Origin of the sequence: Arthrobacter sp. Marseille-P9274, assembly GCF_946892675.1 — a bacterium.
Lineage (GTDB): Bacteria > Actinomycetota > Actinomycetes > Actinomycetales > Micrococcaceae > Crystallibacter.
Genome location: NZ_CAMPOV010000001.1, coordinates 1,543,313 through 1,600,983, shown reverse-complemented (window position 1 = coordinate 1,600,983; position 57,671 = coordinate 1,543,313). Strand labels below are relative to the sequence as shown.

Genomic DNA, 57,671 nt, shown 5'->3' with positions numbered 1-57,671 from the left:
GGCCAGCATGGGCACGCCGTCGTCGGCCAGTTCCCTGAGCCGGCCGCCCAGTCCCAGCAGATCCGACTGGATCTTGTTCTGGCCGGAGTCCTGGCCCCCGCCGCCGACGATCAGGTCCACCTGCTCCGGGAAGCTGTCACCCGGGTTGTATTCGTGCAGGCGCACGTCGTAGCCGCGCAGCTGGAGGCGCTTGCGCAGGACCAGGACATTGCCCCAGTCGCCATAGATGTTCATGTCCCGCGGGTACAGCTGCAGCAGGTCGATCACCGGTGCGTCCATCAGGAGACCACCTCCACTTCGGTCAGTTTGCCCAGCTCCCGGCGCAGCGCGAGCATGGCGGTGTAGGTGCAGTAGATGCGTTTGGGCTGCTCGGGCCCGAGCTCGATGAACCGTCGCAGCGATGCCGTCAGGTCGGTGTCGACCCGGCCCACAGGCACATCTTCGTAGAACAGCCGCAGGGCCATATCGTTCGCGCGGACGCCGCTGACTTCGTCTACGCCGGCTTCGGCAAGCGAGTCGAAATCCACGTCCCAAAGCCAGGACATGTCGCGGCCGTCCGCATAGTTGTCATTGATCGCGATCATCGTGCGGAATCCTGCCGCGGGGAAGGACTTCAGCGCCAGGCGGAAGCCTGCCGGGTTCTTCACGAGCACCAGGTCCAGCGGCTGGCCGTTCACGGTCAGCGATTCGCCCCTTCCGAACGCCGGCGTGACGGCCTCCAGCGAACGGAGCAGCGCGGCCTCGTCGGCGGCCTCTCCGAGCACCGTGCGGGCAAGGGCCAGTGCTGCGGCCGAGTTGTAGACGTTGTACACGCCGGTGAGCTTCAGCCGCGCGTCAATGTCCCGTCCGTTCACCGTGAAGGTTGCGGCGGGCCCGTCACACGCAGAGAGAACGACGTCGGCATCCGGCAGCGCGGCGATCTCACCGGCGGCGCCTGAACGCATTTCGTCGTCGCTGGGGAACATCTGGCGCAGGCCGGGGGCCAGTCCGAAGTACCGGATTTCAGACGCAGTCACCGCTTCGGCGAGGCCGGCGATCCGGTGGTCTTCGCGGTTCAGTACGACCGCTTCGGTCGTCGCCTCGGCGATCTTGCGGAGGAAACCCGCCGTCGTTTCGATTTCGCCGAACCGGTCCAGCTGATCGCGCATCACGTTGAGGAGCAGGCTGTAGCGCGGCGGGACAAGCTTCACGAAGTGGACGGCGTGGGCCTCGTCGAGTTCCAGCACGGCGATATCCGCGCCGAGCTTGCCCGCGGGGTTCGATTCGCCCAGCACGGCGGCGACGACGCCGCGAGTGAAATTGCTGCCGGTGCGGTTGGTGAAGACCTTCAGCCCCTGGCCCTGCAGCAGCTCGACGACCATCTTCGTCGTCGTCGTTTTGCCGTTGGTCCCGCTGATCACCACGACCCCGTGCGGCAGCCTGCCCAGGGTGCGGGGCAGGAAGTCCGGGTCGATCTTTTCGGCGATCAGGCCGGGGAGGGCGGAACCACCTCCACGTAGCTTCGCCACCACCCGGACGGTCTTTCCGACAACGGTCGCTAGGAGGTGTCGCATGACTAGAAACTATACAAGCTCCCGCCGGCGGGACCGGCTAAGGGCAGCCGCAGGCGCGGTGCACTGCCGCCGGTTCGCCTGCGGGTGCACGGGGAGGATAATGTTTTTTTCCTGGCCGGATCCCGGCCGTTGCCCCGTTGACACTGGAAAAGGAAACCCTGCGTGGTCAAAATCGGCGTGCTCGCCCTCCAAGGAGACGTCCGCGAACATCTAGCTGCCTTGGTCCACAGCGGCGTCGAGGCGGCCACCGTGCGACGCCCTGCGGAACTGGACGCCGTGGACGGGCTTGTCATTCCCGGCGGCGAGTCGACCACGATCGACAAGCTCACCCGGATCTTCGAGCTGGCCGAACCGCTGAAGGAGCGGATTGCCGCGGGCATGCCCGTCTACGGATCGTGCGCCGGGATGATCATGCTGGCCGATGAAATCGCCGACCCGGCCACGGACCGGCAGGGAAATCCGCAGCAAACGCTCGGCGGGCTGGATATTACCGTTCGCCGTAATGCTTTCGGCCGCCAGCGCGAGTCGTTCGAGACGGATTTGGCCTTCTGCGGGCTCGAGTTCAGCGCGGCTGTGCCGGGGACCGAACCGGAGCCCGTCCACGCCGTCTTCATCCGTGCCCCGTGGGTCGAACGGGTCGGCGAGGGCGTAGAGGTGCTGGCCCAAGTCCTGCCGGAAGAGGCGTCGCACACAGGAACCCTGCACGGGACAGCTAGAATTGTCGCAGTGCGTTCGCGGCACCTGCTGGCGACATCCTTCCACCCGGAAGTAACGGGGGAGCGCCGGATCCACGAACTTTTTATCAGAATCGTTAGAGGAGAAGCGTAAGCATGTCGGGACACTCCAAATGGGCGACGACCAAGCACAAGAAGGCCGTCATCGATGCCCGCCGCGCCAAGTCCTTCGCCAAGCTGATCAAGAACATCGAAGTCGCCGCCCGTGCCGGCGGCGCCGACATGTCCGGCAATCCCGCCCTTGAACTGGCAGTCCAGAAGGCCAAGAAGACGTCGGTCCCGAACGACAACATCGACCGGGCGGTCAAGCGCGGCGCCGGCCTGACCGGCGAGGCCGTGGACTACCAGGAGATTATCTACGAAGCCCGCGGCCCGCAGGGTTCCGCCCTGCTCATTGAGTGCCTGACGGACAACAAGAACCGTGCTGCTTCCGAGGTCCGCCTAGCGATCACCCGCAACGGCGGCACCGTGGCGGATCCGGGCTCGGTGAGCTACATGTTCAGCCGCAAGGGCGTCGTGAACCTGCCGAAGAGCGACCTGGGCGAGGACGATGTCCTGATGGCGGTCCTGGACGCGGGGGCCGAGGAGGTCAAGGAATCCGGCGGCAGCTTCGAGGTCCATAGCGAGCCCACGGACCTGCGTGCCGTGGTGGCCGCCCTTGAGGAAGCCGGCATCGAGTACGAGACCGACGAGATCGAGTTCGTCCCCTCCATGGAGGTCGACCTGGAACTGGACGCGGCGCGGAAGTTCATGAAGCTCGTCGACGCGCTGGAAGACCTGGACGACGTCCAGAACGTGTACTCCAATGCCGAACTGTCCGACGAGGTCATGGCCGCACTGGATTCCGAAGACTGAGCCGGGCCAAGACCGGATGACCCTGCGTGTCCTGGGTATCGACCCCGGCCTCACGCGCTGCGGTTTCGGCGTCGTCGACGTCGAGCCGAACCGGCGCGCCACGCTGGCCGGAGTCACCGTCGTCGGCACCTCCGCCGATGTGCCGCTCGAGCAGCGCCTGCTGGCCATCGCGACGGCCATCGACGAATGGCTGGACCGCTACACGCCTGACGTCTTGGCCGTGGAGCGCGTCTTCAGCCAGCTCAACGTCAGCACCGTGATGGGTACCGCCCAGGCATCGGGCATCGTGATTACGGCCGCGGCGCGCCGGGGCATCACGGTCGCACACCACACGCCCACCGAGGTCAAGGCCGCCGTTACGGGTAATGGACAGGCGGACAAGGCGGCGGTGACCAAAATGGTGACGCGCATCCTCCGGTTGGACACGCCGCCGCGCCCGGCGGACGCGGCGGATGCCTTGGCGCTGGCCATTACCCACGCCTGGCGGGGGAGTGCGACGACGGCGTCTGCCGCGGCAGGGGGGCGTTCCCTAACACCGGCCCAGCGCGCCTGGGCAGAGGCGCAGTCCCGGGCCCAGCGCAAGAAGTGGTGAGCCGGCCACCGGCTCCCGGTGTCCGCCCGGCGCGGCAATCGGGCTGAATGTCCCCGGCAACGCGTAGGCTGTTCGTAAATATGTTCGGAGAAACGGCGCCGTTGGAGGCGGCCGGTTTCCAGCCCTGCGGTTATGGAGTCACTAAATGATCAGCTCGCTTCGCGGCGTTGTCAGCCATGTCGGCCTGAACTCTGCCGTCGTCGACGTGAACGGATTCGGCATGCTGGTCCAGGCGACCCCGCAGACCCTGGCCACCCTGCACGTCGGACGCGAAGCCGAACTGGCGACCCTGATGATCGTTCGCGAGGACTCGATGACGCTCTATGCCTTCGAGGATGCCGTGCAGCGTGAGGTGTTCGAAACCCTGATCTCCGTCAGCGGGGTCGGTCCCCGGCTTGGCCTGGCGGCCCTGGCCGTGCATCCTCCGGAGGCGCTGCGGCAGGCCGTCGCGGACGGGGACAGCAAGGCCATCAGTAAGGTTCCGGGCATCGGTCCGAAGCTGGCCGGCCGGATCGTCCTGGAACTGGCCGGCAAACTCGTGCCCGTGGAAGGGCCGGCGGCGCCAGCGGAGCCGGCCTGGCAGGACCAGGTGCTGCAGGCGCTGACCGGCCTCGGCTGGTCGGAAAAGGACGCGGTCGCCGCGCTGGACCGGACGGCCGAGGAGAATCCGGACGTTGCAGCCGGATCGGATGTGGGCCAGATGCTGCGGCTGACCCTGCGGAGTATGGGACAGGATAACGGCCGGCCCGGCGGCGGCCGGCGGGCCGCGGCGGGTGCCCGCTGATGGCCGCGGAACCCGAAGGCACGTCCATCGTCTCGGCGGCGGGCGAAGCCGAGGAACGCGCGATCGAGTCGGCGCTCCGGCCCAAGAACCTGGCGGACTTCGTCGGCCAGGCGCGGGTACGCCGGCAGTTGTCGCTGGTCCTCGAGGCGTCCAGGATCCGGGAGCGTACGGCGGACCACGTTCTGCTCTCCGGGCCGCCCGGCCTGGGCAAGACGACGCTCGCCATGATCATCGCTGCAGAAATGAACGCCCCCCTTCGCATCAGCTCCGGCCCGGCCATCCAGCATGCGGGGGATCTGGCGGCCATCCTTTCCTCGCTCACCGAAGGCGAGATCTTGTTCCTCGACGAGATCCACCGGATGTCCCGTCCGGCCGAGGAAATGCTGTACATGGCCATGGAGGACTTCCGGGTGGACATCGTGGTGGGCAAGGGGCCGGGCGCCACCGCCATTCCCCTGGACCTGCCGCCGTTTACCCTGGTCGGTGCCACGACACGGGCGGGCCTGTTGCCCGGTCCGCTGCGGGACCGGTTCGGGTTCACCGGGCACCTGGAGTTCTATTCGACGCAGGAACTGGAACTGGTGCTCCGGCGTTCGGCCATGCTGCTGGACCTGAAGATCAGTTCCGCCGGCTTCGCCGAAATCGCCGGCCGGTCGCGGGGCACGCCGCGTATCGCTAACCGCCTGCTCCGCCGGGTACGGGACTGGGCCTTGGTCCACGGCATTGAAGAAATCGACGCAAGGTCTGCTGCCGCCGCGCTGGACATGTATGAAGTGGACGAACGCGGACTGGACCGTTTGGACCGCGAGGTCCTCACCGCCCTGATTACGAAGTTCGGAGGGGGCCCGGTGGGCCTTTCCACCCTGGCCATCGCCGTGGGGGAGGAAACCGAAACGGTGGAGACCGTGGCCGAGCCGTACCTTGTGCGCGAAGGGCTCCTTGGCCGGACGCCGCGCGGGCGGATCGCCACGCCGGCCGCTTGGGAACACCTCGGCTTGGAGATGCCGCCCTCCGCCGTCGGTGCTCCGGACCTGCTGTCGGTCCTCGAGGAAGAGGAGCGCGGCTTCTCCGATAGCGGATCGTGACTTTACCGCCGGACTGCACGCGTAGAATGGGTGGCAGCCAGGCTTGCTCCGTGCCCTACAAGGCGCTGCCCTGTCCGGCGCAGACCATCCGAGTGCGGCCGTGCCGCTGCTCGCGTCCAGAAGAAGGAACGGAACGTCTCAGTGTTCGTAAACGTCTTTGCCAATAACACCGCGCAGCCCCAGGGCGGCGGGTTCGACTTCATGACGCTCGCGCTGTTCGTGATTTTCGGCCTGTTGATCTTCATGATGTTCCGGAAGCAGAAGAAGGTCCGGGCACAGATGCAGGAGAAAGCCCAGACGATGCAGGAGAAGCTGCGTCCGGGCACCCAGGTAATGACGCAGTTCGGCCTGTTCGGCACCGTGGTTTCGGTCGACCGGGACGAAAACAAAGCTGTCATCGAGTTGTCGCCCGGAAACACCGCGACCGTGCACCTGCAGGCCGTCAGCGAAATCATCGAACCGCAGGACGCCGCGGTTCCCGACGATGCGTCCGCTCTGGCGGGCGGGGACGAGCCGTCCGTGTTCCGCGAGGAGGAATCCTCGGACGACGCCCTGAAGCGGCTGAACGAAGAACAGAACAAAGACAACAAATAGTCCGCACGCGGTTCCACCGGCCGGACCAGTGGGTGGGGGCAGCCCCGCCCATTTGTCATGCGGGAATTCCTGCGCCGGGAGCCGTCGAGAGAAAGACCATTCATGGCACGTTCCGGCCGCAATACCGCCGCCAAGAGGACCCTGATCTGGCTCGGCGTCCTCATTGCCGTCCTGACCGCTGCCCTGGGCGGCGGCGTTCTTTCGAACCAGGCCAGCTGGGCGCCCAAGCTGGCACTGGACCTCGAAGGCGGCACGCAGATGATCCTCGCCCCGCAGGTTCAGGGCGGAGGCAACCAGATCACCAGCGAGCAGCTGGACCAGGCAGTCGAAATCATCCGGCAGCGCGTGGACGGCTCCGGCGTGGCCGAAGCCGAAATCAGCACCCAGTCCGGGCGCAACGTCATCGTCAGCCTGCCCGGCGTGCCGGACGAGAAGACCCGCGACCTGATCCAGGCATCCGCCGCCATGGAGTTCCGCCCGGTGCTGGCCGCCACTTCCGGAGCTGCCGTGCCCAAGGAAAGCCGCACTCCTGCCGCCGAGTTGCCGAAGCCGAGCGGTGAGCCGGCCAACGCGAGCGACCTGAACTGGATTACTCCGGAGCTGTACCAGGAGCTGGAGGCGCGCGATTGCACCGACCCGGCTACCATCGCCGCGGCCAGCGAGGAGCCTGCGGACCCCAAGAAGCCGATGATCGCGTGTGAACCGGACACCGGCCAGAAGTACATCCTGGGCCCGGTCGAGGTGCCCGGCACCGACATTCAGGACGCCAGCTTCGGACAGGTCCGGGGCAACCAGGGCCAGTCGCTGAACCAGTGGGCCGTCAACATTGAGTTCAACGGCGAGGGCACGCAGACCTTCAAGTCCGTCACTGAACGGCTCTTCGGCCTGACCGGCGCACAGAACCAGTTCGCCATCGTCCTGGACGGCACCGTCATTTCGGCACCGACCACCAACGCCGTGATTCCCGACGGCCGTCCGCAGATTACGGGCAACTTCACGGAAGACTCGGCACGAGCGCTGTCCGAACAGCTGAAGTACGGTGCCCTGCCGATCAGCTTCGACATCCAGAGCGAAACGCAGATCTCGGCAACCCTCGGCTCCGAACAGCTGCGCATGGGCGTCATTGCGGGCCTGATCGGCCTCCTCCTGGTCGCCATCTACTCGTTCTTCCAGTACCGGATGCTCGGCTTCGTGACGATTGCGTCCCTGGTGGTGGCCGGAATCCTGACCTATCTGGCCATCGCGCTGCTGGGCTGGACGGAGAACTACCGCCTGTCGCTGGCGGGTGTGGCCGGCCTGATCGTGGCCATCGGCCAGACGGCGGACTCGTTCATCGTCTACTTCGAGAGGATCCGCGACGAACTGCGCGACGGCCGTGGCCTGGTGTCCGCCGTCGACAACGGCTGGAAGAGGGCCAAGCGCACGGTGCTGGCGTCCAAGTCAGTCAACCTGCTGGCCGCCGTCGTCCTTTACTTCGTGGCGGTCGGAAACGTCCGGGGCTTTGCGTTTACCCTCGGCCTGACCGCCATCGCCGACCTCGCGGTGGTCTTCCTGTTCACCCACCCGGTGATGATGTTGCTGGCCCGCACGAAGTTCTTCGGCGAAGGCCACCGATTCTCCGGGCTGGACCCGAAGCGCCTGGGCGTGGTGCCGCTGTACCGCGGTGCGGGACGTCTCCGCCAGCCGGGCGAGGGCGCGCCGAAACCGCGCGTCAAGACGGGCAAGACTGCCGGCGCGGCGGCGGAAGCGGAACGGCGCCAGACCATTGCCGAGCGGCGGGCCGCCGCAGAGAAAGAGCGTGCCGCCGCGGTCTCCGGGCGCAGCACGGATAAGGAGAGCAACTGATGCCTAACTTCGCAACGTTCGGCAACGAGCTCTACTCTGGCAAGCGGTCGTATCCCTTTGTCCAGAAGTACAAGCTGTGGTTCATCATTGCCGGAGCGGCAGTGCTGCTGTCCCTCATCATTCCGGTGGCCAAGGGTGGCTTTAACCTCGGGATCGACTTCCGCGGCGGATCCGAGTTCACGGTCTCGCAGACCCAGAATACGGATCTCGATCTCGGAAAGGACGCCGTTACCGCGGTCGAGCCCGCGCTGGATCCGGAAGTCACCAACATCGCGCCTAACACGGTCCGCATCCAGACGGAGCAGCTCTCCGATGACCAGACGCTGGCGGTCCGCGACGGCCTGATCAAGGCCTACGGGGTTAATGCGGACCAGGTGACCTCCAACTTCGTCGGCCCGACGTGGGGCGCCGACGTGACCCGGCAGGCCCTCTGGGGGCTCGTCGTCTTCGTCGTCCTGGCCGCAGTGCTGATGGCGATCTACTTCCGCACCTGGAAAATGTCGGTCGCTGCGCTGGCCGGCATGGGCGTCGTCATGATCCTGACGGCAGGGCTGTACTCGCTCATCGGCTTCGAGGTCACGCCTTCGGCCATCATCGGTTTCCTGACCGTGCTGAGCTACTCGCTTTACGACACGGTGGTCGTCTTCGACAAAGTCCGCGAAAACACGGCTGACATCGGAACCTCGACCCGGCGCACCTTCGACGAGGAGGTCAACCTGGCGGTGAACCAGACCCTGGTCCGCTCCATCAACACCTCGGTGGTCGGTGTCCTGCCCGTTGCTTCGATCCTCTTCATCGGTTCGCTGCTGCTGGGCGCAGGGACGCTCAAGGACCTGTCGCTGTCCCTCTTCATCGGCATCATCATCGGAACGGCGACGACGGTGTTCATCGCGGCACCGTTGTACGCGCGGCTGCGGACGAATGAGCCGGCCCTGGTCCAGCAGGCCAAGAAGGTCCGGCTCCGCAGGGAGCAGGAATCGAAGGCACGCGAGGCGGCTGAGGAGTCTGCCACCGCCTAGAGCAGGCGGTCGGGCGCCGGCCTGCGGGGCGGCGCCCGTGTCCGGCCTGTGCCTTCGGGGCATACACTAGAACGATGGAACTGGCGGCCGCCCCGGGGAGAGGCGGCCTGATCGGTCCTTTGGATGCTGCGTGAGGCGGCCCACGGCAGAGAGGTTTAGCACTTGGTAGACGATGGTGGCGCATCAAACCGGGCACCGGGTGCTGTTGCCAAGCCCGGACCCGGGCCCGTTGCCGTGCCCACCGAGGGCCCGGCGGCCGCGGCGGCCGCGGCGGCCGCGGCCCAAGAGACACCGTCCCGTCCGTCCTTCCCCGGGCGGCGGGAGAGGACCATGTCGCGGTTGGCGCGACTGACCGGGCGGGGATCGGCCGGATACTCGCCGATCCTCGAGCCCTTGCTGCGCACCGTCCGGGCCAACAACCCCCGCGAAGACTTCGACCTGATCCACCGGGCCTTCGTTGTGGCGGAGCGCAGCCACCGCGGGCAGAAGCGCAAGAGCGGGGACCCATACATCACGCACCCTGTAGCGGTGGCGACCATCTTGGCGGAGCTCGGGATGACCGGTACAACGCTCGCCGCGGCGCTGCTGCACGACACGGTAGAGGACACCGACTACACGCTGGATCAGCTGCGCAGCGAGTTCGGTGCCGAAGTGGCGATGCTCGTGGACGGTGTCACGAAGCTGGACAAGGTGCAGTTCGGCGACGCGGCGCAGTCGGAGACCGTACGCAAGATGGTCGTGGCGATGGCCAAGGACATCCGTGTCCTGGTGATCAAACTGGCCGACCGGCTGCACAATGCGCGGACCTGGCGCTTCGTGTCGCCGGAGTCCTCGGCGAAGAAGGCGCGCGAAACGCTGGAAATCTTCGCCCCGCTCGCCCACCGGCTGGGCATGAACACGATCAAGTGGGAGCTGGAAGACCTTTCCTTTGCCGCGCTGCACCCCAAAGTGTACGAGGAAATCGTGCGCATGGTGGGGGACCGGACGCCGGAACGGGAGAAGTACCTGACGATGCTGCGCACCAAGATCGGTGACGATCTGCGCGGGGTCAAGATCAAGGCCACCATCACGGGCCGCCCGAAGCATTACTACTCGATCTACCAAAAGATGATCGTCCGCGGCAAGGATTTCGACGACATCCACGACCTGATGGGGATCAGGGTCCTTGTGGACAGCGTCCGGGACTGCTATGCCGCGCTCGGCGCCCTGCATTCGCGCTGGAACCCCCTGCCCGGGCGGTTCAAGGACTACATCGCGATGCCCAAGTTCAATATGTACCAGTCGCTCCACACGACGGTGATCGGCCCGGGCGGTAAGCCGGTGGAGATCCAGATCCGCACCTACGAGATGCACCGGCGGGCCGAGTACGGCGTCGCGGCGCACTGGAAGTACAAGGACGCCGCGAAGTCCGGCACTGCCGCGGACGGCGGTGACATGGGCTGGCTCCGCAGCCTCGTGGACTGGCAGCAGGAGACATCCGATCCAGCGGAGTTCCTGGATTCGCTGCGGTTCGAGATCAACGCGCGCGAGGTCTTCGTCTTCACCCCGAAGGGCGAGGTGATGGCGCTGCCCGCCGGATCGACGCCGGTGGACTTTGCCTACGCCGTCCACACCGAAGTGGGGCACCGAACGATCGGCGCCCGGGTTAACGGCAAGCTGGTCCCGCTCAACAGCGAACTCAACCACGGCGACTGGGTGGAGATCTTCACCTCGAAGGCCGAGGGCGCCGGTCCGAGCCAGGACTGGCAGGGCTTCGTCAAGAGCCCGCGGGCCCGAAACAAGATCCGGCAATGGTTTACGAAGGAACGCCGGGAAGAAGCCATCGAGAAGGGCAAGGACCTGCTCACACGCGCCATGCGCAAGCAGAACCTGCCCCTGCAGCGGATGATGACGCACGATGCGTTGCTGGCCGTTGCGCAGGAGATGCACCATCAGGACATTTCCGCGCTGTATGCCGCAGTCGGCGACGGGCACAGCTCGGCGCAGAACGTCATCGAGCACCTGGTCGCGCTGCTGGGCGGCCAGGAGGCAGCCGAAGAGATGGAAGCGCCCATCTCGGTGGCCCCCAAGCGGCCGAAGACGTCGGACTCCGGCGTCACCGTTGTCGGTGTCGGCGACGTCTGGGTCAAGCTGGCGCGGTGCTGCACGCCGGTCCCGCCGGATCCGATCATCGGCTTCGTGACCCGCGGCTCCGGAGTTTCGGTGCACCGCTCCGACTGCCGGAACGTCGAAGACCTCCGGGCGCAGCCCGGACGGATGGTCGAGGTGGAGTGGGCGCCGACCAAGTCCAGCGTCTTCCTGGTGGAGATCCAGGTCGAGGCGCTGGACCGCAAGAGCCTGCTCTCGGACGTCACCCGGGTCCTCGCCGAGAACCACGTGAACATCCTCTCCGCCACGGTGCATACCTCGAGCGACCGGTTGGCCGTGTCCCGGTTCTCCTTCGAGATGGGCGACCCGAAGTACCTGAGCCATGTGCTCAGCGCGGTGCGGCGGATCGACGGCGTCTTCGATGTCTACCGGACCACGGATTCCCGGCGCCGGATCTAGGGCGGTCCCTCGCCGCCGCGCCGTGCCAGTGCGCTGTCGACCCGTTCCAGCGCCTTCGCCTTTCCCGGCACGCGCGGGCGCAGCTGCAGGGTCTGGCGGATGTAGCCCAGCGGGCACTTCAGCGCGGGAACCGAGGACAGGGCCAGCAAGGCGGGGACCGCATCCTCGTCCGGTGCATGCACGGCTATGTCCAGGGCCGTCCGGAGCGGAGACGTAACCGGCACGCCGGCCATGCGGACGGTGTCAGATGCCCCCAGCGAGACCTCGTGGATGCGTACGGAACGGCAGCGACCCTGCGACGTGGCGCGGTACCGGTGGTCCAGCAGGACGGTCACCTTGGCCTCCGGAGGCGCGCAGCCGTAGACCCATGCCGCCGTCAGCCGGCCCAGCACGACCTTCCGCCGGAACCCCGCCGGCAGCACGGCCGCCGCTGCCAGGGCGCGGTGGGCCGGGGTGACGGCCTCCATCGAGCCGATGTAGCCGGCCTCCAGAACATTGACCAGGAGGCCGTCCAGCTCCATCGCGCGCAGTTCGTTCCCGCTGAAGGGGCGTCCGGGCAGCAGGAGTCGCGGACCCGGGGGAGAACCGGCGGCACTGGCCGGGGAAGCTACAGGCGATGACCGCGAAAAAGGCATACGGTAAGCCTGCCAAACCTAGCGGAAATGGATCAGGGGGCGGAACCGATGTGTGGACATCCGGTTCCGCCCCCTGGGCGTGTGTAGGTGCGGTGCGTTAGGAGAAGTCCTGGGCCGACTTCTGCAGCGTATCCAGCCACTGCTTGCGCGCATCCAGCGCTTCCCGCGCTTCAGCGATCTTCCGCTGGTTCCCGTCAGCTTCCGCCTTGGCCAGGTCTTCCTCCAGGCCCGCGATCGCCGACTCAAGCTGGTTCAGGGCGCTGTTGGTCCGGGCCTTGGTTTCCGGATTGCTGCGCCGCCACTGCTCGTCCTCTGCCGCCTTGAGCGCGTCCTCAACCTTGCGCAGGCCGCCCTCGATACGGTGCATGTCGCCGCGCGGAACCTTGCCGATTTCCTCCCAGCGGTCCCGGATGGACTGAAGCCCCTTCCTGGCCGCGGCGAGATCCTCGATGGGCAGCAGGGCCTGCGCCTCTGCGACCAGCGCTTCCTTCGCGGCGAGGTTGCCCTCGTACTCCTTGTCGATCGCCTGGTTGGCTTCCTGGCGGGCGGCGAAGAACCTGTCCTGCGCCGCGCGGAAGCGGGCCCAGAGGGCGTCGTCGTCCTTGCGGCTTGCGCGCTTCGAGGCCTTCCACTGGTCCATCAGCCGCCGGTATTCGCCGGCGGTTGCACCCCAGTCGGTGGAGTCGGAGAGCGCCTCGGCCTGCGCAATGAGGTCTTCCTTCGCCGCCTTCGCTGCGGCGTTGTCGCTGTCCAACTGGCTGAAGTAGGCGCGGCGGTGCCGGTCGAAGACCGTGCGGGCGGAACGGAACCGCTTCCACAGCGAGTCTTCGGTCGAGCGGCCCAGGCGGACTCCGTTCTTCTGGGCGGCCTTCCAGTTCTCGAAGAGCTCGTTCATCCGGGCGCTGCTGGTCTTCCACTGCACCGACGAAGGATCCTTGGCCGCGATGGCCTCGGCTTCGGCCACGATCGCCTCCCGGGCGGCCAGTTCCGCAGAGCGCTGGGCCTCGTGGGCCTCCTTCTCCGCGCGCTGCAGGCCGGTGATGGCCTCATCCAGGCTGCTCAGGCGGACTTCCAGCGCCGGGACATCGCCGACCATGTGCCGCTCGGCCACCTGGGCCCGGAGATGCTCGAGGGTCTTGTGCATATCCGTCGACGGGGCCTTGGCCTCCACGCGCTGCTCCAACAGCGCGGTCTGCGCCGCGACGTCGTCGTACTTGCGCACGAAGTACGCCAGCGCTTCCTCGGCCGATGCATCCGGATACTGTCCTACCGGGTGCTCCTCGCCGTCGAGGATGAGGAAGACGTGGCCGTCCTCGGCAACGCGGCCCCACTTTGCGGCCTCCGACAGCGGAGTGGAGTGGACGGCGGGAGCCGGCGCGACGGGCGCCGGCGAGCCGGACGGCGCGGGCTTGGTGGCCAGCGCGGAAGGGGTCGGCCGGGCCATCATCGAAGGCTTGATGCTGCCCGGAGTCGGGCGGCCCTCGGCTTCGGTCGCTGGGGTCTGGGCCGTGTCGTCGGATTTCTGACTGTCTGTCACCGCTAAAACTCTTTCATTGGTTCGGTGGTGGGCTCGCCGGGCCGCACCAGGTACTTCGCAGGGGTCAATCCAAGGTCAATGCGTCGATCGTTACGGCCATCTTAGGCGTTCCGTCCTGACTGCCGGTTTCCGTGACACCACCTTCTGCGATCCTTCGGACTACGTCGAGCCCTCCGGATACCTTACCCATAATGGTGTAGCCGCCGGTATCCTGCGCGATAGTGCTGTCCTTGTAGGCAATGAAGAACTGCGTCCCGTTGCTGTAGGTGCTTTGTCCGCGCGCGACGGCGATGGTGCCGGCCGGGTACGAGCCGTCCGCCGGGGAATTCTCCACCGGGCCCCACTGGAATTCGGGATCGCCGCCGCCTTTGCCGTCGACCGAGCCGCACTGCAGCACGCCCATGCTCGGGGCCGTGGTCAGCCGGTGGCAGTTCTTGCCCTCGAAGAATCCCTCGTCGGCCAGGGATTTGAAGACCGAGACCGCCTGCGGGGCCGCTCGGCCGTCCAGTTCCACTTTGATGTCGCCCTGGTTGGTGGAGAGCGTGCCGGAGAGCACCCGCCCGGCGGCGACGTCGGGGGAGGGGATGTGGGCCGCGTTCGTCGCCTGCGGAGAGGCCTGGCCCGACGGGATGCTCTCTTCGATGCCGCTGCGCACCTTTTCCACCTCGGAAGGCGTCGGATTGCTGTTGAACACGGTCAGCTGGATCAGCACGCCTGCAGCCACGGCCACCGCGATCGCGGACGCGCCGATGATGTTGTCCCGCTTGCGCCGCCGCAGCTGGTCCTGGCGCAGGGCGCGCTTGGCCTCCATCTGGGCGACCCTGCGCCTCATGTCGCGGTTCTCGCGTCTGGCAGCCACCGTGCTCCTCCTTCCGGCCCGCACTCGGCCTGGTCGGGGCCACGCGCCGGTGCCGTAAAATGGTCCGGCAGCCAGTTTAGGCATTCATCGAACGGCACGGCCGACCAACCATGGCGCGTCGGCGGCCTTCCCACGAGCAACCAGGAGATATCCACGCATGGCACGCAAAGCCTCCCTGTCAGGTTTTCCGGAATGGCTTCCGCAGGAGAGGCTTGTGGAGCTGCATGTGCTGGATAGCCTGCGGCGCACCTTCGAGCTGCACGGGTTCTCCTCCATCGAAACCCGAGCGGTAGAGACCATCGGCCAGCTGCTGCGCAAGGGCGAGATCGACAAGGAGGTCTACGGGCTGCACCGGCTGCAGGCCGATGAAGATCCGGGCGCCCCGGACCAGGACAAGCTCGCGCTGCACTTCGACTTGACCGTGCCGTTCGCGCGCTACGTGGTCGAGAACGCCGGCCACCTGGCGTTCCCCTTCCGCCGCTACCAGATCCAGAAGGTGTGGCGCGGGGAGCGGCCGCAGGAGGGCCGTGCCCGCGAATTCACCCAGGCGGATATCGACGTCGTCGGCGACGGCGAGCTGCCCTTCCGCTACGACGTCGAACTGGCCCTGGTCATCGTCGAGGCACTGGGCGCCCTGCCGATCCCCGAGTTCCGGTTGCGGGTCAACAACCGCAAGCTGGCCGAGGGCTTCTACCGCGGGATCGGACTCGACGACACGGCCGGTGTCCTGCGCAGCATCGACAAGCTGGAAAAGATTGGTCCCGAAAAGGTCTCCGCCCTGCTGCAGGAGGAGCTGGGCGCCACCTTGGAGCAGGCCGAGGCGGCCCTCAAGCTGGCCTCGATCCGGACCGAGGACACCTCGTTCGTGGAGCAGGTCCGCGCGCTGGGCGTCAGCAACGAATTGCTCGACACCGGCCTGGACGAGCTGGAGCAGGTCATCGCCGAGGCATCGCGCCGGGCTCCCGGCCGGGTGCTGGCGGACCTGAGCATCGCCCGCGGCCTGGACTACTACACCGGCACGGTCTACGAGACCGTCCTGGTGGGCCACGAGCAGCTTGGCTCCATCTGCTCCGGCGGCCGCTACGACGCCCTTGCCTCCAAGGGGAACCGGAAATTCCCCGGCGTCGGTCTGTCCATCGGCGTCACGCGCCTCGTGATGCGGATCCTCGCCCAGGAGTTCGCGACCGCCTCCCGCCAAGTGCCGACGGCGGTGCTGGTCACCCTGGCGAACGACGACAGCTGGTCGCAGGCCCAGGACGTCGCCGCCCAGCTGCGCAGCCGCGGCATCAGCGTGGAGGTTGCGGCCAAGGCGGAGAAATTCGGCAAGCAGATCAAGTACGCGGACCGGCGCGGCATCCCGTTCGTCTGGTTCACCACGGACGACGGCGGCGCACCGGTCCACGAGGTCAAGGACATCCGTTCCGGCGAGCAGGTGCCTGCCGACCCGGCGCTGTGGACGCCGCCAGCCGAGGACCTGCAGCCGCAGATCCTCGCCGCGGGCACGCAGGACTGACGCCCGCCGCCCGGGCGGCGCTCAGGAGTGGTTCCGGGCGCGGCCGCCCGGCTTGAGCACCGCCCGCCCGAGCAGCCCCACCGCGAGCACGCCAGCCATCGTCAGCACCGAGGCCAGCGGCAGCGTGAAGGCCAGCAGCAGGCAGCCGGCCAGGCCGAGGATGTTCAGTGCCTTCGGCGCGTACCAGGGCCGGTCCTGAAGCGTCAGGGCGGAGGCGTTCGTCACGGCGTAGTAGATCAGCACGCCGAAGCTGGAGAAGCCGACCACGGCGAGCACGTCCTGCGTCAGCAGCAGGAAGACCACGACGACGGCGACGGTGAGGTCCGCAAGGTACGGAACCTTGAACCGCGGCCAGACCGTGGCCAGCCCGCGGGGCAGGTCCCCCTCGCGCGCCATCGCGAACATCGTCCGGCTGACTCCGGCGATCAGGGCCAGCAGGGCGCCGAGGCAGCCAAGCGTGGCGGCTACGGTGACGGCGGCGGTTCCTACCCCGCCGCCGACCGCTTCGCCGACCGCCAGCAGCGGGGCCGGGGTCGCGGCGAGCAGGCCGGCGCCCATGAAGTCCAGCAGCGCCAGGCCCAGCGCCACGTACAGCACCAGGGTGAAGGCGAGTGCGCCCATGATGGCGCGGGGGATCAGCTTGGCCGGCTCCCGGACTTCCTCTCCCATGGTGGCGATCCGCGCATAGCCGGCGAACGCGAAGAAGAACAGTCCCGCCGCCTGGAGGACACCGTAGGGGCTCGTCTCGACGGCCGCCGTCGTCCCTCCTATGGGCGGGGCGTCGAAGGCGACCACCACGAGGAACACCAGGATCGCCACCACTACGGAGACGAACCAGCGCGTCATCCAGGCGGTGCGCGTGATGCCCATCAGGTTGATGCCGGTCAGGAGCACGACGGCGGCCACCGCGGCCGCCGTGGCATAGTCCGGAAATGCGTAGAGGCCGAAGGCCAGCGCCATGGCCGCGCACGAGGACGTCTTGCCCGTGATGTAGCCCCAGCCGGCCAGGAAGCCTGGCCATTCACCCAGCTGCCGGCGTCCGTAGATGTAGGTTCCGCCGCTGGTGGGGTGGATGGCGGCCAGCTGCGCGGACGCCATGGCATTGCAGTAGGCGACGACGGCGGCGGCCGCCAGCGACAGCAGCAGCCAGCTGCCGGCCGCGCCCGCGGCGGGGGAGAAGACAACGAAGACCCCGGCGCCGACCATGGAGCCGACGCCCACGGTGGTGGCGTCGAAGCCGCCGAGTCTGCGTTCCAATGCCGATTCACTGCTCACAAAATTCTTCCGCCCATCGATACTTCCGGATCGTGCCCAGCCGGTGCTGCTGCCGCGAGGCTGGTCCGGCTACTGTCCGGACAGCGGGCCGATCAACGGTAAACTCGTTCACGACTCATCTCGAGAACTACTCTAATCACTTGCCGCCGGTGCGGAGTCCCGCAGCCGGCCCAGGAAGTGAGGCAACTGAAAGGAATGCTGTGCTGCGCACACATGAACTCGGCTCGTTGAGGGCCGAGCACATCGGACAGACCGTCACCCTCGCCGGTTGGGTGGCCCGGCGGCGCGACCACGGCGGTGTGGCATTCCTCGACCTTCGTGATGCCTCCGGCGTCGCCCAGGTCGTGGTCCGGGAAGAGGACGTCTTCCACGGACTGCGCAACGAATACGTGCTGCAGATCAAGGGCACCGTGGAGAAGCGCCCGGAGGGCAACGAAAACCCGGCCCTCGCCACCGGTGAGATCGAAGTGATTGCCGAGGACGTCGTCGTCCTCAGCGCCTCCGAACCGCTGCCGTTCCAGATCGACGAGCACGTGGAGGTGGGCGAGGAAGCCCGCCTGAAGCACCGCTACCTCGACCTTCGCCGCCCCGGCCCCTCCGCGGCCCTGCGGCTGCGCTCCGAGGCCAACCGCGTCGCGCGGCAGCTGCTGCACGAGGACGGCTTCGTCGAGATCGAGACCCCGACCCTGACCCGTTCCACCCCGGAAGGCGCCCGCGACTTCCTGGTCCCGGCCCGTCTGGCGCCCGGTTCCTGGTACGCGCTGCCGCAGTCGCCGCAGCTCTTCAAGCAGCTGCTGCAGGTCGGCGGCTTCGAGAAGTACTACCAGATCGCCCGCTGCTACCGGGACGAGGATTTCCGCGCCGACCGGCAGCCGGAATTCACCCAGCTGGACATCGAGGCCAGCTTCGTGGAGCAGGACGATGTCATCGGCCTGGGCGAGCGGATCGTGCAGGCGCTGTGGCGGCTGATCGACGTCGAAATCCCCACCCCGATCCGGCGGATGACCTACGCCGAGGCGATGGACAAGTACGGCACGGACAAGCCGGACCTGCGCTTCGGCCTGGAGCTGACCGAGCTGACGGAATTCTTCAAGGACACCACCTTCCGCGTGTTCCAGGCTCCGTACGTCGGCGCCGTCGTGATGCCCGGCGGCGCTTCGCAGGCGCGCCGCACGCTGGATGCCTGGCAGGAATGGGCCAAGCAGCGCGGCGCGAAGGGGCTCGCGTACGTGCTGGTCCAGGAGTCCGGCGAGCTGACCGGCCCGGTGGCCAAGAACCTCACCGACTTCGAGCGCGAAAACCTGGCCGGCACCGTCGGCGCGAAGCCGGGCGACTGCGTCTTCTTCGCCGCCGGCGACCGGGCCGCGTCGCGTGCGCTGCTGGGCGCGGCACGCGTGGAAATCGGCCACCGCACCGGGCTGATCAAGGACGGCGACTGGTCGTTCCTGTGGGTCGTCGACGCGCCGATGTTCGAGCCGGCTGAGGCCGCGGTGGCCTCCGGCGACGTGGCCGTGGGCGGCGGTAAGTGGACGGCCGTGCACCACGCCTTCACCTCGCCGAAGCCCGAGTTCATGGACAGCTTCGACAAGGAGCCCGAATCCGCGCTGTCCTTCGCCTACGACATCGTCTGCAACGGCAACGAGATCGGCGGCGGCTCCATCCGTATCCACCAGCGGGATATCCAGGAGCGGGTCTTCAAGGTCATGGGGCTGGACAAGGAGTCGGCCCAGACGAAGTTCGGCTTCCTGCTCGAGGGCTTCAAGTACGGCGCCCCGCCGCATGGCGGCATCGCCTTCGGCTGGGACCGCGTGGTCGCCCTGCTCGCCGGCGAGGAGTCCATCCGCGAAGTGATCGCGTTCCCGAAGACGGGCGGCGGCTACGACCCGCTGACCGCCGCACCGGCGGCGATCACGCCGCAGCAGCGCAAGGAGGCGGGCGTCGACTTCAAGCCGCAGCCCAAGGCCGCCGAAGCCAAGGCGGCGGCGGAGGGTAAGGCCGCGAACTAGGCCGTTCCGGGGCATAGGGAAAGGGAGGCAAGCCAATCGGCTTGCCTCCCTTTTCGCGTCCGGGTGCGCCGGCCCTGGGGAGCAGCGTCCCGGTGGAGGTACGCCAACGTAATAGCCTTGAGGGGTGAGTGATTTGTTCAGTGCCGCCGCGGGCGATGAGGATGAGTACGACGGCGGTGCCGGCGACACTGCGGGCGGTGGTGCCGGATCCGGGCGCCCCCGCAGTCCGCTGGCGGTCCGGATGCGGCCGCGCAGCCTGGATGAGGTGGTGGGCCAGCAGCATCTCCTGCAGCCGGGTTCGCCGTTGCGGATGCTGGCTGCCGGCGGCAGCGACGCCGGGCCAGCCGGTCCGTCGTCCGTCATGCTGTGGGGGCCGCCCGGAACGGGCAAGACGACGCTGGCCCACGTCATCGCCCGGGGCCCGGGGCGCAAGTTCGTGGAGCTCTCGGCGATCACGGCCGGCGTCAAGGATGTCCGGCGCGTCATGGACGACGCGCTGACCGCCCGCGATCTCCACTCGACCACCACGGTGCTGTTCCTGGACGAGATCCACCGCTTCAACAAGGCCCAGCAGGATGCGCTGCTGCCCGGGGTGGAAAACCGCTGGGTGGTCCTGATCGCCGCCACCACGGAGAACCCGTCCTTCTCCGTCGTTTCCCCGTTGCTCTCGCGCTCCCTGCTGCTGACGTTGAAGCCGCTGACCGCCAAGGACATCGAGGAGCTGCTGCTGCGCGCGGTCGAGGACGAGCGCGGGCTCGCGGGTACCGTCGAGCTGGCGCCCGAGGCGCTGGAGCATCTGGTCCGCTTGGCCGCCGGGGACGCCCGCCGCGGACTGACTGCGTTGGAGGCCGCCGCCGGCGTCGCGTGGAGCGAGGCGAGGTCGCCGGATACCCCCGGCCCGGTCCTGGTGGAACTGGCCCACGCCGAGCAGGCGGTCGACCGCGCCGCGCTCCGCTACGACCGGGCGGGCGACCAGCACTACGACGTCACCAGCGCCTTCATCAAATCCATGCGCGGTTCCGACGTCGACGCCTCCCTGCACTACCTGGCGCGGATGCTGGAGGCGGGGGAGGACCCCCGGTTCGTGGCGCGCAGGATCATCATCTCCGCGGCAGAGGACGTGGGCATGGCGGATCCGACGGCGCTGCAGACGGCCGTCGCGGCGGCCCAGGCGGTGCAGCTGATCGGCATGCCGGAGGGGCGCCTCGTGCTGGCCGAGGCCGTGGTCCATATCGCCACCGCCCCGAAATCCAACGCCGCCTACAACGGCATCAACGCGGCGGTCGCGGACGTGCGGGCCGGCCGGGGCCAGGGGATCCCGACGCACCTGCGCGATTCCCACTATCCCGGAGCCAAGCAGCTGGGCCACGGCAAGGGATACGTCTACTCGCACGACGAGCCGCACGCCATCGCACGGCAGCAGTACCCGCCGGACGACCTCGTGGGCCGCGACTACTACAAGCCGAACGGCAACGGGGCAGAGCGCGAGATCTCGGCGCGCCTGGACCGCCTGCGCAAGATCATCCGCGGGGAATAGCCAACGGCTGCCGGTGGCTTGGGTTTCGCCGGCACAGCCACCGTAAAGGCCACGCCGCGGCCACGGCAGGGGAGGCGCTCAGGCCCGGCGCGGCTTCGCGAACTCCTCGGTGTCCAGGCAGATGGTGAACGGGCCGGAGTTGACCAGCTCGACCTCCATCATCGCGCCGAAGACCCCGGTCTCCACATGAGCGCCGAGTTCCCGGAGGCCGGTGACTAGGCTGTCGATGAGCGGCTCGCTGATTTCGCCCGGAGCGGCCGCAGACCAGGACGGGCGCCGGCCGCGCCGGGTGTCAGCGTAGAGCGTGAATTGGCTGACCACCAACAGCGGAGCCGAGACGTCGGAGCAGGATTTTTCGCCCTCCAGGATGCGCAGGTTCCAGATCTTCTGCGCGAGCAATGCCGCCGCGGCCTCGCTGTCGGTATGGGTGGCGCCGGCCAGCACCAGCAGGCCGGGTTCATCGATGGCTCCGACGATCTTTCCTTCGACGCTGACGCTGGCGCGGCTGACCCGCTGGAGTATGGCTCGCATTCCTCCAGCGTAATGCCGCTCCCATGCAGTCACGCGTGTATCAGGGCAACCTCGAATCTCAGCCCATTCTGTGAGTGTCATGGAAGCTTCGCCGATTCGGCCATTCGATGAGAAATAGTGGGGGGTTCAGGGATATGGAATCTTTGCTGGTACTGGTGGGCTTTAGAAGGGCCGCTGTTCTATATTCCGCATTAAGGCAGCAATTCGTAGCCGGAATGCCTCAGTCAATCAGCAGTTCCCTGCCGAACAGGGCTGAGTGATTGGTCCGCTTCGAGACCTACAGACTGGATCGGATCCGCAGTCGACATCGCTGCCATACTTTGTCGGTGGCGTCTTTCGAATGCATCACCCGATCGAAGATCAGCAAGGCCGATCTCTTTGACCGTTCCCTCAGCATCGATGCCCATGTCGGTTCGATGGCGAAGTCCAGGGAGAAGGCCGTCCGGGGTGTAACAGCGGGGCTGATCTCATTAGGGGAGGAGGTCACATGGCGGGCCTGGCACTTCGGGATTCCCATACATATGACCAGCCGGATAACCGAGATGGTCTCCCCGGACTATTTCGTCGATGAACAGGTCAGAGGACCATTCCGGCGCTTCCGGCATATCCACGAGTTCCTAGACGACGGCGAAGAAACAGTCATGATTGACCGCATCGAATTTGCCGCCCCCCTTGGTCCGGCCGGCAGGATTGCCGAACGGCTTTTCCTTGCTCGATACCTTCGGGATCTCATCGAAACTCGTAACCGATACCTGACCGGCCAATGAGCGGCACGGATGCAAAGTCCTCGTGGCAGGGGTGGCATAACGCAAGATTGCGGAACTGCTTGCAGGCGACGATTAGGGGAAAAGCGATGGCTATCATTCCTCCGGAGTGTAACCATCGTTACACTCAAAGTGTGAAAGCCGAGGTCAGCTGGGTTTCGGGACTTCGCAGGGGCGAAGCCTCCTCGACTTTGGCCGCGTCCGATGGATGAGACAGCAATGCATCCCGATCCCGGTCCGGACGAAAACCCCGCCGAACCTGCCGGAACCCGCAGCCAGGCCGGCGGGGACCCGCAGCAGGCGGCAGTCCGTACGCCCGTGAACGGCAACGACACTGGCAGGGAAGGTCGTACCTCCGGCGCGGCGCTGGCCTTCCGCTCCGTCATCCGGTCGTTCCTGGATGCCCCCGGAACGAGGATGCTCGTCCCGGTGGAGGTGCTTTTTCTTGGATTCCTGGCGGTCGCGGCCCTAACGCAAACCTGGAGCGACGCTGCCGTCCCGGCCATGCTGATCGGGGCGGCGCTGGTTCCCTCCGCGCTGGAACTGGCCATCAATGCCCGGTGCCCGACATGGCTGTACGGCTGCTATTTCGGGTTCCTGCTTGCGGGACCGTTCGTTGGCACCCAGTTGGGGCTCTATGCTTTCTGGACCCAGTGGGACAAGCCTGTCCACGCGTTCTCCGGTGCTTTGGTCGGTTGGGCCACCGTCTTCGCCCTCGGCATCGCCGATCGGCGGATGCAACTTGCCCTTCCCCCGTTCTTGATGGTTGCGGGGGTGGTGTCCTCAGGGGGGTTCGCAGCTGCCATGTGGGAAATCGCCGAATTCACCAGCGACCGTTTCCTAGGCACCCGTTCGCAGAACGCAGGCCTGGAAGACACCGTGACGGACATGATCTGCGGCGTTTTAGGGGTCATCACCGTAGCGGTCGCAGTGTGCCATTACCATCGCGGCCACCCGGCCGCCCTGATCAGCTCACTGCTTCGAAGCCAGGACATTATTCCTTCAGCACCTCCGCGGGAGCTGCCATAGCCCGCGCTCAGCCAGCGATCTGCAACTGGCTCAACGCTGTCGTGTGCCGGGCGGGCCGCCGATTGATGCTAGGATTATTGGCTGACTGGCAAGCCGCTTTTTGCGCCGTCGATCCCTGAATGTATTTTCCGTGGGTGCGACGTGCGCTCCGGGCGGTTGTAGCTGAAGGCAGCGGTGACCAACGCTCTCCGATCGTGGAGGCCAGCACATCACTTCACCGCATGAATTGGAAGGACATCGTGGCTAACAACACACGAGCCCGCCGCAAGGTCCGCATTTCGCGGTCCCTGGGAATTGCCCTGACCCCCAAGGCCGAAAAGTACATGGAGCGCCGTCCGTACGGTCCCGGCCAGCATGGTCGTGCCCGCCGCAAGCAGGACAGCGACTACGCCGTCCGCCTGCGCGAGAAGCAGCGCCTGCGTGCCCAGTACGGCATCCGCGAAGCACAGATGACCCGTGTCTTCGAAGAGGCCCGCAACACCGCCGGCCTGACCGGTGAAAACCTGATCGAGCTGCTGGAAATGCGTCTTGACGCCCTGGTCCTGCGTGCCGGCTTCGCCCGCACCATCGCCCAGGCCCGCCAGCTGGTCGTGCACCGCCACATTATGGTCGACGGCAAGCGCGTGGACCGCCCGTCCTTCCGCGTTTCCGAAGGCCAGCTGGTGCACGTGCACGAGCGCTCCGAGAAGATGCCGCCGTTCCAGGTGGCCGCAGCCGGCGCCCACCGCGACGTCCTGCCGAACGTCCCGGCCTACCTGGACGTCACGCTGGAGAAGCTGCAGGCTCGCCTGGTCCGCCGTCCCAAGCGCGCCGAGGTTCCGGTGACCTGCGAAGAGCAGCTCGTCGTCGAATACTACGCACGTTAGTCCCAGCCGGGAGCCGGTCTTCGGCTGACGGAGACCGGCGGAGGACAACTGGATACCGCAGCAGCGGAACCCCTACTGAACAGCCCGTGGCAAGCGCCGCGGGCTGTTCAGTAGGTAAGGTACATATGAGGTGCGGATGCACCATGACGTAAAGCGCCGACGTCGCTAGCCGAATCCAGAGCCGTGAACGGCCGGGCCGGACGCGCGCAAAACTGCAAAGGAGTTCCATGTCAGGTGGAGATATTGCCGGTCTGATCGCCGCGGGCGTGTTCGCCGTGCTGGTGGCCCTGCTGGCCGTCCCGGTCTTGAAGCTGGGTAAGGTCTTCGACGAGCTCCGCATCAGCATCCGATCCATCAGCGACGGGACCACCCCGCTGATCGACGAGGTGACCACCACGGTCAATACCACGAACGAGCAGCTCAGGAAGGTCGACGGAATCTCGACCAACGTGTCGGACGCGACCGCCAACGTTTCGGCGCTCTCCTCGCTGGTCGCGGCGACCATCGGCTCCCCGCTGATCAAGGTCGCAGCGTTCTCCTACGGCGTGCGCACCGCATTCTCTGCCCGATCCAAGTCCACCGGCCGCGGCCGGCGCAGCCGCTGACGGCTGAGGGAGGAACCACACTATGAAGCGGCTTATCTGGATGGGCGCCGGCATCGCGATCGGCGTCCTGGCCATGCGCAAACTGAATTCGGCAAAGCAGGCCATCGGCCCCGAGGGCCTCAACCGCGCCGTGGCCGGCGTGGCCGACAGCATCGCGGATTTCGCGAACGCGCTGCGTGAAGGCATGACCGAGCGGGAAGCGGACCTCCGCGCCGCGCTCGGCATCGATTCCGCAGATGACGTCCGGACGCGCTAGATTTTTCTCCGGCGGCTTTCCGCTCGCCGCTTTTTGTACCACCGGAAGGGTAATTAGGCACCATGAAGTCCCATGAGATCGTCCGCCGCTGGCTCGACTTCTTCGAGAAAAAGGGACACGCCGTGGTGCCCTCGGCGTCGCTGGTCTCGCCCGACCCCTCGCTGCTCTTCACGGTGGCCGGCATGGTGCCGTTCATTCCCTACCTGACGGCGCGCGAGACGCCGCCGTTCAACCGCGCCACGAGCGTGCAGAAGTGCATCCGCACCGCCGACATCGAAGAGGTCGGCAAGACCGTCCGCCACGGCACGTTCTTCCAAATGTGCGGCAACTTCTCCTTCGGCGACTACTTCAAGGAGCAGGCCATCCCCTTCGCCTGGGAGCTGCTCACCACGCCCGTCGAAGAGGGCGGCTACGGCCTCCCCGCTGACCGTCTCTGGGTGACGGTCTACGAGGAGGACGACGAGGCCCTGGCCATCTGGCGGGACAAGGTCGGCGTGCCGGTCGATCGCATCCAGAAGTCCGGCAAGAAGGATAACTACTGGTCCACCGGCCAGCCCGGCCCCGCCGGTCCGTGCTCGGAGATCTTCTACGACCGCGGCCCCGAGTACGGCATCGAGGGCGGCCCCATCGCGGACGAGACGCGCTACATCGAAATCTGGAACCTGGTCTTCATGCAGTACCAGCGCGGCGAGGGCATCGGCAAGGAGGACTTCGAGATCCTCGGCGAACTGCCGAAGAAGAACATCGACACCGGGCTCGGCATGGAGCGCCTGGCCATGATTCTCCAGGGCGTGGAGAACATGTACGAGACGGACCAGGTCCGCCCGGTGCTCGACAGGGCCGCGGAGCTTTCCGGCAAGGAATACACCAGCGCCGAGTCCGACGACGATCCCCACCATACGGACGACGTCCGCCTTCGGGTGGTCGCGGACCACGTCCGCTCCGCCCTGATGCTGATTTCCGACGGCGTGACGCCGTCCAACGAAGGACGCGGCTACGTGCTGCGGCGCCTTATCCGCCGGGCCGTGCGGGCCATGCGGCTGCTCGGGGTCGAACAGGCTGTCCTCCCCGAACTGCTGCCCGTCTCCCGGGACGCGATGAAGGGCACCTACCCGGTTGTCGAGTCGGACTTCGAACGCATCAGCCGGATCGCCTACGCGGAAGAAAAGGCGTTCCTGCGCACCATTGCCTCCGGCACCGCCCGGCTGGACGAAGCGGTCAAGGAGTCCAAGGCCGCGGGCAAGCCGCTCTCCGGCGAGGACGCCTTCACGCTGCACGACACCTACGGCTTCCCGATCGACCTCACCCTGGAAATGGCCGAGGAAGCCGGCCTGCAGGTCGACGAGGCGGGCTTCCGCACGCTGATGGCCGAACAGCGCCAGCGTGCGCAGGCGGACTCCCGCAACAAGAAGTCCGGCCACGCCGACGTGCGGGTCTTCAGGGAGATGCTCGCCGTCGGCGAGACCGTCTTCACCGGTTATGACGAGCTGACCACCGAATCCACGGTCCGCGGCATCGTCAGCGGCGGGGCCACGGTGGGCTTCGCGGGCCAGGGCGACGAAATCGAACTCGTGCTGAACGAGACCCCGTTCTACGCGGAAGCCGGCGGCCAGGCCGCCGACGTCGGACTGATCACCGGCGACGGGTTCGTCGTCGAGGTCATGGACGTGCAGCGTCCGGTGAAGGGCCTCAGCGTGCACAAGGCTGTGGTCCGCGAGGGCGAGATTTCGTCCGACGCCAAGGTGCTGGCCGCCGTCGACGAGCAGCGCCGCCAGGCAGGGGAGCAGGCACACACCGGCACGCACATCGTGCACGCGGCCCTCCACCAGATCCTGGGTCCGGAAGCGCTCCAGCGCGGCTCCTTCAACAAAGCCGGCTACCTCCGGTTCGACTTCTCCTGGGGCGAGGGCATCAGCGCCGCCGCGAAGTCGGAGATCGAGGAAGTGTCCAACCTGGCGATCCGGAACAACTTCGGCGTCAGCACCAGGGTCATGCCGCTGGCCGAGGCCAGGGCGCTGGGCGCCACGGCATTGTTCGGCGAGGCCTACGGGGACACGGTCCGCGTGGTGGAGATCGACGGCGCCTGGTCGCGCGAGCTCTGCGGCGGAACGCACGTCGACAGCACCGCGGAGATCGGCAGCCTGACGCTGCTCGGCGAGCAGTCCGTCGGTTCGGGCAACCGCCGCGTCGAGGCCTTCGTCGGCATGGAGGCATTCCGCCACCTTGCCGCCGAACGCGCGCTCGTGACCGAACTGTCCGAGATGCTGAAGGTGCCCGGCCCGCAGCTGCCGGACCGCATCGCGGCCACCCTGGCCAAGCTCAAGGCGGCAGAGAAGGAACTGGACAAGCTGCGCAAGGAGCAGCTCGCCGCCTCCGCCGGGAAGCTCGTGGACCAGGCGCGGGACGTGGCCGGGGTTAGGCTGCTGGCACACAACGCCGGTTCCCTGGGCGGTGCGGATGACCTGCGGTCGCTGGCGCTGGACCTGCGGACCCGGCTGGGAAGCGACGCCGCCGCGGTGGCGCTCACCGCCGTCGCGAACGGCCGCCCGCTGGTCCTCGTGGCCACCAACGAAGCCGCCCGCCAGGCTGGCGTCAGGGCCGGGGCACTCGTCAAGACCGCCGCCGGCGTGCTCGGCGGCGGCGGCGGCGGCAAGGACGACGTCGCCCAGGGTGGCGGCCAGGACGCCTCGAAGATCGACGACGCGCTGGCCGCGATCGTCGATGCCGTGGCCAACCGGGGCTAAGGCGCGCAACGTGCCCAGCGCAATCGCTCCCGCCGGCAGCAAGCTCGGTGTCGACGTCGGCCTGGCCCGGGTGGGCCTGGCCGGCTCGGACCCGGCGGGCATCCTGGCCACCCCGATCCGGACGCTCAAGCGCGACGCCAAGAAGAACAGCGACATCCGGCTCGTGGTGAAGGAAGCCGCGGAGCGTTCCGCCGTCCAGGTTTTCGTCGGACTGCCGCGCACCATGCGCGGCGGGGAGTCGTCCTCCACCCAGATGGCCCGCGACTACGCGGAACAGCTTGCCGGGGCGCTCTCGGCGGCCGGACTGGACACGACCGTCAGCCTGGTCGACGAGCGGCTGACGACCGTCAGCGCCCACCGGACGCTGCACGGCGCTGGCATGAGCAGCCGTGAGCACCGTAAAGTTGTTGATCAGGTCGCTGCAGTGGAGATCCTGCAGCATGCCCTCAATATGCAGCGTGCGCAAGGACGGGACGTGGGCACCCCCGTGGCCGCCCCGTACCGTGTCCAGGCACCCGGCGCAGGCACAGGGGAAGAGGAGACCGAGATTCCACGCGTAGATGACAATGATGGTGAGAACAAGCGGTGAGCAACAGCTATCCGGAGAACCCTCCTTATCCGGACTACCGGCCCGCCGGGCAATCGCTCGACGAGTTCGAGGCCGAGCACGCCTCGGACTACGAGGGCGAGCAGGGACCCGACTACGACCCGGAGCCTCCGGCGCGCAAGCGCAGCCGACGCAACAAGATCAAGCGGCAGCGGCGGCGTCGCCGCAACATCGCGCTGCTTGTGGTCTTCGGCCTCTTCGCCGGCGCCCTGGTCGGCGTGGTCCTGTTCCTCCAGAACCTGCTCGGCATGAACGAGCTGAAGGACTACCCGGGTCCGGGTGAGGGCGAGGTGTCCGTCACCGTCGAGCAGGGCGCGGGCCCGCTCGCGATCGCGAGTTCGCTGACGGAGCAGGACGTCGTGGCCTCCTCGGACAAATTCATCGACGAACTCGCCAACCAGGCCGATGGCCGCGAAATCCAGCCCGGCGAGTACAAGCTCAAGCGGCAGATGAAGGCAGCCGACGCGGCCAGTGTCCTCCTGGCCCAGGAAGAAGGCGTGAACTACGCCGCCATCAACCGCACCTGGCGCCAGCAGGAGGTTTTCGAGGCCCTCTCCAAGGGCACCGGGATTGCCGTCAGCGAGTTCGAAACCCTGGCGAAGGACCCGGCCGCGTTCGGCCTCCCGGAGAAGGCACGGAACCTGGACGGCTACCTGTTCCCGGCGGAGTACCGCTTCCCGCTGGAGGCCACCGCCGAGGAAATCCTCAAGACCATGGTCGACAAGACCTTCGAGCGGCTGGAGCAGGACGGGATCACCGACCCGAACCAGCAGTACGACGTCCTGACGGTTGCCAGCATCATCGAGGCTGAAGCGGGCGAGGCCGACTATGGGGCGGTCGCGGGCGCCATCGAGAACCGCCTCAAGCCGGACAACACCGAGACCAATGGGTTCATCCAGTCCGACGCCACGGTCACGTACGGCCTGGGCCGCAAGGGCTACGACATCACGCCGGAAGAGAAGGCGGACAAGGACAACCCGTACAACACCTATGCCCACACCGGCCTGCCGGTCGGGCCGATCAACTCTCCGGGTGGCCCGGCGATCGATGCGGCGGCGAATCCTGACGATGTGCCGTACTACTACTGGGTCACGGTGAACCTCGATACCGGCGAGACCAAGTTCTCCGAAACGCTGGAAGAGCACAACGCCTATACCAAGGAATACCTGAAGTGGTGCAGCGAGCAGGACGAGGGACGGTGCGACTGAGCATGCCTGCCGCTCCCGCGGGCGGCTCCGCCCGCAGCGGGTCCCGGGCCGCAGTGCTGGGCCATCCGATCGGCCATTCGAAATCGCCGGCGCTCCACCGCGCCGCCTACGAACTGATCGGATTCGACTGCAGCTACCGCGCCATCGATGTGACGCCGGAGGCGCTGCCCGGGTTCATCCGCACGCTGCGCTCGGAGCAGGGCTGGGCGGGCCTCTCCGTCACCATGCCGTTGAAATCCGCCATGGTGCCGCTGATGGACCGGACCAGCGAACTGGTGCAGGTCCTGGGCGTGCTCAACACCGTCGTGGCAGAATACGACGACGGCGGCGCCGTTTCGCTGACCGGCCATAATACGGACGTGGCCGGGATCATCGGGGCCCTGCGCCATGCGGGCGTGGAAGACGGCGCCTCGGCCCTGATCCTGGGCGGCGGGGGCACGGCGGCGGCCGCCGCCGCGGCTTTGGCCCCGCTGAAGCCGTCCTCGGTGGTGCTTTGCCTGCGCGACCCCGCCAAGGCGTCCGGCGTCGAGGCGGTCGCCGCGCACTTCGGCATCCCGCTTGACGTCCGCGGCTGGGATGCCGCGGCGGAGGCCCTCGCCGGCGCGGACACCGTCGTCTCGACCCTGCCGCCGCACGGAGCGGACACCCTGGCGGCACGGCTTGCCGCGGCGCCGAAGCGGCGTCCCGGGGGAGTGCTGCTGGATGTTGCATACGACCCGTGGCCCAGCGCGATCGCCGCCGAATGGCAGCGGCAGGGCGGCACCGTTGCACACGGGCTCGAGATGCTGATCTACCAGGCCGTGGAGCAGGTGCGGCTCTTCGCTGGGGAACGGTTCACGAACGCCGCCGAAGTCACAAATGTGATGTGTGACGCGGTCGGTGCCTCCCGGCGCTGAAGGGTACCCGCAAGCATGGCAGTATTGATGGCATGTTGCGTTGGTTAACCGCCGGTGAATCCCATGGTCCGGCCCTGGTTGGAATTGTCGAAGGCGTCCCCGCCGGCGTCGAACTGCACATCTCGGATATCCAGGACGCCCTGGCCCGCCGCCGTCTTGGTTACGGCCGCGGCGCCCGGATGAAGTTCGAACAGGACCAGGTCACCATCCTCGGCGGCGTCCGCCACGGCCTGACCCAGGGCGGTCCCGTCGCCATCCAGGTCGGCAATACCGAGTGGCCCAAGTGGGAGAAGGTCATGTCCGCCGAGCCGGTCGATCCGGCCGAGCTGGCCGAGTCCGCGCGCAACGCGCCGCTGACCCGGCCCCGCCCCGGGCATGCCGACTTCACGGGCATGCAGAAGTACGGTTTCGATGAGGCCCGTCCGGTGCTCGAACGCGCCAGCGCCCGCGAGACCGCCGCCCGCGTCGCCTTGGGCACCGTGGCCGCCAACTTCCTGAAGGCCCTCGGCATCGAACTCGTCAGCCATACCGTGTCCCTTGGCCGCGTGTCCGTCCCGGAAGGCGGTCCGGTGCCCGAACCGCGGCACGTCATCGCGCTGGATGAGGATCCGCTGCGCTGCTTCGATGCCGAAACGTCCCTGGCCATGGTCCAGGAGGTCGACGCCGCCCACAAGGAGGGTGAGACCCTCGGCGGCGTGGTCGAGGTGCTGGCCTACGGGCTGCCGCCGGGACTGGGCAGCTACGTCCACTGGGACCGCCGGCTGGACGCACGGCTGGCAGCGGCCCTGATGGGCATCCAGGCGATCAAGGGCGTCGAGGTGGGGGACGGCTTCCAGACGGCCGGCCGCCGCGGCTCCGAGGCGCACGACGAGATCGTCCGCGACGAGCGCGGGACCATCGTCCGCTCCACCAACCGCGCCGGCGGCATCGAGGGCGGCATGAGCATCGGCGACACGCTCCGGGTGCGCGCCGCGATGAAGCCGATCGCCACGGTTCCCCGCGCCCTGCAGACCATCGACGTCAGCACGGGCGAGGCGGCCAAGGCACACCACCAGCGCTCGGACGTCTGCGCGGTGCCGGCCGCCGGCGTCGTGGCGGAAGCCATGGTGGCCTTGGTCCTGGCCGAGGCCGTCACCGAGAAGTTCGGCGGCGACTCCCTCGCCGAGACCGCGCGGAACATCCGCAGCTACGTCGAAGCCATTCCGGCCTCGCTGGACTCGATCGGGAGCTAGTGCCGTCCTGATGCCGCTCACGTTGGAGCGCCATCTTGTCCTGATCGGACCGATGGCCTCAGGTAAATCAACGCTTGGCCAGCACTTCGCCACCCTGCACGGGCTGACCTTCGTCGACACGGACCGGAAGATCGTCGCCAAGCACGGCTCCATTCCGTCCATCTTCGCCGCCCAGGGCGAGCACGGCTTCCGGGAGATCGAGGCGCGCGAGGTGGCGGCGGTGCTTTCGGCAGCCGACCAGCCGAGCGTCGTCTCGCTCGGCGGCGGCGCCATCCTGGACACCGGCACGCAGCAGCTGCTGGCGGGCTGCGACGTCGTTTTCCTCGACGCCGACCTGGAGACCGTGCGGCCACGGATCCAGCGGGACAGCGGCCGTCCGCTGCTGGTGGGCGACCCGGTGGAACGATGGCTCGAAATGTCCCGGCGCCGCCGGCCGACGTACCAGAAGCTGGCGGGCATCGTCCTGGTGACCCGGGGCAAGTCCCAGCAGGAACTGCTCGACGAGCTGACTGCGATGCTCGAAGAGAAGCTTGAAGAAAGGCACACCCCGTGACCCACGGAACCCAGACACCGACCATCATCAAGGTCACCGGCACTGCGCCGAACGAGAATTACGACGTCGTCGTCGGACACGGTCTGCTCGACCGGCTTCCCGGCGTGCTGGGGGAGCGGGTCCAGCGCGTACTGGTCATCCACCCGCGTGCCCTCCGCTCCACCGGAGATACCGTGCGCGAGGAGCTCTCGGCCGCCGGCTTCACGGCACTGACGGCGGAAATCCCGGACGCCGAAGAGGGCAAGCACATCCAGGTCGCCTCGTTCTGCTGGCAGGTGCTGGGCCAGAACGACTTCACCCGCTCCGACGCGATCGTGACCGTCGGCGGCGGCGCCGTGACCGACGTCGGAGGCTTTGTCGCCGCGACGTGGCTGCGCGGCGTGAAGGTGGTGCACATTCCCACCAGCCTCCTCGGCATGGTCGACGCGGCCGTTGGCGGGAAGACCGGCATCAACACGGCCGAGGGCAAAAACCTGGTCGGCGCGTTCCACCCGCCGGCGGCCGTGCTGGCTGACCTGGACGCCCTCGCCACGCTGCCCCGCAACGAGCTCCTGACCGGCATGGCCGAAGTGGTCAAGTGCGGCTTCATCGCCGATCCGGCCATCCTGGACCTGATCGAGGCCAAGCCCGACGCCGTCGCAGACCCTGCTTCCCCCGAGGTGCGCGAGCTCGTGGAGCGTTCCATCGCGGTCAAGGCGCAGATCGTCTCGGCCGACCTCAAGGAATCCGGCCGGCGGGAGTTCCTCAACTACGGCCATACCCTGGGCCACGCGATCGAGCTGGCCGAGCGCTACCAGTGGCGCCATGGGGCCGCGGTCTCCGTCGGCCTGGTGTTCGCCGCGGAGCTGTCCCGAATGGTTGGCCGGCTCGACGACGCCACGGCCGACCGGCACAAGCGGATCCTCGAGCTGCTGGAGCTTCCGGTCAGCTACCGCCGCGATCGCTGGGCCGCGCTGCTGGACGGCATGAAGCGGGACAAGAAGGCCCGTGGCGACCTGCTGCGGTTCGTGGTCCTGGACGCCGTCGGCAAGCCCGGCATCCTCGAGGTTCCGGACACCTCGCTGCTGTTCGCGGCCTATCAGGAGATCGCGGACAGCTAGGAACGACGAAGAGGCGGCTCCCGAGCGGGTAGAATGGCCCGTGAACTTTTCTGGCGCTTGAATCTACGAAAGAGAAACTGTGGCGACAACCAACGACATCAAGAACGGGACCGTGCTGGTCATGGACGGCCAGCTGTGGAACGTTATCGAGTTCCAGCATGTCAAGCCGGGCAAGGGCGGCGCTTTCGTCCGCACCAAGATCAAGAATGTTGTCAGCGGCAAAATCCAGGACAAGACGTTCAACGCCGGCCTGAAGATCGAGACCGCCACGGTTGACCGCCGCGACTACACCTACCTGTACAAGGACGGCGACGACTTCGTCTTCATGGACGTCCAGGACTACGACCAGGTGACCGTGCCCGGAGCCGTTGTGGGCGACGACGAGAACTTCCTGCTGGAAAACATCAAGGTCAACATCGCCATGCACGACGGTACCCCGCTGTACATCGAACTGCCGGCGTCCGTCGTCATGGAAATCACCTACACGGAGCCCGGCCTGCAGGGCGACCGCTCTACCGGCGGCACCAAGCCCGCCACCGTGGAGACCGGCTACCAGATCCAGGTTCCGCTGTTCCTGGAAACCGGAACCAGGGTCAAAGTCGACACCCGCAGCGGCGACTACCTGGGACGAGTCAACGACTAGTGAGTGCACCCACTTCCGCGCGCGGCAAGGCCCGCCGCCGCGCCGTCGACATCCTCTTCGAAGCCGAGCAGCGCTCGGTTCCGCCCACGGACGCCCTGCGCGACCGGCGGGACAAGACGGACCAGATCATCAATCCCTACACGGTGGACATCGTCGAGGGTGTCATGGCCATGCAGCCGACCATTGACGAGTTCCTGTCCACGTACTCGCAGGGATGGCCGCTGGAGCGGATGCCCAGCGTGGACCGGATCGTCCTGCGCGTAGGCACTTGGGAATTGCTGTACAACGACGACGTCCCCGACGCCGTCGCGGTCAGCGAAGCAGTGGAACTGTCACGGACCCTCTCGACGGACGAATCGCCGTCGTTCATCAACGGTCTGCTGGGCCGGCTGCAGCAGCTCAAGCCCACGCTGCTGGCCTGATCGAACGTCAGGTTCCGGCCCGGAAGTCCCTGCTGGAGGTGGTCCCCGTGACGGGGGCCACCTTCGGTCATTCCGGGCGCGGAACGGTCCCTCCGCTGTGGTACGTTGGTTGGGCAACCAACCTTTAAGTCCGTCCTGTGAGGCGGGGAAGGAGGCGGCATCAGATGAACACGTCCGGCACGGTTTCGCCGCAGTCATCACGTGTAGTTCTCGCCGAAGCGGACATCGACCGCGCACTCACTCGCATTGCCCACGAGATCCTCGAAGCAAACAAGGGCTCCAAAGACCTGGTCCTGCTGGGCATTCCCCGGCGCGGTTATCCGCTGGCCCGCCGCCTCGCCGCCAAGATCGAGGCCGCCGACGGCAGCGTGAAGGCGGAGGACATTACCGGCCAGCTCGACGTCACCATGTTCCGGGACGACCTGAAGCGCCAGCCCACCCGCGCTCCGCTGCCTACCCAGCTGCCGGCCTCCGGGATCGATGACAAAGTCGTCGTGCTGGTCGACGACGTCCTGTACTCCGGCCGTACCATCCGCGCCGCCCTGGACGCCCTGGTGGACCTCGGCCGGCCCCGGATCGTGCGCCTGGCCGTCCTGGTGGACCGCGGGCACCGCGAACTGCCCATCCGCGCCGACCATGTGGGGAAGAACCTGCCGACTTCCTCGGTCGAGAAGGTCCGCGTCCGGCTGGCGGAAACCGACGCCGTCGATGGCGAGGCAGTCAACGAAGTAGTCATTGAGGACTGGAGCGCATGAGGCATCTGCTCTCAACCGAGGACCTGGACAAGTCGGACGCCATCCGCATCCTCGACACCGCCGAGGAGATGGCCGCGGTATCCGAACGCGAAGTGAAGAAGCTGCCCGTGCTGCGCGGCCGCACGGTGGTGAACTTGTTCTTCGAGGACTCCACCCGCACCCGGATCTCCTTCGAAGCCGCGGCGAAGCGGCTGTCGGCGGACGTCATCAACTTCGCCGCCAAGGGCAGCTCGGTCTCCAAGGGCGAATCGCTCAAGGACACGGCGCAGACCCTCGAGGCGATGGGCGCGGACGCCGTGGTCATCCGGCACTGGGCCTCCGGCGCTCCCGCGCGCCTCGCGACCTCGGACTGGATCGATGCCGCCGTCGTCAATGCCGGGGACGGAACCCACGAACACCCCACCCAGGCCCTGCTGGACGCGTTCACGATGCGGCGCAACTGGGCCCGCGTCAACGGCACCGGATCGGCGGGCAGCGACCTGGCCGGCATGAAGGTGGCCATCGTCGGCGATGTCCTGCATTCCCGGGTGGCCCGGTCCAACCTGTGGCTGCTGCGTACGCTGGGCGCCGACGTCACGCTGGTGGCGCCGCCCACACTGCTGCCGGTCGGCGTCGAGCACTGGCCCTGCACGGTCAGCTACGACCTCGACGAGACGCTTGCCGGCGGTCCGGACGCGGTGATGATGCTGCGGGTGCAGGGCGAGCGGATGAACGCGGCGTTCTTCCCGTCCACCCGCGAGTACTCGCGGCGCTGGGGCTTCGACGACCGGAGGCTTGCCGCGCTGGATGCCGCGGGCGCGAAGGAAACCATCATCATGCACCCTGGGCCGATGAACCGCGGCCTGGAAATCTCGGCCGCCGCGGCCGACTCGCCGCGTTCCACAGTTCTCCAGCAGGTCCGCAACGGCGTCTCCGTACGCATGGCTGCGCTGTACCTGCTGCTCTCGGGCGACAGCACGCCCGCCGCACCAACCCAGGAGGCCAACAGATGAGCACAGCACCCGAGACATCCGCGGCCTACCTGATCCGGGGAGCCGCCATCGGCGGCGGAGACCGCACCGACCTGCTGGTCCGCGACGGGATCATCGCCGAAACCGGCACCGGCCTCAGCGCTGCCGGGGCGGCGGTTATCGACGCGGACGGGCTGGTCGCGCTGCCCGGCCTGGTGGATCTGCACACGCACCTGCGGGAACCCGGCCGCGAGGACGCCGAGACCGTGGAGACCGGCAGCCGCGCCGCGGCGCTGGGCGGCTACACGGCCGTCCACGCCATGGCCAACAGCTCCCCGGTGGCCGATACCGCCGGCGTCGTCGAGCAGGTCTTCACGCTGGGCCAGAAGGCCGGCTGGACGGACGTCCGGCCGGTGGGCGCCGTGACCGTCGGACTGGCCGGCGAACGGCTGGCCGAATTGGGCGCCATGGCTGATTCGCGCGCCCGGGTCCGGGTCTTCTCCGACGACGGCATGTGCGTTCACGACCCGATCCTGATGCGCCGGGCGCTGGAGTATGTCAAAGCGTTCGACGGCGTGATCGCCCAGCACGCCCAGGAGCCGCGGCTCACCGACGGCGCCCAGATGAACGAGGGCGCGGTGTCGGCGGTCCTCGGCATGACGGGCTGGCCGGCGGTCGCCGAGGAGAGCATCATCGCCCGCGACGTCCTGCTGGCGCAGCATGTGGACTCTCGGCTGCACGTCTGCCACGTTTCCACGGCCGGCTCGGTGGAGATTATCCGCTGGGCCAAGCAGCGCGGCATCAAGGTCACCGCCGAGGTCACGCCGCACCACCTGTGGCTGACGGACGAACTGGTCCGCAGCTATGACCCGGTGTACAAGGTCAATCCGCCGCTGCGCACCGACGAGGACGTCAAGGCGCTCCGGGCCGGCCTCGCCGACGGCACGATCGACATCGTCGGGACCGACCATGCGCCGCACCCCAGCGAAGCCAAGGAATGCGAGTGGGCGCAGGCGGCGATGGGCATGACCGGGCTGGAAACCGCGCTGTCCGTCGTGCAGCACACCATGGTCGAGTCCGGGCTGATCGGCTGGGATGACTTCGCCCGCGTGATGTCCACGGCCCCGGCCCGGATCGGGCAGCTCGCCGGCCACGGACAGCCGCTGGAAACCGGTTCGGCCGCGAACATCACGCTGGTCGATCCCGCCGCACGCTGGCAGGTGGATCCGCAGCGGATGGCCACCAAGGGGCGCAACTCGCCGTTCGCCGGGAGGGAGCTGCCCGGCCGCGTCGTCGCCACGTTCTACCGGGGCCACCCCACGGTCCTGGACGGCGCGCTCAACACCCCGCTGACCTCCGAGGGGGCGTAAGGCCCGTGGACTACCTGGGACCAGGACTGATCACGCTGAGCCTGGTGGTGGTGCTCATCGGGCTCGTCTACTTCGGCTGGCGCAGCCGGCTGAAGCGCCAGCAGGACGTCGCCCCGCTGCCGGCGGTGCCGGAGGAGCTGTCGGCGCCGGTGGCGGCCTACGAGGGGCAGTACGTCGTCACGACGACGGCGGGGGACTGGCTGGACCGGCTCGCCGTCCACTCCCTGGGCATCCGGTCCAACGCGCTGCTGCGGGTGTATCCGCAGGGCGTGCTGATCGAGCGTCGCGGTGTCCCGGACCTGTACCTGCCGGCGTCCAGCATCAGCGGCGTCCGCACCGAGAGCGGCATGGTGGGCAAGTTCGTCGAGAGGGACGGGCTGGCCGTCATTACCTGGTCCCTCGGCGGCCGGGACGTGGACACCGCCTTCCGCAACCGGCAGGCCGCGGACAAGCGGCCGATGCTGGAGCACCTGGAAACTTTTGTACCTGCTGTAACGGACAACGATGAGGATCTATCGTGACTGAACACCAAACCACTCCTTCTGCGGCGGCGCTGCTTGTCCTCGAAGACGGCCGCGTCTTCCGCGGACGCAGCTACGGAGCCCAGGGAACGGCCTTGGGCGAGGCGGTCTTTGCCACCGGCATGACCGGCTACCAGGAGACCATCACGGATCCCTCCTACGCCCGCCAGCTCGTCGTCCAGACGGCCCCGCACATCGGCAACACCGGCGTGAACCGCGAGGATGCGGAATCCCGCAGGATCTGGGTGGCCGGCTACATCGTCCGCGATGCCGCCCGGCGGCCCTCGAACTGGCGCTCGGAGCGCAGCCTCGACGAGGAACTCATCGAACAGGGCATCGTGGGCTTGCAGGGCGTGGATACCCGCGCCATCACCCGGCACCTGCGCGAGCGCGGCGCGATGAAGGCCGGAATCTTCTCCGGCGCCGACGCGCAGCGCCCGGAGGCCGAGCTGCTGGAGCAGGTCAAGGCGCAGGCGCCCATGGAGGGATCGCGGCTGGCCGAGGAGGTCAGCATCGATGCAGCCTACGTCATCGATCCCGCCGACCACGGCTGGGAGGGCGAACCGCGCTTCAGCATCGCCGCCCTCGACCTGGGCATCAAGTCCATGACTCCGCAGCGCTTCGCCGAACGCGGCGTCCGGGTCCATGTGCTGCCGGCTACGGCCACCCTGGCGGACATTCAGGCCCTCGGCCCGGACGGCGTCTTCATGTCCAATGGCCCCGGCGATCCGGCCACGGCCGACGCCCAGGTCGGCCTGCTGCGCGACGTCCTCGACGCCCGCCTGCCCTTCTTCGGCATCTGCTTCGGCAACCAGATCCTCGGCCGCGCGCTGGGCTTCGGCACCTACAAGCTGCGCTACGGGCACCGGGGCATCAACCAGCCGGTGATGGACCGCCGCACGGGCAAGGTGGAGATCACCTCGCAGAACCACGGCTTCGCCGTCGACGCTCCCACCGACGGCGCCACGAAGGCGCCGGAGGAGCGGTTCGGCCGCGTCGAGGTCAGCCATGTGAGCCTTAACGACGACGTCGTCGAGGGCCTCGCGTGCCTCGACATCCCCGCGTTCTCCGTCCAGTACCACCCCGAGGCCGCCGCCGGCCCGCACGACTCGGCCTACCTGTTCGACCGGTTCATCGACCTCATGGACGCGGCACGGCGGACCGCAGGTACGAGTACCGTCAGCACCGACGCAGCGGACGTCTCCAAAGCCACCATCGACGCCAAGGAAGCCAAGTAATGCCCAAGAGAGAAGATCTTAAGTCCGTCCTGGTCATCGGGTCCGGGCCGATCGTCATCGGCCAGGCCGCCGAGTTCGACTACTCCGGCACCCAGGCGCTGCGCGTCCTGAAGGAGGAAGGCCTGCGCGTCATTCTCGTGAACTCCAACCCGGCGACGATCATGACGGATCCCGAGTTCGCGGACGCGACCTACGTGGAGCCGATCACGCCGGAAGTGGTCGAGAAGATCATCGCCAAGGAACGTCCGGACGCGGTGCTGCCGACCCTGGGCGGGCAGACGGCGCTCAACACCGCCATCGCGCTGGACAAGAACGGCGTGCTGGAGAAGTACAACGTCGAACTGATCGGCGCCAACATCGAGGCGATCGAGCTCGGCGAAGACCGCGAGAAGTTCAAGGGCGTGGTGGAGCGCTGCGGCGCCGAGTCGGCCCGGTCCATCATCGTGCATTCGATGGACGAGGCATTCAAGGCCGCCGAGGAGCTTGGCTACCCCATGGTGGTCCGCCCGTCCTTCACCATGGGCGGCCTCGGCTCCGGCATGGCGTACAACGAGGAGGACCTGCGCCGCATCGCCGGCGCCGGCATCCAGTACAGCCCGACCAGCGAGGTGCTCCTCGAGGAGTCCATCCTCGGCTGGAAGGAGTACGAGCTGGAGATGATGCGCGACAAGAACGACAACGTCGTGGTGGTCTGCTCCATCGAGAACTTCGATCCGGTCGGCGTGCACACGGGCGACTCGATCACCGTCGCGCCGGCCCTGACGCTGACGGACCGCGAGTACCAGAACCTGCGGGACATCTCGATCGCCGTGATCCGCGAGGTCGGCGTGGACACCGGCGGCTGCAACATCCAGTTCGCGATCGAACCGGACACGGGACGCGTCGTCGTTATTGAAATGAACCCCCGCGTCTCCCGCTCCTCGGCGCTGGCGTCGAAGGCCACCGGCTTCGCCATCGCCAAGATCGCCACGAAGCTCTCGCTCGGCTACACCCTGGACGAGATCCCGAACGACATCACCCAGAAGACCCCGGCGTCGTTCGAGCCGACGCTGGACTACGTCGTCGTCAAGGTTCCCCGCTTCGCCTTCGAGAAGTTCCCGGCGGCCGATCCGACGCTGACCACCACGATGAAGTCCGTCGGCGAGGCCATGGCGCTGGGCCGCAACTTCACCGAGGCCCTGCAGAAGGCCCTGCGGTCGCTCGAGCAGAAGGGCGCGCAGCTGACCTTCGACTCGGTCAATGACTTCGAGGTTCCGGAGCTGCTGGAGAAGTCCAAGGTAGGCTCCACGGAGCGGCTGTCCATGGTGCAGCGCGCGCTGCTGGGCGGCGCCACCGTCGAGCAGGTGTACGAAGCCACCGGGATCGACCCGTGGTTCCTCGACCAGCTCCAGCTGATCAACGAAGTGGCTGGCGAGATCCGCAAGGCTCCGGCACTGACGGAGGACATCCTGCGCCTGGCCAAGCGCCACGGTTTCTCCGACGAACAGATCGGCAAGCTGACCAACACCCCCGAGGCCGTGGTCCGCGGCGTCCGCCACGCCCTCGGCGTCCGGCCGGTGTTCAAGACGGTGGACACCTGTGCCGCCGAGTTCGCCGCCTACACGCCGTACCACTACTCGTCCTACGACGAGGAGGACGAGGTCGAGCTGCATGCCAAGCCGTCGATCATCATCCTCGGCTCCGGCCCGAACCGCATCGGGCAGGGCATCGAGTTCGACTACAGCTGCGTGCACGCCACCATGGCCCTGCGCCAGGCCGGCCACGAGACCGTCATGATCAACTGCAACCCGGAGACCGTCTCGACGGACTACGACATCTCCAACCGGCTCTACTTCGAGCCGCTGACGCTGGAGGACGTGCTCGAGGTCATCGCGGCCGAGGAGCGCACCGGCGGCGTCATGGGCGTCTTCGTGCAGCTCGGCGGGCAGACTCCGCTGAAGCTGGCGCAGGCCCTGTCCGACGCCGGCATCCCGATCCTGGGCACCTCGCCGGAGGCCATCGACCTCGCCGAGCACCGCGGCGCCTTCCAGCGCGTGCTGGACCGGGCCGGGCTCATCGCGCCGAAGAACGGCACCGCCGTCAGCTTCGAGGACGCGAAGAAGATCGCGGACGAGATCGGCTACCCGGTGCTGGTTCGCCCGTCCTACGTGCTGGGCGGCCGCGGCATGGAGATCGTCTACGACGAGCCGAACCTCGCCCGCTACATCAGCAACGCCACCGAGATCACGCCGGAGCACCCGGTGCTGGTGGACCGGTTCCTTGAGGACGCCATCGAGATCGACGTGGATGCGCTCTTCGACGGCAAGGACCTCTACGTCGGCGGCATCATGGAGCACATCGAAGAAGCGGGCATCCACTCCGGCGACTCCGCGTGCGTGCTGCCCCCGATCACGCTCGGCGCCGACGTCCAGGCCCGCGTGACCCGGGCCACCCGCGCCATCGCGGAAGGCGTCGGGGTGCGCGGCCTGATCAACATCCAGTTCGCGCTGGCCGCAGACGTGCTCTACGTGATCGAGGCGAACCCGCGCGCCTCCCGCACCGTACCCTTCGTCTCCAAGGCCACCGGCATCCAGCTGGCCAAGGCCGCGGCGCTGATCGGCACCGGAGTGACCATCCACCAGCTGCGGACCGCCTACAAGATGCTGCCCGAGACCGGCGACGGCGCCAGCCTGCCGCTGGAGGCGCCCGTGGCCGTGAAGGAAGCCGTGCTGCCCTTCAGCCGGTTCCGCACGCCGGAAGGCACCGTGGTGGACTCCTTGCTCGGCCCGGAAATGCGCTCCACGGGCGAGGTCATGGGCATCGACAAGTACTTCGACACGGCCTTCGCCAAGAGCCAGGCAGCGGCCAACAACCCGCTGCCGACCTCCGGCAAGGTCTTTGTGTCCGTCGCCAACCGGGACAAGCGTTCGATCGTGATACCGGTCAAGCACCTGGCCGACCTGGGCTTCGAGATCGTCTCCACCGGCGGCACCGCCGATGTGCTGCGCCGCAACGGGATCCAGGCCACCGTGGTGCGCAAGGTCCGCGAGGGCAGCGCCGAGGGCGAGTCCAACATCGTGGACCTCATCACGGACGGCTCGATCGACATGATCCTGAACACCCCTTCCGGGGGAGACGCCCGGGGCGACGGCTACGAGATCCGCGCCGCGGCGACGTCGGTCGGTACGCCCGTGATCACCACCGTTGCCGAGTTCGGCGCGGCGGTCCAGGCCATCGACGCGATGCGCCAGTACGAGTGGGACGTCACCAGCCTGCAGGAGCATGCCGCCAAGCTGAAGGCCAGCGCCGGTGCCTGAGCCGCGGACAGGGTTCGGCGCGCGGCTGCAGGCCGCCATGGCCGCCCGCGGCCCGCTCTGCGTCGGCATCGACCCGCATCCGGGCCTCCTGCACGCGTGGGGCCTGGACGACGACGCCGGGGGCCTCGAGCGCTTCTCCCTCACCGTCCTGGAGGCGGTGGGGGAGGTGGCCGCCGCGGTGAAGCCGCAGGTCGCGCTGTTCGAGCGGCACGGTTCGCGCGGCCTGGCCGCCCTGGAGAAGGTGCTGGCCGCAGCGGCCGGCGCCGAGGTGCTGACGATCGCCGACGCCAAGCGCGGTGACATCGGCTCCACCATGGCCGCCTACGCGGAGGCCTGGCTGGCCGACGGCTCTTCGTTGGCCGCGGACGCGGTGACGCTGAGCCCCTATCTGGGGTATGAGTCGCTGCGGCCGGCCCTGGACCTGGCGGAGCAGACCGGCCGCGGCGTGTTTGTCCTGGCGCTGACCTCGAATCCCGAGGGCGCCAGCGTGCAGCACGTCGGGGGGGAGGACTCCGTGGCCCGCCGGATCGTGCGGGCGGCCGCGGCGGACAACGCCGCGGCCCGGGACTCCGGGGAGCTGGGCTCGGTCGGCCTAGTGGTCGGCGCGACCGTCGGGGACGCGCCGGCCCGGCTGGGCCTCGACCTGGCCGGCCTGAACGGCCCGGTGCTCGCTCCGGGGCTCGGAGCCCAGGGCGCCACCGGCGCAGATCTGCGGCGCTCCTTCGGGTCCGCCTTCGGCCGCGTGCTGGGGACATCGAGCCGCGATATCCTCAAAGCCGGTCCGGAAGCGGCGGCCTTGCGCGACGCTGTGGCGCGTACCCTGGAGATGGTCGCCGGCTGAAGCCGGAGACCGCCGGCCGGCACCGGCTAAGGCATTGATTTCCCGGGGGCTTGCCACTAGGTTCAGTGCAAGTGGATTAGCTCCATGCCGCGGCCGGCGGCAGCGCAACGATGTGGAGAAGCCTGTGAGTCTGAAACCGCTGACGGACAGCGAACGAACGGCAGCCCGCAACAAGGCCACGGCGGCCCGGGCGGAGCGCGCCGAGGCGAAGGCCAAGCTGAAGGACGGGCGCACGAGCATCTCCGAAGTCATCGAGTCGGCTAAGACCCAGGAGTCGATTGGCCGGCTGCGCGTGGCCGAGCTCCTGGAGGCACTGCCCGGCATCGGCAAAGTCCGCGCCGCCGGGATCATGGAATCCGTCGGGATCGCACCGACCCGGCGGGTGCGCGGTTTGGGGGTCCATCAGCGTAAGGCGCTGATCGATCTGCTCGAACCGCGCTGAACTGCTATAGATGGAAAGCATGTCTGACAAACCCACCCTGACTGTCCTCGCCGGGCCCACCGCCGTCGGTAAAGGTACGGTCTCCACCTACATCCGCGACCACTACCCCCAAGTCTGGCTCTCCGTTTCGGCGACCACCCGCGCTCCGCGGCCGGGAGAGATCGACGGCATCCACTACTATTTCGTCTCCGCCAGCGACTTCGATGACCTCGTGGCCAAGGGATCGATGCTCGAATGGGCCGTGGTCCACGGCCGCAACCGCTACGGCACCGTCCGAGAGACGGTCGAACGGGCCATGGCCGAGGGCAAGTCGGTCCTGCTGGAGATCGACCTCCAGGGAGCGCGGCAGGTCAAGCAGACCATGCCGGACGCAAACTTCGTCTTCCTGGCGCCCCCCAGCTGGGACGAAATGGTGCGCCGGCTCGTGGGCCGCGGCACAGAAACGCCCGAGGAACAGCAGCAGCGGCTGGAAACCGCTAAACTGGAACTTGCCGCCGAATCCGAATTCGACCACACCGTCATTAACGACGACGTCCGACGGGCGGCGGAAGAGCTTGTTTCGCTGATGGGACTCGTGCCGAACCCGCGTTAGGCATCGGAACAACAGCGCAAGATTACCTACAGAATTTTTGGAGAATACGTGTCGACCAACCTCGAAGGCATCATCAATCCGCCGATCGACTCCCTGCTGGAGACGACGGACTCGAAGTATGCCCTGGTGATCTACGGGGCCAAGCGCGCCCGCCAGATCAACGCCTACTACTCGCAGCTGCATGAGGGGCTCTTCGAGTACGTCGGCCCGCTCGTGGACACCAAGCTGAACGAGAAGCCGCTCTCCATCGCCCTGCGCGAAATCAACGAGGGGCTGCTGGTTTCCAAGCCGGTAGAGAAGAACGACTAGCAGGCCCGCTGAGCGGACCTGGCGGAGCAGGCATGCGGATCATCCTTGGCGTAGGCGGCGGTATCGCCGCTTACAAGTCCGCATTCCTGCTCCGGCTGTTTAAGGAAGCCGGGCACGAAGTCACGGTCATCCCGACCGCGGCCGCCGAGCAGTTCGTCGGCCGTCCAACCTGGGAGGCCCTGTCCGGCCGGCCCGTCTCCACCAGCGTGTTCGACGCCGTGGACACGGTGAACCACGTCCGGCTGGGACAGGAGGCGGACCTGGTGGTTGTCGCCCCCGCGACCGCGGACCTGTTGGCCCAGGCGGCAGCCGGGCTGGCCGGGGACCTGCTGACCAACACGCTTTTGGTGACGCGCGCCGCCGTCGTTATGGTCCCGGCCATGCACACGGAGATGTGGCAGCACCCGGCTACGCAGGCAAACGTTGCCCTCCTGCGCAGCCGCGGGACGGTCGTGATGGAGCCGGCCAGCGGCCGGCTCACCGGAAAGGACACCGGCCCGGGGCGGCTGCCGGAGCCCGACGAGATCTTCGCGTTCGCCCTGCGGCAGGTCCGCGAGGCTCCCGCGGCGGGCGCATCGCCCCTGCTGGGCAAGCGCGTCGTCATCACGGCGGGCGGCACCCGGGAACCGCTTGACCCGGTCCGTTTCCTGGGCAACCGCTCCTCCGGCAAGCAGGGTGTCGCCCTGGCCCGCGCGGCGTCCGCGGCCGGCGCCGAGGTGGAGTTGATCGCCGCCCACATGGACGTCGCCCCGCCGGAGGGCGTCAAGACCGCCCGCGTCGAGACTGCCCTGCAGCTGCGCTCCGCCGCCCTCGATGCCGCCGGGCGTGCTGACGTAGTCATCATGGCCGCCGCGGTCGCGGACTTCCGGCCGGCCGAGCAGGCCGGGACCAAGATCAAGAAGCGGGACGACGCGGCGGATCCGGTGATCACGCTCGTGCGCAATCCGGACATCCTGCAGGAGCTGGTACAGCAGCGCCGGGACAGCGGCACCGGCCCCGAGCTGATTGTCGGCTTCGCCGCCGAGACTGGCGACAGCCGGGGCGACGTGCTCGAGTATGCGCGCCAGAAGCTCGAGCGCAAGGGCTGCGACCTGCTGGTGCTCAACCAGGTGGGACAGGACCTCGTCTTCGGGCAGGACCAGACCTCGGTGAGCATCCTGCACCGCAACGGCGACGAGCCGCAGACCTTCAGCGGCACCAAGGACGAAGCGGCCGAGGCGATCATCGCCCGCGTGGCCGAAGAACTGGGCTGACGGGCGCCGCGCACGGAACCGTCGGCGGGAGCAAGTAAAGTAGGGCTGTGACTTCTTCAGCTACCCCTCTGCGGCTTTTCACGTCCGAGTCCGTCACGGAAGGCCACCCGGACAAAATCTGCGACCAGATTTCGGATGCCATCCTCGACGCCCTCCTGCGCGAGGATCCCGAGTCGCGGGTCGCGGTCGAAACCCTGACCACCACGGGCCTGGTGCACGTGGCCGGCGAAGTCACCACCCAGGGCTACGTGGAGATCCCGCAGATCGTCCGCGACACCATCCTGAACATCGGCTACAACTCCTCAGACAAGGGGTTCGACGGCGCCCGCTGCGGCGTTTCGGTCTCCATCGGCCAGCAGTCTTCCGACATCGCGTCCGGCGTCTTCAACTCCTACGAGGCCAAGCAGGGCCTGATGGTGGACGACTACGATGCGCAGGGCGCCGGGGACCAGGGCATCATGTTCGGCTACGCCAGCGACGAGACCGATGTCCTGATGCCGGCCCCGATCTGGCTGGCACACCGGCTCTCCGAGAGGCTCACCGAGGTGCGCAAGTCCGGCGTCCTGCCCTACCTTCGCCCGGATGGCAAGACCCAGGTCACCGTGGGGTACGACGGCGACAAGCCGGTATCGGTCGACACGGTCGTGGTGTCCACCCAGCATGAGGCCGGCGTTGACCTGGAGCACCTAGGCCGCGACGTGAGCACCAAGGTGATCGAACCGGTGCTGGCCGCCTCCAATCTTGACATCTCGAACGTCCGGCACATCCTCAACCCGGGCGGCGAATTCGTCATCGGCGGTCCGGTCGGGGACGCCGGCCTGACCGGCCGGAAGATCATCGTGGACACCTACGGCGGCATGGCCCGCCACGGCGGGGGCGCCTTCAGCGGCAAGGACCCCTCGAAGGTGGACCGCTCGGCCGCCTACGCCATGCGCTGGGTCGCCAAGAACGTCGTCGCTGCCGGCCTGGCCCGCCGCGCGGAAATCCAGATCGCCTACGCCATCGGCATGGCGCGCCCGGTGGGAATCTACGTGGAGACCTTCGGCACCGAGACGGTGGACCCGCTGCGGATCGCGGACGCCATCCATGAGGTCTTCGACCTGCGCCCGCTGGCCATCATCAACGACCTGCAGCTGAAGCGGCCGATCTACCTGCAGACCGCCGCCCACGGCCACTTCGGCCGGGAGCACCACAACTTCACGTGGGAGCGCACCGACCGCGCGGACGCGCTGCGCAGCTTCTTCAACGCGTAGCCGGGGCCACATGCCGCAGGAGCCAGGAGCGGACGGGGCCGTCCAGCTGTCCCTGCTGCAGGGGTTCGGGGCCCCGGCCAAGCCGCGGGGCACCACGCAGCCGGCAGCCCAGGACCCGGTGGCGGAAGTCCTGATCGAATCGGCCGTGCCGCACCTCGACCGCGGCTTCGACTACCTGGTGCCGGCGGAGCTCGCGGCGGGCGCGGTCCCGGGAGCGAGGATCAAGGCACGCTTCGGTGCCCAGGAAGTCACCGGTTATATCACGCGGCGCAAGGCCGAGGCGGCGGAGGGCATCAAGCTGAGCCGCCTGGCCAAGGTCGTCTCGCCCCAACCCGTGCTGACGCCCGAGGTGCTGCAGCTGGCGCAGGCCGTCGCCCGGCGCTATGCCGGGACCGTCAGCGACGTCGTCCGCGCCGCCGTCCCGCCGCGGGTGGCGCGCGTGGACAAGGAGTTTCCGCCGGCAGCGCAGGGACCCGGGGCGCAGACGGGGACGACGACGGCCGTACCCGACGCGTCGAACACGGCAGACGCACTCGATCCAGCAGTGCGGGACACGCCCGGCGCAGAGACGGGGGAGGTCCCCGATCCGGCCGAGGCCTTCGCCGGCTATCCGGCGGCCGGCGCGTTCCTGGCCCATCTCGCCGCCGGGGGCTCGCCCCGCGCGGTCCTGTCGGCCCACAAGTCCTACGGTGCCGCCTCCTGGGCAGCCCAGCTGTCCGCCGCCGTCCACGCGACGCATACGAGCGGCCGGGGGGCGCTGGTGGTGGTGCCGGACGCCAAGGACCTGTCGATGCTCGCGGCGGAGCTGGAACGCAGCATCGGCGCGGACGGCTTTGTCCGGCTGACCGCCGAGGACGGGCCGACGCCTCGCTACCGGAACTACCTGAAGCTGGTGCACGGCCAGGCCCGGGTGGCCATCGGCACGCGTTCGGCGGCCTTCGCGCCCGTGGCCAACCTGGGGCTGGCCGCCATCTGGGACGACGGCGACGACCTGCACGTGGAGCAACGGGCCCCATACCAGCACGCCCGCGACGTGCTGCTGCTACGCGCGGAACAGACCGGCTGCGCGGTGCTGCTCGGCGGCATCAGCCGCAGCACCGAAAGCCAGCGCCTGGTGGAAGCCGGGTGGGCGCAGCCGCTGCAACCGGAGCGGCCGGCGGTGCGGGCGGCGGCGCCGCGCGTGGTCAACACGGCGGATTCCTTCCAGCAGCAACGCGATCCGCTGCTGCGGCATGCGAGGCTGCCCCAGGCGGCCTGGCAGGCGGCGCGCGAGGGGCTGGAGCGCGGCCCGGTGCTGGTGCAGGTGGCCCGGACCGGTTTCGCCCCGGCACTTGCCTGCCAGGACTGCCGCACACCGGCGCGCTGCAGCGAGTGCCAGGGACCGCTCGCGCAGACCGGTCGCGACAGGGTGCCGGCCTGCCGCTGGTGCGGGCGGCTCGCCACCGGGCACCGCTGCGCCGAGTGCGGATCGCCCCGGCTGCGTGCGCTGGTGGTCGGGGCGTCGCGCACCGCCGAGGAACTGGGCCGGGCCTTTCCGGGGGCCGCGGTGGTTTCCTCGGCCGGAGAGCACATCAAACAGAGCATCCAGGCGGGCCGCACCCTCGTGGTCGCCACGCCCGGCGCCGAGCCCGCGGTGGACGGCGGCTACGCCGCGGCGCTGCTGCTGGACGGCAACGCGATGCTGGCCCGGGAATCCCTGCGCGCCTCGGAGGATGCGCTGCGCCGTTGGTTCACCGCCGCCTCACTGGTACGGCCGGCGAAGGAGGGCGGCGTCGTCGTTATTACCGCCGAACACGACGCCGTGGTCGGGCACCTCGTGCGGTGGGACCCGGCCGGAGCCGCCGCACGCGAACTGGAGCTGCGCCGCGAACTGCAGCTGCCGCCGGCCGTGCGGATCGCCGCGCTCACCGGATCGACGGAGAGCCTCGAGGTCTTCCTCGACGGCCTCGACCTTCCGGATGACGTGCGTACGGTAGGCCCGGCGGAACTGCCGCTCCCCGGGTCGGCGGGAACGCACCGGACGCTGCTGTTCTTCACCTACCGGCAGGGCAGCGCGGTGACCCAGGCGCTGCGGGCCAGGAAGGCTGCCGTCTCCGCCCGGCGCCTGGCTGAACCCGTGCAGGTCCGCTGCGACGGGCTGGACCTGCTCTAGCGCCCCGCCGGGACCTGGCGCCGCCGCCGGACCTCTTCCGCCATGGCCAGGAGCTGGGCGGCCGAGTGGTCCCAGCTGAACTGCCCGGCCCGGCCGGCCCCTTCCTTGCTGGCCCGCGCGCGCCGGTCCGGATCCTCCAGGGCGCGCACGGCGGCGGCGAACGCCGCCGGCTCGTCCGGGTCGACAAGGAGCGCCGCTTCCTCCGTCACCTCGCGGAAGATGGGGATGTCGCTCGCGATGACCGGCGTGCCCGCGGCCATGGCTTCGATCAGCGGCAGTCCGTACCCCTCGTCGCGCGACAGGCTGACCAGCGCGGTGGCGCGGTGCAGCAGCTGGCGATACTCGCCGTCGGACACGCCATGGTGGAAGACCAGCTGCCCCGGGTCGGCCGCACCGGCTGCCAGCTCCGCCTTTCGGGCGGCGGACACCGGGCTGAGCAGGTGCAGGCGGTAATCCGGCAGCAGCGCCATGGCCGCGATGAGCGTCTCTACGTTCTTGTAGGGCATGTAGGAGCCCATGTACAGCAGGTCCTTGTCCGCCGGCGCCTGCGGATCGCGGGCCGCGCCGGGGGAGTGCGGCGCATTCGAGACGATCCTGATGTCGCGGCGGGTCAGCCGGGTCTGCTCCAGCAGGGACTTGGTGGTGCGGCTGATGGTGGCCACCATGTCGGCCCGGTTGAGCAGCAGCCGCTGCGGCCAGTAGGCCTTGTGATAAAGCCGCCAGAGCCCCCGGACGGGCGGCGGCAGGAAGCCCGGAGGCTTGGGGTGCCGGTAGTAGATCAGGTCGTGGATGGTCAGGATCAGCCCGTAGCGGCGGCCGAAGCTGCCCATGGTCTGCATCGGGCAGACCACCACATCGGCCCCCAGCTTGTTGATGCGGCGGGCGACGAACAGCTCGGCGGGGGAGAGCGGGCTGTTGATCTTCACCCAGGGCACGTCGGGCAGGAACTGCAGCTGCCGCTCGTCATGGATCAGCATGCGCACGTCCGCCTGCCGGGCCGCGGCAGCGATCAGGTTGGCGCCGTACCGGCTGATCCCGTCGAGCTGGTCCGTGCGGGTGTAGCGCGCGTCGATCAGCAGCCTCACGCGGCGAGCTCCCCGAGGAAGCGGCTGATCATCCGCGCGGCGGCTTCGGGCGCCTCGTAGTGGATCAGGTGGCCCACGCCGTCGATAATCTCCAGGTGCGATCCCGGGATGCGCCCGGCAAGCCGCCGCTGGCTGGACACGGAGCCGAGGTCGTCCTTGGCGCCCGCGATGAGCAGCACGGGCAACGCGAGCCCGGGCGCCGCCTCGACCACGTCGTGGGAGATGGACGCGCGGAAGGACTCCAGCACCACGGCGCGGTTGGCGAAGGAGCTGAAGTAGGCGTCGTGCTGGGCGTGGATGAACCTCCGTAGCTGGGGGTCCTTCGTCTTGGCCATCATCATGCTCATGACCCGCACGATCGCCGGATGCTGCAGCAGCGCCAGGCCAGCGCGTTCCGGCAGGCGGGCGCCGAGGAAATAGTAGAACTCGGCCAGGCGGGAGGCGGCGGCCCGCGGTCCCTTCAGGGCCGGCTCACTGATCGGGTTGACCAGGACGGCGGCGGCGAAGGAGCCCGGGCGGGCGGCCAGGTAGTGGGACGCGATGATCGACCCGAAGGAGTGGCCCAGCAGGACCGCCTCGGGGCCGAGGCCCAGCGCTGCCGCGAAGTCCTGCACGAACCCGGCGTAGCCCTCCACGCTGTGCTCCCGGTCGCTGAATGGCTTCGAGGCGCCGAAGCCGGGCAGGTCGGGGGCGATGATGCGGTGCTCCGGCAGCGCGCGGGCCAGCAGGTCCAGGCCGTGATGGTCGCCGCGGAAACCGTGGATGAACAGCAGGTCGGCGCCGGCTCCCGGCTGCCGGGCAGGGTACTCCCAGTAGCTCGCCTCGCCGGTTTCCAGCATGACGGTGCCGGCCGTAGCACGGTCCTTCGTGGCGGTCACGCCCAGTTCACCTCGTCCGGGTGGGAGCCGAGCCGGCCATCGCGCTCCAGCGCGCCGAGTTGCCGCATGGCGTCGTCGTCCAGGGCGAAGTCCCGGACGCGGAAGTTCTCCCGGATGCGTTCCGCCGAGCTGGCCTTCGGGATCACGGTGTTGCCCAGTTGCAGATGCCAGCGGAGGACGACCTGTGCCGGCGTGCGGCCGTACCGCGCGGCGAGTCCGGTAACCACCGCGTCGTCCAGGACCGAGCCGCGGCCGAGCGGGCTCCAGGCCACCGTGCGGATGTTGTGTTCGTCGTGCAGTCCGCGCAGTTCCCGCTGCTGCAGCCACGGATGCAGCTCCACCTGGTTGACCGCCGGGACCACCTCGGTCCCGGCGAGCAGGGTCCTCAAGTGCCCGGGCTGGAAGTTCGAGACGCCGATCGCCCGCACCCGTCCCTCGTGGTAAAGCTGCTCCAGGGCGCGGTAGGTCTCGACGAAGAGCCCGCGTTCCGGCAGCGGCCAGTGGATCAGGTACAGGTCGGCGTACTCCAGGCCCAGCTCGTCCAGTGACTTCCGGTAGGCATCCAGGGCGGCCTGGTGGCCGTGGCTGTCGTTCCACAGCTTCGTCGTGACGAAGATGTCCTCGCGGCTGACCTCGGGTTCCTCCGCCGTGAACTTGGCCACCGCCTCGCCCACGCCCTGTTCGTTCCCGTAGAACGCTGCGGTGTCGATGTGCCGGTAACCCGCCTCGAGCGCCTGGTAGCACAGGCCGGCAGCGTCCGCCGGCGGGACCTTATAGACGCCGAAACCCACCTGGTCCATCAGGACGCCGTTGTTGAGTGCCACCTTGTGCGCTGTTGCCATAGCAGAAACTCTACCGACCGGCGGCCGTCTCCGAAGACCGACGCTCCCTGCGCCGCCATTGACCGCCACCCGCCCGGCGGCTAGGTTCGAGCCCAGTGGGCCGGGCCGCCGGAATGCCGGTCCCGGTATCAGCAGGCAACAGCAAAGGTGGGCCATGCCCGGTTACGTACTGGCCATTGACCAAGGTACGACGTCGTCCCGCGCCATGATCTTCGACCGCGGAGGCAGCATCGTCTCCAGCGGACAAAAGGAGCACCGCCAGCTCCTGCCGCGGGCGGGCTGGGTGGAACACGACGCCGTCGAAATCTGGGACAACGTGCGCGAAGTCGTCGGGACGGCGCTCTCCCGCGCGAGCCTGACCCGCCACGACATCGCGGCGGTCGGCTTGACGAACCAACGCGAAACCACCGTGGTCTGGAACCGCTCGACCGGCCGGCCGGTCAGCAACGCCATTGTCTGGCAGGACGTGCGGACCCAGGCGATCTGCGACGAGCTCGCGGCCGGGGCGGGCCCGGACCGCTTCAAGAACATCACCGGTCTGCCGCTGACTCCGTACTTTGCGGGCACCAAGCTGCGCTGGATCCTCGACAACGTGCCCGGCGCACGCGAACAGGCCGAGGCGGGCGAGCTGCTGTTCGGCACCATGGACAGCTGGGTGGTCTGGAACCTCACCGGCGGGACTGACGGCGGCGTCCACACCACCGACGTGACCAACGCGTCCCGGACGTTGCTGATGGACCTGCGAACCCTTGACTGGTCGCCGGACATCCTGGCGGCCTTCGGCATCCCGGCGGGCATGCTGCCGTCGATCCGCTCGTCCTCCGAGGTATACGGAACGGTCCACGGTTCCCAGCTGCTGCGCGAGGTCCCGATTGCCGGCATCCTGGGTGACCAGCAGGCGGCCGCTTTCGGCCAGGCCGCCTTTGGTCCCGGCGACGCCAAGAACACCTACGGCACCGGCTGCTTCGTGCTGGTCAACACCGGCGGCCGGGTTGTGTCGTCGGCGAACGGCCTGCTGGCGACGGTGGCTTACCGGCTCGGCGACCAGGCTCCGACCTACGCGCTGGAAGGGTCGATCGCCGTCGCCGGTTCCCTGATCCACTGGCTCCGCGACAACCTGGGCATCGTGGCCTCCGCCGCCGAGGCCGAGGAACTGGCCGGCACCGTCCCGGACAGCGGCGGGGCCTACTTCGTCCCGGCGTTCTCCGGCCTGTTCGCCCCGTACTGGCGCCCGGACGCTCGCGGGGCTTTGGTGGGGCTGACCCGGTTCGTGACCAAGGCGCACATCGCCCGCGCCGCCTTGGAGGCCACGGCCTTCCAGACCCGGGAGGTGCTGGAGGCCGTCAACGCGGATTCCGACGTGCCACTGAAGGAACTGAGGGTCGACGGCGGTATGGTCGCCAACGATGCGTTGATGCAGTTCCAGGCGGACATCCTCGGCGTCCCGGTGGTCCGGCCACGGGTAGCCGAGACGACGGCCCTCGGGGCCGCCTACGCCGCCGGGCTCGCGGTGGATTTCTGGGGCGGGCAGGATGAGCTGGCGGCCAACTGGGCCGAAGACCGGCGGTGGGAGCCGGCCATGGAGGAAGCGGAGCGGGCCCGCCGGATGCGCCTGTGGAAGAAAGCGGTGTCCCGGACGTTCGACTGGGTCGACGAGGACGTGCGCTGATCGTGCCAGCCCGGCCAAGCGCAGATCAGGGCCCCGCGGGGAGGCGCCCTGATCTGCGCTAAAGTAGACCTATGTCTGCACTTGAGCTTAGCCAGCCGCGCTGAATTTCGGATTCCAATCCGCAGTGCGGCCGCCCCTCCCGCGTCGAGGGGCTTTTGTGTGTCCGGAGCAGTCCGGCAAGTGCACCGCAAACCAAGAGGACGAGGGCAAGGCAACGTGAGTACGCACGCTGGTACGGAACAGAACGAGTACAGCTTTTCAGCGATGGAGGCCAAGTGGCCCGCGGTCTGGGAGGAACTGGGCGTCTTCAACGCCGTCGACGACGGTTCCAAGGAACGCCGCTATGTGCTGGACATGTTCCCGTACCCGTCGGGTGACCTGCACATGGGCCATGCCGAGGCCTTCGCCATGGGCGACGTCGTTGCCCGCTACTGGCGCCTCAAGGGCTACGACGTCCTGCACCCGATCGGCTGGGACTCCTTCGGGCTCCCGGCGGAAAACGCCGCCATCAAGCGCAATGCCCATCCCTCGGAATGGACGTACGCGAACATCGACACCCAGGCCGCCTCATTCAAGCGCTACGCCATCAGCGCGGACTGGTCCCGCCGGCTGCACACCTCGGACCCCGACTACTACCGGTGGACCCAGTGGCTCTTCCTGCGGTTCTACGAGCGGGGCCTGGCCTACCGCAAGAACTCGCCGGTGAACTGGTGCCCCAAGGACCTGACCGTGCTCGCCAACGAGCAGGTCGTCAACGGAGCCTGCGAACGCTGCGGGACCACGGTGACCAAGAAGAGCCTGAACCAGTGGTACTTCAAGATCACCGACTACGCTGACCGGCTGCTGCACGACATGGAGGAGCTCAAGGGCCACTGGCCGGAGCGCGTACTGGCGATGCAGCGCAACTGGATCGGCCGCTCCGAGGGCGCGCACGTCAACTTCCGGATCGAGGCCGCGGACAGCCGCCCCGAGCGCGACGTCACGGTCTTCACCACCCGCCCGGACACGCTGCACGGCGCCACCTTCTTCGTGGTTGCCGCGGATGCCCACCTCGCCCTGGACCTGGTCACGGCGGAGCAGCACGACGCGCTGATGCAGTACCGCGAGAAGGTCAAGGGGCTCTCCGACATCGAGCGCCAGTCCACGGAGCGCGAGAAGACGGGCGTCTTCCTAGGCCGTTATGCCGTGAATCCGCTCAACGGCGAGAAGCTGCCGGTGTGGGCCGCCGACTACGTGCTGGCGGACTACGGCACCGGCGCCATCATGGCGGTGCCGGCGCACGACCAGCGCGACCTGGACTTCGCCCGCACCTTCGACCTGCCCGTGCGTGCCGTCCTGGATACCGGCGAGGAGGACCCGGCGGCCACCGGCGTCGCGACGGCCGGCGAGGGAACGCTGATCAACTCCGGCGAACTTGACGGACTCTCGAAGACCGAGGGCATTGCCAAGGCCATCGGGATCGTCGAGGCCGCTGGCACGGGCGAGCGTGCGGTGAACTACCGGCTGCGCGACTGGCTGCTGTCCCGCCAGCGTTTCTGGGGCGCGCCGATCCCGATCATCCACTGCGATGAATGCGGCGAGGTGCCGGTCCCGGACAACCAACTGCCGGTCAGGCTGCCGGACGACCTGCGCGGCGAGGCGCTGGCGCCCAAGGGCACGTCCCCGCTGGCCGCTGCGGTGGACTGGGTCAACGTCGACTGCCCGAGCTGCGGACGCGCCGCCCGCCGGGATACCGACACGATGGACACCTTTGTCGATTCGTCCTGGTACTATCTGCGGTTCGCCTCACCGGACTACACCGAGGGCCCCTTCGACACCGAGGCCGTCAACCGCTGGCTGCCGGTGGGCCAGTATGTCGGCGGCGTCGAGCACGCCATCCTGCACCTGCTCTACAGCCGGTTCTTCACCAAGGTGCTCAAGGACCTGGGCCTGATCGACTTTGACGAGCCGTTCAGCGCCCTGCTGAACCAGGGCCAGGTGCTGAACGGAGGCAAGGCGATGAGCAAATCGCTCGGCAATGGAGTGGACCTCGGCGAGCAGCTGGACAAGTTCGGCGTGGACGCGGTGCGCCTGACCATGGTGTTCGCCTCGCCGCCAGAGGACGACGTCGACTGGGCCGATGTCTCCCCGTCCGGCAGTGCGAAGTTCCTGGCCCGTGCCTGGCGGTTGGGCCAGGACGTCACGTCCGCGGTCGACGTCGACCCTTCCACCGGTGACGCCAAGCTGCGCGCCGTGACCCACCGCACCATCGCCGACGCAGCGGACCTGCTGGACCAGCACAAGTTCAACGTCGTGATCGCGCGGCTGATGGAACTGGTCAACGCCACCCGCAAGGTGATCGACAGCGGCGCCGGGGGAGCCGATCCCGCCGTGCGCGAGGCCGCCGAGGCTGTCGCCGTGATCCTGGGCCTCTTCGCCCCCTACACCGCGGAGGACCTCTGGGCGGCGCTCGGGCACGAGCCGTCGGTGGCCAGCGCCAGCTGGCCGGAGGTCGACGAGAGCCTGCTGGTGCAGGCGACGGTCACCGCCGTCGTCCAGGTCCAGGGCAAGGTCCGCGACCGGCTGGAAGTCGCCGCGGACATCACCGAGGAGGAGCTGAAGTCGAAGGCGCTGGCCTCGGAGCAGATCATCAAGACCTTGGACGGCCGTGGAATCCGGACGGTGATTGTGCGGGCGCCCAAGCTGGTCAACATCGTCCCGGCTTAAGGACCGGAACCAGGTGGCGTGGCTTGAGGAACTGGTCCGGCGGTCCCGGGCGCTGCTGAACCAGCCGGTCCGGTTCCCCGGCTCGAAGCCCGTGCGTCCCTCGGTGGCGGTGGTGACTGATTCGGCTGCCGCGCTGCCCGGAGCGTGGGCGAAGGAGCCGGTCACCGCGCTGTGCCTGAAGATCGTCCCCATGCCGGTGATGGTCTCGGGGCAGATCTACGGCGAGGGCGTGGACGACGTGCCCGCGGCGCTGGCCCTCGGACTGGCGGAAGGTAAGGACCTCAAGACGTCCCGGCCCTCGCCGGGGTTGTTCCGAAAGGCCTACGAAGAGCTGGCGGCGCAGGGGTTCGACGCCGTTGTCTCCGTGCACATTTCGTCGGAGCTGTCCGGCACCGTGGAGGCGGCGTCGCTGGCTGCCGCCCACGTGGACATCCCCGTGGAAATCGTGGATACCAGGACGGTGGCCATGGCCGAGGGCTTTGCCGTCATTTCTGCCGTGCTGGCGGCGCAGGCCGGGAAGCCGGCGGCCGAGGTGGCGGCCGCGGCCCGACAGGCGGCGGGGGCCGGACAGGTGCTGTTCTACGTCCCGAGCCTAGAGCAGCTGCGCAGGGGCGGCCGGATCAGCCCGGCCAGCGGCTATCTGGGAACGCTGCTGTCGATCAAGCCCATCCTGGGGATCAAGGACGGCGCGGTCGTCGGGCTCGAGAAGATCCGGACCGCGGCCAAGGCGAAGGCCCGGCTCCAGCAATTGGCGGTGCGCGGGATCGAGGAGCTGGACTACGCGCCGCAGCTGGCGGTGCACTATTTCGGCAACGAATCCGAGGCCCGGCAGCTGGCTGATGAACTGGCGGCGCACGCGGGCAACGAGATCCTGCTGACGCCCCTGCCGTCCGTGCTGGCGGCGCACGCCGGACTGGGCGTGCTGGCCGTGGTGATCGGGCCGGCCATGTCGGCCCAGGAGTCGTGATCCCGCAGGTCCTGGACTTGATGTCCGGGACCTGATCTCCACAGGCCGGGGGCAGCGCCGGCTCATCCACATCAGGACGGCCGGTCGCCTTTGGGGTGCGTTGCGTTGCCTACGGTGGCTGCATGG

53 protein-coding genes (2 of these 53 running past the window's edge) are annotated in these 57,671 nt (G+C 68.2%); 43 read left to right on the top strand and 10 right to left on the bottom strand.

What is annotated here, in order from left to right:
* A protein-coding gene (locus tag OC550_RS07270; RefSeq protein WP_262104718.1) for a type 1 glutamine amidotransferase crosses the window boundary here: on the bottom strand, nucleotides 1-279 show its 5' end (the start). It extends 444 nt beyond the left edge of the window; 279 of the gene's 723 nt are visible here — the first part of the coding sequence; it begins with the start codon at nucleotides 277-279; its stop codon lies beyond the left edge, outside the window.
* Nucleotides 279-1,553 carry a Mur ligase family protein gene (locus tag OC550_RS07265; RefSeq protein ID WP_262104716.1) on the bottom strand — a complete coding sequence of 425 codons (1,275 nt, stop codon included), beginning with the start codon at nucleotides 1,551-1,553 and terminating at the stop codon, nucleotides 279-281. The genes OC550_RS07270 and OC550_RS07265 overlap by 1 nt, the downstream gene beginning before the upstream one ends.
* A gap of 162 nt (nucleotides 1,554-1,715) precedes the next feature.
* Between OC550_RS07265 and pdxT the strand changes: the two genes are divergently transcribed.
* From pdxT to OC550_RS07220, 9 genes are all read left to right on the top strand, one after another.
* Nucleotides 1,716-2,381: a pyridoxal 5'-phosphate synthase glutaminase subunit PdxT gene (gene pdxT / locus OC550_RS07260; RefSeq protein ID WP_262104714.1), complete on the top strand. Its 666-nt coding sequence runs from the start codon at nucleotides 1,716-1,718 to the stop codon at nucleotides 2,379-2,381.
* A 2-nt stretch (nucleotides 2,382-2,383) separates the two neighbouring features.
* A complete protein-coding gene (locus tag OC550_RS07255; protein ID WP_262104712.1) occupies nucleotides 2,384-3,142 on the top strand; it encodes a YebC/PmpR family DNA-binding transcriptional regulator in 759 nt (252 codons plus the stop codon).
* Between the two features lie 16 nt (nucleotides 3,143-3,158).
* A complete protein-coding gene (ruvC, locus tag OC550_RS07250) occupies nucleotides 3,159-3,734 on the top strand; it encodes a crossover junction endodeoxyribonuclease RuvC (RefSeq protein ID WP_262104710.1) in 576 nt (191 codons plus the stop codon).
* A 145-nt stretch (nucleotides 3,735-3,879) separates the two neighbouring features.
* On the top strand, nucleotides 3,880-4,518 hold the full coding sequence (gene ruvA, locus OC550_RS07245; RefSeq protein WP_262104708.1) for a Holliday junction branch migration protein RuvA: 639 nt from the start codon (nucleotides 3,880-3,882) through the stop codon (nucleotides 4,516-4,518).
* On the top strand, nucleotides 4,518-5,603 hold the full coding sequence (gene ruvB / locus OC550_RS07240) for a Holliday junction branch migration DNA helicase RuvB (protein WP_262104706.1): 1,086 nt from the start codon (nucleotides 4,518-4,520) through the stop codon (nucleotides 5,601-5,603). Before ruvA ends, ruvB begins: the two co-directional genes overlap by 1 nt.
* Before the next feature lie 141 nt (nucleotides 5,604-5,744).
* Nucleotides 5,745-6,197 carry a preprotein translocase subunit YajC gene (gene yajC / locus OC550_RS07235; RefSeq protein ID WP_262104704.1) on the top strand — a complete coding sequence of 151 codons (453 nt, stop codon included), beginning with the start codon at nucleotides 5,745-5,747 and terminating at the stop codon, nucleotides 6,195-6,197.
* A gap of 102 nt (nucleotides 6,198-6,299) precedes the next feature.
* A complete protein-coding gene (secD, locus tag OC550_RS07230; protein WP_262104702.1) occupies nucleotides 6,300-8,042 on the top strand; it encodes a protein translocase subunit SecD in 1,743 nt (580 codons plus the stop codon).
* Nucleotides 8,042-9,061 carry a protein translocase subunit SecF gene (secF, locus tag OC550_RS07225; protein ID WP_262104700.1) on the top strand — a complete coding sequence of 340 codons (1,020 nt, stop codon included), beginning with the start codon at nucleotides 8,042-8,044 and terminating at the stop codon, nucleotides 9,059-9,061. The genes secD and secF overlap by 1 nt, the downstream gene beginning before the upstream one ends.
* Nucleotides 9,062-9,391: 330 nt before the next feature.
* The gene (locus OC550_RS07220; protein WP_262104698.1) at nucleotides 9,392-11,608 is read left to right on the top strand and encodes a bifunctional (p)ppGpp synthetase/guanosine-3',5'-bis(diphosphate) 3'-pyrophosphohydrolase; all 2,217 of its coding nucleotides are present in this window, start codon (nucleotides 9,392-9,394) and stop codon (nucleotides 11,606-11,608) included.
* Here the strand turns inward: OC550_RS07220 and OC550_RS07215 are convergent.
* The 3 genes from OC550_RS07215 to OC550_RS07205 form a co-directional block, all read right to left on the bottom strand.
* On the bottom strand, nucleotides 11,605-12,243 hold the full coding sequence (locus tag OC550_RS07215; protein WP_262104696.1) for a type IV toxin-antitoxin system AbiEi family antitoxin: 639 nt from the start codon (nucleotides 12,241-12,243) through the stop codon (nucleotides 11,605-11,607). The two genes, OC550_RS07220 and OC550_RS07215, sit on opposite strands and share 4 nt — an antisense overlap.
* Before the next feature lie 97 nt (nucleotides 12,244-12,340).
* Nucleotides 12,341-13,780, bottom strand: a complete 1,440-nt coding sequence (locus tag OC550_RS07210) for a DUF349 domain-containing protein (RefSeq protein ID WP_262104694.1) — start codon at nucleotides 13,778-13,780, stop codon at nucleotides 12,341-12,343.
* Nucleotides 13,781-13,844: 64 nt separating this feature from the next.
* On the bottom strand, nucleotides 13,845-14,639 hold the full coding sequence (locus OC550_RS07205) for a peptidylprolyl isomerase (protein WP_262104692.1): 795 nt from the start codon (nucleotides 14,637-14,639) through the stop codon (nucleotides 13,845-13,847).
* Nucleotides 14,640-14,796: 157 nt separating this feature from the next.
* Between OC550_RS07205 and hisS the strand changes: the two genes are divergently transcribed.
* Complete coding sequence (gene hisS / locus OC550_RS07200) at nucleotides 14,797-16,152, top strand: histidine--tRNA ligase (protein WP_262104690.1); 1,356 nt, start codon at nucleotides 14,797-14,799, stop codon at nucleotides 16,150-16,152.
* A 21-nt stretch (nucleotides 16,153-16,173) separates the two neighbouring features.
* On the opposite strand, the gene OC550_RS07195 is transcribed toward hisS, so the two are convergent.
* Entirely contained in the window at nucleotides 16,174-17,427 is a 1,254-nt protein-coding gene (locus OC550_RS07195) for an APC family permease (RefSeq protein ID WP_262104688.1), read from the bottom strand.
* Between the two features lie 200 nt (nucleotides 17,428-17,627).
* Between OC550_RS07195 and aspS the strand changes: the two genes are divergently transcribed.
* The gene (aspS, locus tag OC550_RS07190) at nucleotides 17,628-19,433 is read left to right on the top strand and encodes an aspartate--tRNA ligase (protein ID WP_262104686.1); all 1,806 of its coding nucleotides are present in this window, start codon (nucleotides 17,628-17,630) and stop codon (nucleotides 19,431-19,433) included.
* Between the two features lie 124 nt (nucleotides 19,434-19,557).
* Nucleotides 19,558-20,970, top strand: a complete 1,413-nt coding sequence (locus OC550_RS07185; protein WP_262104684.1) for a replication-associated recombination protein A — start codon at nucleotides 19,558-19,560, stop codon at nucleotides 20,968-20,970.
* A gap of 78 nt (nucleotides 20,971-21,048) precedes the next feature.
* On the opposite strand, the gene dtd is transcribed toward OC550_RS07185, so the two are convergent.
* Nucleotides 21,049-21,501 (bottom strand): D-aminoacyl-tRNA deacylase, encoded by a 453-nt coding sequence (gene dtd, locus OC550_RS07180; RefSeq protein ID WP_262104682.1) that lies wholly within the window; start codon nucleotides 21,499-21,501, stop codon nucleotides 21,049-21,051.
* Nucleotides 21,502-21,827: 326 nt separating this feature from the next.
* Here dtd and OC550_RS07175 point away from each other — a divergent pair, with 326 nt between their 5' ends.
* The 27 genes from OC550_RS07175 to OC550_RS07045 all read left to right on the top strand — a co-directional run bounded on the left by OC550_RS07175 (nucleotide 21,828) and on the right by OC550_RS07045 (nucleotide 49,398).
* Nucleotides 21,828-22,268, top strand: coding sequence for an SRPBCC family protein (locus tag OC550_RS07175; protein WP_262104680.1), 441 nt, complete (start codon nucleotides 21,828-21,830; stop codon nucleotides 22,266-22,268).
* A gap of 315 nt (nucleotides 22,269-22,583) precedes the next feature.
* A complete protein-coding gene (locus OC550_RS07170) occupies nucleotides 22,584-23,294 on the top strand; it encodes a hypothetical protein (protein WP_262104678.1) in 711 nt (236 codons plus the stop codon).
* 239 nt (nucleotides 23,295-23,533) lie between these two features.
* The gene (rpsD, locus tag OC550_RS07165) at nucleotides 23,534-24,160 is read left to right on the top strand and encodes a 30S ribosomal protein S4 (protein WP_262104676.1); all 627 of its coding nucleotides are present in this window, start codon (nucleotides 23,534-23,536) and stop codon (nucleotides 24,158-24,160) included.
* Between the two features lie 227 nt (nucleotides 24,161-24,387).
* On the top strand, nucleotides 24,388-24,765 hold the full coding sequence (locus tag OC550_RS07160) for a DUF948 domain-containing protein (RefSeq protein WP_262104674.1): 378 nt from the start codon (nucleotides 24,388-24,390) through the stop codon (nucleotides 24,763-24,765).
* A gap of 22 nt (nucleotides 24,766-24,787) precedes the next feature.
* Nucleotides 24,788-25,021 (top strand): hypothetical protein, encoded by a 234-nt coding sequence (locus OC550_RS07155; protein ID WP_262104672.1) that lies wholly within the window; start codon nucleotides 24,788-24,790, stop codon nucleotides 25,019-25,021.
* A gap of 62 nt (nucleotides 25,022-25,083) precedes the next feature.
* Entirely contained in the window at nucleotides 25,084-27,765 is a 2,682-nt protein-coding gene (gene alaS, locus OC550_RS07150) for an alanine--tRNA ligase (protein WP_262104670.1), read from the top strand.
* Nucleotides 27,743-28,354, top strand: coding sequence for a Holliday junction resolvase RuvX (gene ruvX / locus OC550_RS07145; protein ID WP_262104668.1), 612 nt, complete (start codon nucleotides 27,743-27,745; stop codon nucleotides 28,352-28,354). The genes alaS and ruvX overlap by 23 nt, the downstream gene beginning before the upstream one ends.
* Nucleotides 28,351-29,580, top strand: coding sequence for an endolytic transglycosylase MltG (mltG, locus tag OC550_RS07140; protein ID WP_262104666.1), 1,230 nt, complete (start codon nucleotides 28,351-28,353; stop codon nucleotides 29,578-29,580). Before ruvX ends, mltG begins: the two co-directional genes overlap by 4 nt.
* A 2-nt stretch (nucleotides 29,581-29,582) precedes the next feature.
* Entirely contained in the window at nucleotides 29,583-30,476 is an 894-nt protein-coding gene (locus tag OC550_RS07135) for a shikimate dehydrogenase (RefSeq protein ID WP_262104664.1), read from the top strand.
* A gap of 32 nt (nucleotides 30,477-30,508) precedes the next feature.
* Nucleotides 30,509-31,708: a chorismate synthase gene (gene aroC / locus OC550_RS07130; protein WP_262104661.1), complete on the top strand. Its 1,200-nt coding sequence runs from the start codon at nucleotides 30,509-30,511 to the stop codon at nucleotides 31,706-31,708.
* A 10-nt stretch (nucleotides 31,709-31,718) separates the two neighbouring features.
* On the top strand, nucleotides 31,719-32,261 hold the full coding sequence (locus OC550_RS07125) for a shikimate kinase (protein ID WP_262104659.1): 543 nt from the start codon (nucleotides 31,719-31,721) through the stop codon (nucleotides 32,259-32,261).
* A complete protein-coding gene (gene aroB / locus OC550_RS07120) occupies nucleotides 32,258-33,361 on the top strand; it encodes a 3-dehydroquinate synthase (RefSeq protein WP_262104657.1) in 1,104 nt (367 codons plus the stop codon). Before OC550_RS07125 ends, aroB begins: the two co-directional genes overlap by 4 nt.
* Before the next feature lie 79 nt (nucleotides 33,362-33,440).
* A complete protein-coding gene (efp, locus tag OC550_RS07115; RefSeq protein WP_262104655.1) occupies nucleotides 33,441-34,004 on the top strand; it encodes an elongation factor P in 564 nt (187 codons plus the stop codon).
* The gene (gene nusB / locus OC550_RS07110; protein WP_262104653.1) at nucleotides 34,004-34,426 is read left to right on the top strand and encodes a transcription antitermination factor NusB; all 423 of its coding nucleotides are present in this window, start codon (nucleotides 34,004-34,006) and stop codon (nucleotides 34,424-34,426) included. The genes efp and nusB overlap by 1 nt, the downstream gene beginning before the upstream one ends.
* A 164-nt stretch (nucleotides 34,427-34,590) precedes the next feature.
* Nucleotides 34,591-35,181 (top strand): bifunctional pyr operon transcriptional regulator/uracil phosphoribosyltransferase PyrR, encoded by a 591-nt coding sequence (gene pyrR / locus OC550_RS07105; RefSeq protein ID WP_262104651.1) that lies wholly within the window; start codon nucleotides 34,591-34,593, stop codon nucleotides 35,179-35,181.
* A complete protein-coding gene (locus OC550_RS07100; RefSeq protein ID WP_262104649.1) occupies nucleotides 35,178-36,173 on the top strand; it encodes an aspartate carbamoyltransferase catalytic subunit in 996 nt (331 codons plus the stop codon). Before pyrR ends, OC550_RS07100 begins: the two co-directional genes overlap by 4 nt.
* Entirely contained in the window at nucleotides 36,170-37,501 is a 1,332-nt protein-coding gene (locus tag OC550_RS07095) for a dihydroorotase (protein WP_262104647.1), read from the top strand. Before OC550_RS07100 ends, OC550_RS07095 begins: the two co-directional genes overlap by 4 nt.
* A 5-nt stretch (nucleotides 37,502-37,506) precedes the next feature.
* Nucleotides 37,507-38,022, top strand: a complete 516-nt coding sequence (locus tag OC550_RS07090; protein WP_262104645.1) for a hypothetical protein — start codon at nucleotides 37,507-37,509, stop codon at nucleotides 38,020-38,022.
* A complete protein-coding gene (gene carA / locus OC550_RS07085) occupies nucleotides 38,019-39,260 on the top strand; it encodes a glutamine-hydrolyzing carbamoyl-phosphate synthase small subunit (RefSeq protein ID WP_262104643.1) in 1,242 nt (413 codons plus the stop codon). Before OC550_RS07090 ends, carA begins: the two co-directional genes overlap by 4 nt.
* Complete coding sequence (gene carB, locus OC550_RS07080) at nucleotides 39,260-42,556, top strand: carbamoyl-phosphate synthase large subunit (protein ID WP_262104641.1); 3,297 nt, start codon at nucleotides 39,260-39,262, stop codon at nucleotides 42,554-42,556. Before carA ends, carB begins: the two co-directional genes overlap by 1 nt.
* On the top strand, nucleotides 42,549-43,397 hold the full coding sequence (gene pyrF / locus OC550_RS07075; protein WP_262104639.1) for an orotidine-5'-phosphate decarboxylase: 849 nt from the start codon (nucleotides 42,549-42,551) through the stop codon (nucleotides 43,395-43,397). Before carB ends, pyrF begins: the two co-directional genes overlap by 8 nt.
* Before the next feature lie 124 nt (nucleotides 43,398-43,521).
* Nucleotides 43,522-43,839, top strand: a complete 318-nt coding sequence (mihF, locus tag OC550_RS07070; protein WP_262104637.1) for an integration host factor, actinobacterial type — start codon at nucleotides 43,522-43,524, stop codon at nucleotides 43,837-43,839.
* 19 nt (nucleotides 43,840-43,858) lie between these two features.
* Nucleotides 43,859-44,431, top strand: a complete 573-nt coding sequence (gene gmk / locus OC550_RS07065) for a guanylate kinase (RefSeq protein WP_262104635.1) — start codon at nucleotides 43,859-43,861, stop codon at nucleotides 44,429-44,431.
* A gap of 48 nt (nucleotides 44,432-44,479) precedes the next feature.
* Nucleotides 44,480-44,740, top strand: coding sequence for a DNA-directed RNA polymerase subunit omega (gene rpoZ, locus OC550_RS07060; RefSeq protein WP_005268284.1), 261 nt, complete (start codon nucleotides 44,480-44,482; stop codon nucleotides 44,738-44,740).
* A 32-nt stretch (nucleotides 44,741-44,772) separates the two neighbouring features.
* On the top strand, nucleotides 44,773-45,993 hold the full coding sequence (gene coaBC, locus OC550_RS07055; protein ID WP_262104630.1) for a bifunctional phosphopantothenoylcysteine decarboxylase/phosphopantothenate--cysteine ligase CoaBC: 1,221 nt from the start codon (nucleotides 44,773-44,775) through the stop codon (nucleotides 45,991-45,993).
* A 47-nt stretch (nucleotides 45,994-46,040) separates the two neighbouring features.
* Nucleotides 46,041-47,246 carry a methionine adenosyltransferase gene (gene metK, locus OC550_RS07050; RefSeq protein WP_262104628.1) on the top strand — a complete coding sequence of 402 codons (1,206 nt, stop codon included), beginning with the start codon at nucleotides 46,041-46,043 and terminating at the stop codon, nucleotides 47,244-47,246.
* A gap of 10 nt (nucleotides 47,247-47,256) precedes the next feature.
* Entirely contained in the window at nucleotides 47,257-49,398 is a 2,142-nt protein-coding gene (locus OC550_RS07045) for a primosomal protein N' (RefSeq protein ID WP_262104626.1), read from the top strand.
* Here OC550_RS07045 and OC550_RS07040 read toward each other — a convergent pair.
* From OC550_RS07040 to OC550_RS07030, 3 genes are read right to left on the bottom strand one after another with little or no spacing between them, the layout of a single operon-like run.
* The gene (locus tag OC550_RS07040; RefSeq protein ID WP_262104624.1) at nucleotides 49,395-50,483 is read right to left on the bottom strand and encodes a glycosyltransferase family 1 protein; all 1,089 of its coding nucleotides are present in this window, start codon (nucleotides 50,481-50,483) and stop codon (nucleotides 49,395-49,397) included. The two genes, OC550_RS07045 and OC550_RS07040, sit on opposite strands and share 4 nt — an antisense overlap.
* A complete protein-coding gene (locus OC550_RS07035) occupies nucleotides 50,480-51,361 on the bottom strand; it encodes an alpha/beta fold hydrolase (RefSeq protein WP_262104622.1) in 882 nt (293 codons plus the stop codon). Before OC550_RS07035 ends, OC550_RS07040 begins: the two co-directional genes overlap by 4 nt.
* Nucleotides 51,358-52,203, bottom strand: a complete 846-nt coding sequence (locus tag OC550_RS07030; RefSeq protein ID WP_262104620.1) for an aldo/keto reductase — start codon at nucleotides 52,201-52,203, stop codon at nucleotides 51,358-51,360. The genes OC550_RS07035 and OC550_RS07030 overlap by 4 nt, the downstream gene beginning before the upstream one ends.
* A gap of 154 nt (nucleotides 52,204-52,357) precedes the next feature.
* On the opposite strand from OC550_RS07030, the gene glpK reads away from it, so the two are divergent.
* From glpK to OC550_RS07010, 4 genes are all read left to right on the top strand, one after another.
* Nucleotides 52,358-53,872, top strand: a complete 1,515-nt coding sequence (gene glpK, locus OC550_RS07025; RefSeq protein ID WP_262104617.1) for a glycerol kinase GlpK — start codon at nucleotides 52,358-52,360, stop codon at nucleotides 53,870-53,872.
* A 216-nt stretch (nucleotides 53,873-54,088) separates the two neighbouring features.
* Complete coding sequence (leuS, locus tag OC550_RS07020) at nucleotides 54,089-56,578, top strand: leucine--tRNA ligase (protein WP_262104615.1); 2,490 nt, start codon at nucleotides 54,089-54,091, stop codon at nucleotides 56,576-56,578.
* A gap of 13 nt (nucleotides 56,579-56,591) precedes the next feature.
* Complete coding sequence (locus OC550_RS07015) at nucleotides 56,592-57,545, top strand: DegV family protein (RefSeq protein ID WP_262104613.1); 954 nt, start codon at nucleotides 56,592-56,594, stop codon at nucleotides 57,543-57,545.
* Nucleotides 57,546-57,667: 122 nt separating this feature from the next.
* On the top strand, nucleotides 57,668-57,671 hold the 5' portion of the coding sequence (locus OC550_RS07010) for a ComEA family DNA-binding protein (RefSeq protein ID WP_262104611.1). The gene runs 818 nt beyond the window's last position; the window shows 4 of its 822 coding nt (coding positions 1-4); its start codon is at nucleotides 57,668-57,670; its stop codon lies off the right edge, out of view.

Excerpts from the sequence above, each read along its gene's own strand:
- OC550_RS07100 (WP_262104649.1), top strand. The coding sequence starts at position 35,178 with ATGAGGCATCTGCTCTCAACCGAGGACCTGGACAAGTCGGACGCCATC.
- secD (WP_262104702.1), top strand. The coding sequence starts at position 6,300 with ATGGCACGTTCCGGCCGCAATACCGCCGCCAAGAGGACCCTGATCTGG.
- dtd (WP_262104682.1), bottom strand. The coding sequence starts at position 21,501 with ATGCGAGCCATACTCCAGCGGGTCAGCCGCGCCAGCGTCAGCGTCGAA.
- OC550_RS07215 (WP_262104696.1), bottom strand. The coding sequence starts at position 12,243 with ATGCCTTTTTCGCGGTCATCGCCTGTAGCTTCCCCGGCCAGTGCCGCC.
- hisS (WP_262104690.1), top strand. The coding sequence starts at position 14,797 with ATGGCACGCAAAGCCTCCCTGTCAGGTTTTCCGGAATGGCTTCCGCAG.
- OC550_RS07160 (WP_262104674.1), top strand. The coding sequence starts at position 24,388 with ATGTCAGGTGGAGATATTGCCGGTCTGATCGCCGCGGGCGTGTTCGCC.
- OC550_RS07255 (WP_262104712.1), top strand. The coding sequence starts at position 2,384 with ATGTCGGGACACTCCAAATGGGCGACGACCAAGCACAAGAAGGCCGTC.
- OC550_RS07155 (WP_262104672.1), top strand. The coding sequence starts at position 24,788 with ATGAAGCGGCTTATCTGGATGGGCGCCGGCATCGCGATCGGCGTCCTG.
- glpK (WP_262104617.1), top strand. The coding sequence starts at position 52,358 with ATGCCCGGTTACGTACTGGCCATTGACCAAGGTACGACGTCGTCCCGC.
- coaBC (WP_262104630.1), top strand. The coding sequence starts at position 44,773 with ATGCGGATCATCCTTGGCGTAGGCGGCGGTATCGCCGCTTACAAGTCC.
- ruvC (WP_262104710.1), top strand. The coding sequence starts at position 3,159 with ATGACCCTGCGTGTCCTGGGTATCGACCCCGGCCTCACGCGCTGCGGT.
- OC550_RS07265 (WP_262104716.1), bottom strand. The coding sequence starts at position 1,553 with ATGCGACACCTCCTAGCGACCGTTGTCGGAAAGACCGTCCGGGTGGTG.
- ruvA (WP_262104708.1), top strand. The coding sequence starts at position 3,880 with ATGATCAGCTCGCTTCGCGGCGTTGTCAGCCATGTCGGCCTGAACTCT.
- OC550_RS07135 (WP_262104664.1), top strand. The coding sequence starts at position 29,583 with ATGCCTGCCGCTCCCGCGGGCGGCTCCGCCCGCAGCGGGTCCCGGGCC.
- carB (WP_262104641.1), top strand. The coding sequence starts at position 39,260 with ATGCCCAAGAGAGAAGATCTTAAGTCCGTCCTGGTCATCGGGTCCGGG.
- ruvX (WP_262104668.1), top strand. The coding sequence starts at position 27,743 with ATGCCGTGGCCAACCGGGGCTAAGGCGCGCAACGTGCCCAGCGCAATC.
- alaS (WP_262104670.1), top strand. The coding sequence starts at position 25,084 with ATGAAGTCCCATGAGATCGTCCGCCGCTGGCTCGACTTCTTCGAGAAA.
- OC550_RS07045 (WP_262104626.1), top strand. The coding sequence starts at position 47,257 with ATGCCGCAGGAGCCAGGAGCGGACGGGGCCGTCCAGCTGTCCCTGCTG.
- OC550_RS07220 (WP_262104698.1), top strand. The coding sequence starts at position 9,392 with ATGTCGCGGTTGGCGCGACTGACCGGGCGGGGATCGGCCGGATACTCG.
- OC550_RS07030 (WP_262104620.1), bottom strand. The coding sequence starts at position 52,203 with ATGGCAACAGCGCACAAGGTGGCACTCAACAACGGCGTCCTGATGGAC.
- ruvB (WP_262104706.1), top strand. The coding sequence starts at position 4,518 with ATGGCCGCGGAACCCGAAGGCACGTCCATCGTCTCGGCGGCGGGCGAA.
- pyrR (WP_262104651.1), top strand. The coding sequence starts at position 34,591 with ATGAACACGTCCGGCACGGTTTCGCCGCAGTCATCACGTGTAGTTCTC.
- gmk (WP_262104635.1), top strand. The coding sequence starts at position 43,859 with ATGTCTGACAAACCCACCCTGACTGTCCTCGCCGGGCCCACCGCCGTC.
- aroC (WP_262104661.1), top strand. The coding sequence starts at position 30,509 with ATGTTGCGTTGGTTAACCGCCGGTGAATCCCATGGTCCGGCCCTGGTT.
- OC550_RS07095 (WP_262104647.1), top strand. The coding sequence starts at position 36,170 with ATGAGCACAGCACCCGAGACATCCGCGGCCTACCTGATCCGGGGAGCC.
- OC550_RS07125 (WP_262104659.1), top strand. The coding sequence starts at position 31,719 with ATGCCGCTCACGTTGGAGCGCCATCTTGTCCTGATCGGACCGATGGCC.
- secF (WP_262104700.1), top strand. The coding sequence starts at position 8,042 with ATGCCTAACTTCGCAACGTTCGGCAACGAGCTCTACTCTGGCAAGCGG.